Below are 56,377 nucleotides of genomic sequence, written 5' to 3' on the forward strand. Positions count from 1 at the left end.
ACAAGAACCCGGATGTCGTCATCCTCGGCGGCGCCGGCCCCGAATTCACACACGAGGCACTGAGTCAGGTGCTCGAATATTTGCTCGACGGTGTCCCGGTGGTCGCGATGCACCGCGGAATGATGTGGGAGACAGATACGGGCTTGAAGATCGACACCGGAACGTACCTACCGGGTTTCGAGGAAGTTGCCGGCGTCAATATCGCGGCCGTCGGCAAGCCGTCGCTCACGGGCTTTCTCGCGGCCACCGAATTGATGGACGTCGACGCCGAAGCGACGGTCATGGTGGGAGACGATCTGATCGGTGACATCCTTTCGTCGCAAAGGGTCGGGTTGACCGGAGTTCTGGTGCGTACCGGCAAGTTTCGGCAGGCAGTGCTCGAATTGGCGACGCAACAGCCGGACTATGTCATCGATTCCGTGGCGGATCTACCGGGGTTGTTGGAAACCTTGCTCGAGTCGTGACCTGCAAAGCGTGACGGACGTCATGTGAGCGGGTACTCTCGCGCCCGAATCCATGAACGTGTTCCAAGAAGGAGTTTTCTATGCCCTTGATCTCGTCAGTCTGGTTCCGCCGCTCGTCCTCACGAGTTAACGGAAGTACCAGTAGTCGGTTGGGGGGCCGCCTGGCGAGAACAGGGGCTGTGGTGACTGCGGGGATGGGCTTGGTTGCGGGGCTGGCGCTGGCCGGCGGGGGAGTCGCTTCGGCTGCACCCGTTACGTGTGTGTCGCCGCCGTTGGTCAACGACATCCAGGTATCGGACACCGCGAGCTGTGGCGCACAGGCTGTTGGTGCGGGACGCTCGCAGGCCGGTGCCATGGAGAGCGGAACAGCTGTCAGCGTCTCGGCTGACAACAGCTACACCAACACTTACGCCAACGGTTTCGGAACGGCTCTCGGTGCTTCGCGCGGCAACGGTCAGGCTCACGCCTATGCACTCGGTGGCGGCATCGCCCGTGCCGGTGCGGCCGACGGAAACTTCACCGTTGCCATCGCCGGGTGGGGAGCGGGAGCGACGGCTGACGCCAACGGAGTCAACTGCATGGGCAACTTGTCCTTCGCTGTGAACTTCACCAACGGACAGTTCTGCATCGCCGGCTGAGTCTTGACCTTGCACTCGGCACGCTCGAGTGCTAAAAATGCAATTGGCACTCGCGAGCTGTGAGTGCCAGGTCGAGTCAGTGAGACCGGGATCCATCGACACCCCCGGTCGTCCGTCGCGGGCACTGACTTAAGACCGCAGGCTAGATGGGTGACCTAAGCAAAATTCGGTCGCCCTGTGCCGATGAGGTGACCCGACGAGCGGTCACCTTGTGTGTCACCCCCTATCCGGAGGATCACTTCGCAATGGCAAAGATCATCGCGTTCGACGAAGAGGCACGTCGCGGCCTCGAGCGAGGCCTCAATGCCCTCGCCGACGCTGTCAAGGTGACGTTGGGCCCCAAGGGTCGCAACGTCGTTCTCGAAAAGAAGTGGGGCGCCCCCACGATCACCAACGATGGTGTTTCCATCGCCAAGGAGATCGAACTCGACGACCCGTACGAGAAGATCGGCGCGGAGCTCGTCAAGGAGGTCGCCAAGAAGACTGACGACGTCGCTGGCGACGGCACCACCACCGCCACCGTCCTCGCACAGGCACTGGTCCGCGAAGGCCTGCGTAACGTCGCAGCCGGCGCGAACCCGCTCGGCCTCAAGCGCGGCATCGAGAAGGCTGTCGAGGCTGTCACAGCTCGCCTGCTCGAAACCGCCAAGGAGATCGACACCAAGGAGCAGATCGCTGCTACCGCCGGTATTTCCGCAGGCGACCCGTCCATCGGCGAGCTCATCGCCGAGGCAATGGACAAGGTCGGCAAGGAAGGCGTCATCACGGTCGAGGAGTCCAACACCTTCGGCCTGCAGCTCGAGCTCACCGAGGGCATGCGCTTCGACAAGGGCTACATCTCGGCGTACTTCGCCACCGATGCAGAGCGTCAGGAAGCCGTCCTCGAGGACGTCTACATCCTGCTCGTCAGCTCCAAGATCTCCACGGTCAAGGACCTGCTGCCCCTGCTGGAGAAGGTTATCCAGTCCGGCAAGCCGCTCCTGATCATCGCCGAGGACGTCGAGGGCGAAGCTCTCTCCACCCTCGTCGTCAACAAGATCCGTGGCACCTTCAAGTCTGTTGCCGTCAAGGCTCCCGGCTTCGGTGACCGTCGTAAGGCTCAGCTCGCCGACATCGCCATCCTCACGGGTGGAGAGGTCATCAGCGAAGAGGTCGGACTCTCCTTGGAGACCGCAGGCCTCGAGCTCCTCGGCCAGGCACGCAAGGTTGTCATCACCAAGGACGAGACCACCATCGTCGAAGGTGCCGGCGACGCCGACGCCATCGCAGGTCGCGTCAGCCAGATCCGCGCTGAGATCGAGAACAGCGACTCGGATTACGACCGTGAGAAGCTGCAGGAACGTCTGGCCAAGCTGGCCGGCGGCGTTGCAGTCATCAAGGCCGGCGCTGCAACCGAGGTTGAGCTCAAGGAGCGCAAGCACCGCATCGAAGATGCAGTGCGCAACGCAAAGGCAGCTGTCGAAGAGGGCATCGTCGCCGGTGGCGGCGTAGCACTCATCCAGGCAGCTCCCGCCCTGGACGACCTCAAGCTCGAAGGTGACGAGGCAACCGGCGCGAACATCGTTCGCGTTGCACTGTCCGCTCCGCTCAAGCAGATCGCATTCAACGCAGGCCTCGAGCCCGGCGTTGTTGCGGACAAGGTCTCCAACCTGCCCGCAGGTCACGGCCTCAACGCTGCGACCAACGAGTACGAAGACCTGCTCGCTGCAGGCATCAACGACCCGGTCAAGGTCACCCGCTCGGCACTGCAGAACGCAGCGTCCATCGCGGCTCTGTTCCTGACGACCGAAGCTGTTGTCGCTGACAAGCCGGAGAAGTCTGCTCCCGCAGGCGATCCCACCGGCGGCATGGGCGGCATGGACTTCTGAGTCCATCCCTTAGCTCCTAGAGGCCCGGTCCACCATTTGGTGGGCCGGGCTTTTGCGTGGGCGGGGTCGAGTGCGGGTGTGCCGCAAAATGGAACCCACGTTCACTACAAGATGGCTCGATGTTGCAGACCAAAGCAATTAGCCTGTGGCATCCGAATTGCCTGAGTGATCCCATCCGCCACCCAGCACAAGAACTGGATATTGGCGGAGCCACAGTACAGTCACGACCGCTATTCCTTGTCGGTGACTGCATTGGGCATCTGGATACTGGATCGCAAGCATTGCTCAGTGCGGATAGCGAATGTAGGGCGCGACGGGAAGGTTCCACGGGGCACGGCTGCACCATGGTCGATCGAGCAAACCGATGCGGCCGGCGAAGTGAAAGGCGACGGGCGGAGTGAACCCCTATCCCGACCGATGGGTCCATCCGATAGTTCGATTCGAGAGGGGCGATTCGTAGACTGGACAAAGCCCTGCACATCGCTAGCGACCGTCGACGTATAGACCGCGTGATATTACGAACAAAGCTCGCTGGGTTCGGATCGCAGATCTTCTTACTGTCGAGTAGTTGTCTGCGCGGTGCTGGCAACAGATTTGCGCGACGATTCAGAATAAGTTCGATCTCTTTGCCGAGGCGGGGTATTTCGCGATTAGATCTGGCCCTGAGCTGGCATCAGTTCGGGTACCCGGGCCAATTGCGATGCATGGTTACGGCAAGTCGCACCGAAAGAATCCACTGCTGATCTAGGCTGCCACTTCTCGATGTGCAGGCGAGGGTTCGACTTCTTGTGAACCAAGTCGGTGTAGGTTGATTCTCTAGGCGGAAAGTTTCACGGAGATCTTGCGGCGCATGCTCCCGACGATTCGAAGTGTGCACTGGCGCTAGTACTTTCGGTGGGTGTGTTGGATTGGGGTGCACCTGAGTCCTAGTACTTTCGGTGGATGCGAAGTGGCCTACTCCCGATGTGTCCGGCCCAAACTTGGTGGGATGCTTCATGAGTCGATTTTATGTGCCGAAACATATTGGTAGACAGTCTAAGTAACTGTCCTTGGGGCGAGGCTCGGTGGAGAGTGTGGCTCTGCACGGTTGCTTGAGTACTGCAGGGTGCGGATTTGCATGCTTTCGTTCGGCGACCGCACGGGTGATTTTTCGCAGTTCTGAACACCTGACCAGCGAAAATAGAACAGGTTTCAAAATTGCCGAAAAAACTTTGCCAAAAGTTCGCAAAATCGGACTCGCCTGCATTAGCCTTACCCCAGTCGCAGCCGCAGAAGGGGTAAGCCCGCAGGACTTGTGGCCGAAGCGCCACCGACTTTCCTACGGTGACCTAATTCTGTTGTTGTGTATGCATCAACAGTCCAGGGCAGATGTTCAATATCCAAATGAGCTCTCCAAGATCTACAGAAAGGTGGGAATCGGTATGCTTGTAATGTTTCTCCAGACGGCGGCTACATTGGTTAGTGATTTGATCGGCAATGTATGGTCGGGATCATTCATGCCCGGAGTCGACGGTGTCACGGGTTCGCTGGTTTCATTCATTGAACTCAGCTGATGGAGAATACGAGTTTTTTCCGAACGTTCTTTGACTACAGGAGTGGATGATGGACCTGGGATCGATAGCCGAAATGTTTAAGCCACCGTATGGTGATTTGGTTAAGTCGATAATAGGAATGGTGGCGTTCATGCCGTTCGTGGCATCATTTGACTTCGATTTTCAATGGTGAACTTCAACAATCGTAGCGAGGTGGAGAGATAGTGGATACTGCAAGTTTGATGGGCGTGATCGGGAGTTTTGACGTGGGGTCGCTTACGCCCGTACTGACGAACGTGACCGCAGTGATTCAGGGTGTTTTCTCCGTCATCTCGGCTGCGATCGATGTCGCGGTTAGTGGATCCGTTTCTTCGGCGGGAAGCATCCAAACCGTCCTCGGCTCTGTGGCCGGCCAGTAATAAGGAGAAGAATACAATGTTCGATATATTTCTGGCCTACATTTCTGACTTGGTCAATTTCGGATCGGTTGACCTGGTAGGTACATTTGGGAAGTTCTTTGACACCTTGTCCGCAGATCCCGGAATTTAACGAGAGGATAATCTGATGCTTGAAAAATACATGGTTGGAATGATCTCGTGGTTTTCGGGCGTGCTCGGCCTGGTCTCCACTGGCAGCAAGATGATCAAGGACCCGCCCGCCAAGTAGTCAGGCTGGGGTGGAATGACGACCTCCGTCGATCTACCGCGTGAACTGGTCCTTCCGCCCCAAACTCCTGAGATTCCCGAGGTTCCCATTGACCTCGGGAATTTTCGGTTTCAGAAGCATGAATATATCGCCAGGCACCGCTACGTGAGGAGCGCCCATGAGACTGTCCAACCTTTCGATTGCAAGAGTCATGCAATTGAATCCACGAGACGCCGACTTCATCTACAACGAAGCCGACGGGCATCTGGGACACCTCATCGGCGTGTATTTTTTCGAAACCTCGCAGCACCCGCAAGCGGAATTCTCAGAGGAACAGGCTGTCGAATGGGTGACCGCGCGACTCGGGCACAATCGAATGTTCACGCAACGCATCCAACGCACGCCACTGGGCCTCGAACATCCACATTGGGTGCCCGACCCAGATTTCGATGTCCGTAACCACGTTCGCGTCACCGATATCACGGAGTCCGGCTGGGCCCCGTTGCAGAAGCCGCTCAGCGCATTGTTGACCTCGAGGATGGATCTGACTCGACCGCCATGGGAGTTGCATTTCTTCAACGGAATAGAGGGGCTCGATGATCTGCCTGGTCGGCTGACGGCGGTGGTGCTCAAATCGCATCACAGTGGCGCTGACGGTATTGCCATCAAGATGCTGGGTGAAACCATTTTCTCGGATAGGTTGCGGCCGGCCGAGTTCGAGCCCACAGTGCCGTTCTTGAAGGCACGCATGTTGCTCGAGTCGGCGCTGGGCTTTCCGCAGCAATTACTGCGATTTGCGCGGCATGTCCCCGGTAATCGGGCCGCCGCCAGGGCCGTAGACGCAGCCCAGTCCGCCGGAGAGTGGGTCGAGAGCTATCACGAAACTCCGGCCACTCGTTTCAATGGCAAGGTGAGTGGATCCGGGACTCTGGAGCAGATCACGTTGCCAGGGGCGGAGGTACGGCAGATTAAGGGCGCAGTTCCTGGGGCCACAATCAACGATGTTCTGTTGGCAGTCGTCGGTGGCGCACTGGCGCGCTATCTCACCGAAAAGGGAGAGAAGCACAAGGGTTCCCTGGTCGCGATGGTGCCGCGGTCCATGCGCAAGGTTGAGGAGTGGGAGTCGGCAAATCAGTTGGTCACACTGGCCATCGACATGCACACCGATGTCGAGGATCCGTTGGAACGGGTGGCGCACATTGCGGACTCTGCGCGCTCGGAGAAGACTCGCACTTCTCACCTCGCAGTACGACGTTTGAGTGCCGCAGTGGAGACGGCACCGGCGCCATTGCTGCGGTTGATGGCATATACGCGAGGGAAAAACTCGCACGAACTCAGCCGCCCTCGCTATATGCACACCATGGTGAGCAACATTCCTCTCTCCGTCGAGGGGTTGACCTTGAACGGCGCGCCGGGCGCGGCAGTGCTCGCTAACCAGCCGCCCGTCGACGGCGATGGTTTGCGCCACTTCATGGTCGCCGCATCGGGCGGTGGGCTCACGCTGAATGTCATTGCAGACACGGCCTCAATGCCAGACCTTCATCACTACATCGAGCTGCTGCGAGCGAGTTTCGAGGAACTCAAGGAGTCCGCTGGAATTTCTGCGCTGCGGAACGATTCCGAGGAGTTCGCTTCCTGAGAAACATCATTGAGGTCCGACGGGATATCAATCCACAATCGCTCGAGCTCTCCGGCGCAGAAGGTCTCGTAGCAATCGCACATCGGCCGAGTCCTCGCGCGAGGAGCTGGTTCCGGGTGACACGTCCACGTAGATACAGTGGCGGTGTCGAAGCGTTTGTGCAGACTTCGAAACTGGTCTGTGGATAACGACACAGCTGTGTATAGATGAGGGAGAACAATGGCTATTCGAAGCCTGAACCATGCGGTGCTGTTCGTTTCCGACGTCGAGCGGAGTGCGTCGTTCTACTGTGACGTACTGGGATTCGAGAAGCTTCCCGTGAATTTCCCCGGCGGCGCGTTCCTTCGCGGAGCGAATTCGGCAAACGATCACGACCTGGGACTCTTTCAGGCCAGCGCGCCGCGTGCGCGTGATGGCGCGGTTGGTCTCTACCACCTGGCCTGGGAGGTTGAGACGCTGAGCGAACTCGCGCAATGCCGCGATCGCATGCTGGCCGCAAATGCTCTCGGCGGAGCGTCCAATCACGCTGCGACCAAGGCCCTGTACGGTCGCGACCCTGACGGAATCGAATTCGAAGTCACCTGGCTGGTACCGGACGGGCTACTCGACGGTGAACTTGTGCCTGGTGTTGCGCACACGCGACCGCTGGACATCGCTGCCGAGATCGAACGATACGGCGCCACGACGCCTGGTGGCCCGCGAACGGATCGTGCGATGTACGCGCAACTCATGGGGCGCACGGAGGAGCAGAATCAGGACGCTTCGAATTGATTCTTGGCTCGAAGATCGTTTGCGACGCAGGTATCCCAGATATCGCGCGCTGCGATACGCACCGTTGATACGAGTTGGTTCATTTTCATGTCGTCGATCGGTCCGCAGACGGAGAGCGCTGCGCGGTTGCCGTAGTAGTGATCGCGCGGACCGATTGACGTTGCCACGCAGGCAATTCCGAGCACTGATTCTTCGCGGTCCATCGCTACCCCGCGGTCGCGGACGCGATCCAATTCTGTGTAGAGGTGTTCTTGCGACGCGATGCTGTACTGGGTTGTCTTGCGAAGCGGAGCGCGAGTAATGCTCTGCATCTTGTCTGGTTCGAGATTGGCCAGAATCGCCTTGCCGACGGCGGTGACGTGTGCGGGAAGTCGCGAGCCGACACGGCTGGGGAGTGCTAGTGGCGTTCGTCCGGGGACGCGGTCCAAGTACAAGACGTCACTGTTGTTCAGTGCCGCCAGATGGACCGTCAGCCCGGTGGAACGAGCCAACCGGTTCAAGACAGGCACGGCACCGTGGCGTAGCCGGTTCTGATTGAGTGCCCACTGGCCGAGTTCGTACGACTTGCTGCCGAGTTCGTATCGGTGTTCTTGCCGAGTGATCCACCGCTTGGTCACGAGTTGCTCGAGCAGGCGGTGAGCGGTGGAGCGAGGGATCCCCGTTCGCTGAGTTACCTCGGCGAGCGTGAGTGGCCCTGTGTTCTCGAAGGTTTCGAGGATGGCCGAAATTCGATCGACAACCGACACCGGATCGTCCACCTTGCGAGTGGTTCTCACCATGAACTCCTGTCCTTGCCGCGAATCTGTGATCGCAGTCACCTTAGTGTTGCCCGATTCGCGTCGGCAATTGTTCGGCCCAGCCAGCGGGAGTGAGTGCGGCGGCTCGGCCTCATGTCGCGTGCACGGTTGCCCACAACTCATCGGGTGGACGGAGGGCTGTGCCTGCCGCCAGGAACTTGTGTGCACTCAGGTCCGGGGGAGAAGCCTGGGCAATCCCCGGATATTTGGACACCTGACCGATAGAATCCGGACAGTCTTCCAGCGTCGGATGTGAGGGGCACACATGATCTTTCGGAACTCGTTGCCAACCGGGGTAGCTCAGTTGGGTCCGCGGGATGCGGAGTTCATCTACAACGAGTCCGAGGGCCACCTCAGTCATATGGTGTGCGCGTACTTCTTCGACACTGCGGGCCACCCGCTGGCCGACATGACACACGCCGACGCGGTTGGATGGATTTCGGAACGGTTCGGGTACTGGCCGCTGTTCACGAGCCGAGTGCAGCGAGTTCCCCTCGACCTGGACTATCCGTACTGGGTGCCGGCACCTGATTTCGATGTCGACGATCATGTGCGGGTGCACAAGGCGTCGGGGCCCGGATGGGCACCGGTGCGAGCGTTGCTGGGCAAGTCTCTGAGCGCGCCGATGGATCTGACGCGGCCGCCCTGGGAGTTGGAAGTCATGACGGGAATCAGCGGGATCGACGATCTACCCGGCGACCTGACGCTCATCATGCTCAAGACACATCACAGCGCGGGCGACGGTTTGGAGATCAGGAACCTCACCAACCGATTGTTCTCGGGGCCGGCAAAACCCAAGTCATCCGCACGGGAATCGGGTCTGCCGCTCGTGGAGATGATGGGGCGCAGTGTCCTCGGGTTCCCGGGACAACTGATCCGGTTCGGGAAGGGTCTCTCGGCGACAAAGGTAGCCGCAGAAGAGATCACACAGGCCGAGGAATCCGGTGAGTTGGCGAAGTACGTCGCAGACCGCCCGCCGACGCGTTTCAACCACGTGCTGGAGGGTGATCTGGCCCTGGAGTTCGTGACGCTCGACGGTGCTGACATCAAGGCGATCAGAGCCGCCGTGCCAGGGGTGACGGTGAACGATATCTTTCTGACGGTGGTGGCTGGGGCGCTCGAGAAGTATCTCGAGGAGAAGGACGAGCGGCCGGAACGCCCTCTGGCGGCAATGGTTCCGCGCTCGATGCGGCAGATTGCGGAATGGGAGTCGGCCAATCAGCTCGCGCTCCTGACCGTCGATCTGCACTCCGACGTTGCGGATCCGGTCGAGAAACTGACCCGGATCCGGGATTCTGCGCAAGTGGCCAAGGAGCGTAGCTCGCACCTCGCTGTCCGGAAATTCAGCACACGTATCGAGACGTCACCTGCGCCGTTACTACGTTTGACGGGGCTGGCCAGGCGCCTCAACAAGCTGAATACGGATCGTGAGGTCATGCAGCACACCACGATCAGTAATGTCCCGGTGACGATCGACGGAAACGTGTTCGACGGTGCGCCCGCAGTTGCCGTGTTGGGTGGGCAGGCGCCGGTTGACGGAGATGTTTTGCGCCACTTCCTGATTGCCGCGGCCGGCGGCGCGTTGACGCTCAATGTCATCGTCGCTCGCGGAGCGATGCCCGATCCGGAGCACTATGTCGTGCTGCTGCGCGAGAGTTTCGACGAACTGCGCCAGGCGGTGGAGTGCGACGTCCCTGCCGTCGAATGATTTTCCGGTCAGGTGCCCGCCGGGCCGGAATTGTTGTGGATCGCAATGAATTTTGTCCGGTAAATTGTTTCGAGAATGGGAAAATCGAGTTAATCGTTCATTTCGGACACAGGTTCTAGGATTAACACTAAGGTCGTAGACGACACATCAACGGTGAACCTTCGCCGGAACCGATTCTTTGGCGGTCGAGTGGGGATCCTTCTAGATAGGGAGTTCAGTCATGGGTTCTTTGATGGACATTCTTCTTGGACCGGACGGGATGGGCACTCAGCTGGGGAGCCTTCTCAACATGCTGATGGGATTGGATAACTTGGGTGCCAATCTCTTCGGCTCTCTGAGTGACACCTTCGGAGGGATCTCCGGATCTCTCGACACGATTAGTTTCCTGCCTGAAGTTATCCCGCCAGCTTGATCCTGCAATCTGAGCAGTTGGCACATCCACTTCACTCAACAGATATTTAGGAGTACAACATGATTGAAGGATCCGTCATGGATGCTGCGGGTTCCGTTGGCACCATTATCGGCCAGGGCATGGGCAGTGTTGCCGATATTGCTGTCAAGGGCCTCACCGCTCTTGCCGAACTGAGCGGTGGAACGCTGAAAGCCGCCAAGTAGCACAAAAGAGCTTGGTTTTGGGGCCCGGGCGCACGTCGCGCGGGCCCCAAAATGCTCTGTACCTGCATATTTGACCTTAATTATGGAGATTGACAGACAATTTTCCATTTCGCCACTGAATTTCAGTTTTGCCGCTAACGTGCTGATAGACAATGTTCGCAAGTTTTCTGTTGAGGAGTTAAAAATGGGGTCGCTGGTAAACATCCTCGGTTATGTTATGGAGAATGGCGAAACCGCAACTCAGGCACTGGTGAATGTGCTGTTAGGGTTGGATAACTTGGGTGCCAACTTGTTCGGCTCGTTGAGTGACACCTTCGGTGGGATCTCCGGATCTCTTGACACCATCAGTTTCGCACCCGCTGTTGTCGCTCCGTAGTCTTGCAGTTCTGAATTATCTGACCATCCCGTAACTGTGCGGATAGAAGGAGAACAAACATGATTGAAGGCTCCGTAATGGATGCTGCGGGTTCTGTCGGAACTCTTATCGGCCAGGGACTAGGCAGTGTCAGCGAAATCGCTGTCAAAGGCCTGACCGCGCTTGCCGAACTCAGTGGTGGAACGCTCAAAGCCGCGAAATAGGTCAAGAGTTTTTATTGTGGGGTCCACGCGAGAAATGCGTGGGCCCCGCAATACTTTTCTCGGGCGCGCTATCCCAATGGCATGAGCATCCACGCTGCAAGATAGACCAAGGCTGCAGTTCCACCGGTGCAGACGGCGGCAATCACTGCCAGAACACGAATCAGATTGACGTCGGCGCCAAAATATTCTGCAATCCCGCCGCACACTCCGGCGAGCATTTTGTTTTCGGTGGATCGGGTGAACGGGCGGGGTGTGTTGCTCTCGAATGTCATGGTTCAAGTCTGGCCTGACCAGGCCACTTCGACCATCGGGAATCACCCCCATCTATCCCTGATCTTCACCGAGCATCGAATTCGCCCGTTCATCAGGGCGTCACCAACTGGTTGCTGTTGACGGCTAGCCTGTCGGGAATGACCGAGATAGCAGAGCGCCGTCCTTTTCTCAGTGCCTTCGCCGACCTGTCGAGTGCGGTGGACCTGACTGACACGACAGCATTCACCGTCGATGACAGCGATGACGATGATCCCGTGTTACTCACGGCACCAGGCGGTTTCGAGGTCGACACGTGGCGCGAGGGATACCCGTACGACTCTCGGATGTCACGCGAAGAGTACGAGATCGCCAAGCGTCTGCTGCAGATCGAACTCCTGAAGCTGCAGAACTGGTCTAAAGAAACCGGTGCCCGCCACGCGATCGTGTTCGAAGGCCGCGACGCAGCAGGCAAAGGCGGCACCATCAAGCGCTTCATGGAACACCTCAACCCGCGAGGCGCACGCGTCGTTGCGCTGGAAAAGCCGTCGGCGCGAGAGTCGACGCAGTGGTACTTCCAGCGCTATGTGCAGCATCTTCCCGCTGCGGGCGAACTCGTGATGTTCGATCGCTCCTGGTACAACCGGGCCGGAGTCGAGCGTGTCATGGGGTTCTGTACGGACGAGGAACACGAGCGTTTCCTGCGGCAGGTGCCGTTGTTCGAGCAGATGCTTGTCGACGACGGCATCAGCCTCATCAAGTTCTGGTTCTCCGTCTCACCGCTCGAGCAGCGGACGCGGTTCGCGATTCGGCAGGTGGATCCCGTTCGGCAGTGGAAGCTTTCGCCGATGGACATCGCCTCCCTCGACAAGTGGGATGCGTACACCGCCGCGAAGGAAGAAATGATCCGCTTCACCGATACGGAGACCGCTCCGTGGACCGTCATCAAGAGCAACGACAAGAAGCGTGCGCGGATCAACGCGATGCGGCATGTCCTCAGCCAGTTCGACTACGACAACAAGGATCACGACATCGTCGGAACGCCTGATCCGCTGGTTGTGGGCAGCCTGGAATAGCAAGACTGCTGACCGATGCCGTCGCGGTCGTTAGTGTGAGACGAATGGAGACCGTGCCGATCCAACTTCCCGATGGAACCGTCACTCCGATCCGCCTGTTTCCGGGACCGGTCGACGACGCTCCCGTCGTCGTGATGTTTCCCGGTCTCGGTGTGCCTGCTGGGTTCTACGATCCGGTGGCCGAAGCGTTGGTCACCGCGGGGTTCAACGCGGCGATCGGGGAATTGCGTGGCCAAGGCGACAGCCGGCCGCGACCAAGTGCGTCGTCGAGTTTCGGGTATCAGGAGTTGGTGTCGGTAGATTTCCCCGCCACCTTCGAAGTGGTGCGCGAAAGGTTCCCAGCGAGTACACCATTCCTGCTCGGTCACAGCATGGGCGGCCAGTTGGGGACGATGTACGCGGCGAGGATTCGCGGACGCCTCGGTGGGTTGATCCTGGTGGCGTCTGGTTCGCCGTATCACCGGGGCTTCCCGGGCATTCGCGCTCCGGGGTTGTATCTGGGTTCGTCGGCGATGTCGGTGACAGCCAACATCGCCGGGTTCTGGCCCGGTGATCGCCTGAGCGTAGGCGGCTTCGGGCGGCAGTCGAAAGTGTTGATCACCGACTGGGCCAGATTTGCGCGCACCGGCACCATCGAACCCGTCGGCGCGGACATCGATTACGAGGAGCGGATCGCCCGCCTGAACCTGCCGGTCCTGTCCGTCACCATCGACGGCGACGACCTTGCTCCGCGTCGATCCGCAAAGAACTTGGTGGACAAGCTCACCGGCTCACAGGTGACGATGGTGCACGTCGACGAACCACTCGGTCACAACGGCTGGATCCGGAAACCGGATGCTGTGACCGAGTGCATCGTCGCCTGGCTGCGCGACCGCTGATCAGTCAGCTGAACTTCTGCCACAGGAATTCGTAGGTCAGCGCGGTCTTGTAGGCCAACTGCGCGTTGTCCGCGGCGCCGCCGTGCCCGCCTTCGATGTTCTCGAAGTACAGCACCGGCTTGCCCAGTTCCTCCAGGCGTGCGGCCATCTTGCGAGCGTGCGCTGGGTGGACGCGGTCGTCGCGAGTGGACGTCGCGATGAGGATCGGCGGGTACGAGCCGTCCGCGTCGATGTTCTGATACGGGCTGTACTGCGAGATGAAAGACCACTCGTCAGCGTTGTCGGGGTCGCCGTACTCCGCCATCCAGGATGCGCCGGCCAGGAGGAGATGGAACCGTCGCATGTCGAGGAGCGGAACCTGGCAGACTATGGCGCCGAACAACTCTGGGTACTTGGTGAGCATGATGCCCATGAGCAATCCGCCGTTGCTACCACCCTGGGCGGCCAACAATTCCGGTGTGGTGATGCCGCGGTCGACCAGATCGCGAGCGACAGCCGCAAAATCCTCGTGCACCTTGTGGCGTCCGGACTTGAGAACCTGTGTGTGCCAACCTGGCCCGTACTCGCCGCCGCCGCGGATGTTGGCCACGACGTACGTGCCGCCGCGAGTGAGCCAGGCCCGCCCGATGGAACCGCTGTACGACGGCGTCAGCGACACCTCGAATCCGCCGTAGCCGTAAAGAAGAGTGGGTCCGGGTGTGCTGTCTTCGGTGCCGACCACGAAGTAGGGGACCTGGGTACCGTCGGCCGAGGTTGCGAAGAACTGTTGCGTCACAATGTCTGTGGCATCGAAGAATGCGGGCGCAGACTTGACAACTGTGGGTTCGGATTCCCCGATGACTCCGTGCAGAAGCGTTGCCGGCGAGGTGTATCCGCTGGCGTTGAGGAAGTACTCGTTGCCGGAATCGGGATCGGTGTCCAGGATTTCGATGGTGGTGAGCTCGGGCAGGCCCTCGAAAGGCCTTTCGTCCCAAGTGTTGTCGGCGGGAGTCAGAATGCGCAGGGTGGTCCGGACGTCGGTCAGAACGACGAGAATGAGATGATCGCGGGTCCAGCTGTAGTGGTCGAGCGACGAATGATCGTCTGGCTCGAACAGGACCGTGAGTTCGCGAGCGCCCGCGAGGTAATCCTCGTACCGAGCCGCCAGCAAGGTGCCCGTCGCGTACTCGGTGTCCTCGACCGTCCACGGCGATTTGGTGCGAATCAGCAACCACTCGTGGTGAATCGAGATGCCGGCGTCTTCGGGTGTGTCGATCAGAACGAGTTCGTCGTCGAGGGTGAGCTGGAACCGTCGAGAGTTGTAGAAATCGACGGAGCGGGTGACGAAGTCCCGCTCGAAGCCAGGCGTCGGATCATGTGATGCGGAAATCGCAACGTCGGTGCTTTCGCCCTCGTACAGCGTTTCGGCGCTGGAGAGGGGAGTGCCGCGCTTCCATCGCTGTGCGAGACGGGGGTAACCGGAATCGGTGAGTGATCCCGGCCCGATATCCGTTCCGAGATACACGGTGTCGATGTCGATCCAGTCGATGTCGGTCTTGGCCTCGGGGAGGTAGAAACCTGCATCGGGTCCGTCAGGAGAGAGGAATTGCCGTGTCTCCATGTCGAATTCGCGAACCACTGCGGCGTCGGCTCCACCGCGCGACAAACTGATCAAGGCGCGATCGCGGTGGGGGCGCAGCAACTGCGTGCCCTTCCAGACCCAGTTCTCACCCTCGGCTTCGGCCAACGCGTCGAGGTCGACCAACACGTCCCACTCGGGGTTGTCGCTTTGATACTGCTCGAGCGTGGTCCGTCGCCACAATCCACGAATGTTGGTGCCGTCGCGCCAGAAGTTGTACAGATATTCGCCGCGGCGACGCACGTATGGGATGCGAGCGTCGGTGTCGAGGACCTCGCGGACATCCGATTGCATCTGCTCGAAGCGCTCACCGGTTGCGAGTTGCGCTTCGGTGACGGCGTTGTGCGCACGCACCCAGTCGAGAGCGGTCTCACCCGTGACGTCTTCGAGCCACAGGTACGGATCGCTGTCGACGGGGGAGTTCTGATCGGATGTCATGGCTCCATTCTTACTGCTCCCCGCCGACAGCATTCGACCCCGCTCCCGAAAGGCAGTGGGAGCGGGGTCGAAAGTGCGGACTCAGACGTTCAGCGAACGCGCGATCATCGGCCACGAGTTGTGGAGATCGTCCTGCCAGTAGCCCCACGAGTGGGTACCGGTGGGCTTGAAGTCGAACTGCGCGGGGATCTGCAGCTGATTCAGACGGTAGGCCAGATTGTGGGTGCAGTAGTTGACCGCTGCCTCGATGAGGCCGCCCACAATGATCTGGTTGGCCAGATTGGCGGGTTCACCGTTCATTGCCGGGTTGGCGAGGGTGTCGTGCGGGCCGGGCAGACCGGAGCCGGTGGACACGTAGAGTTCGGTGCCGCGAAGCTTCTCGGCGTTGACAACCGGGTCGTTGTCGATCCAACCCTGACTGCCCACCGGGCCCCACATGTTCGCGATGTCAGCTCCACCACGGATGCCGGTGACCAGCTGAATAGCACCCTGGCCGACAGGAGTGCTGGTCTCGGCGCAACCGCTGTACGCGCCGACGCTCTTGTACAGACCGGGGGCCGCGATCGCGAGGTTGAGAACCGACGTGGCGGTCATGGAGATCGCGGAGATCGACTGGACCTTGTTGGTGTTGAATTCGGCGTCGATGACGGGCGGGAGTTCCTGTGTCAGGAACGTCTGCCACTTCTGACGACCGAGTTCGGGATCGTCGTTGACCCAGTCGGTGTAGTAGCTGAATGCGCCTTCGAGCGGGGTGACGACGTTGAGGTTCTTGTCCTGGAAGAAGTTCATGACGTCGGTCTTGCGCTGCCACGTCGCAGAGTCTTCGCCGCCGCCTGCGCCGTTGAGGAGGTAGAGCGTCGGGCGCGGTGCGCTGTTGTCCGCGGGGAGGATGACCTCGAGCGGAATGTTACGACCCATCGACGCCGAGTACACGGAGATCGTGGACTTGCGGCCGTTGTCGCTACGGCTCGCGAGGTACGAACCGGAGGTACCCGATGTGGCTTGTGCCGTTGTGCCGGATGAGTCGCCGCCCGCGGAGGCGATGGCGGGACTGATCAGCATCGGGATCACGGACAGTGCCGCTACTGCAGCGACCAAACGTCCCCGCGTGAATGTACGAGCGCCCATACGATCTGAAACCTCCACTACGTGTGCCCCGGCGTGTGTCCGGGGTCGATGTCACTGGTCAGTAAACCAGAATTGCCATGGTCAGGGGAGCGTTTTATGGTTCCAGCATCCATGTAGCACACAACCCCGCTCTCCAAGTCGAGGAGAGCGGGGTCGAGTGCTTGAAGCTGGTGGTGTCAGACGCCCATGGAGTTGGCGATCATCGGCCACGAGTTGTGGAGATCGTCCTGCCAGTAGCCCCACGAGTGGGTGCCGGTGGGCTTGAAGTCGAACGTTGCCGGGATCTGCAGTTCGTTCAAGCGGTACGCGAGGTTGTGGGTGCAGTAGTTGACCGCTGCCTCGATGATGCCGCCGACGATGATCTGGTTGGCCAACACGCCGACCTGGCCGTCGACTGCCTCGTTGGCGAGGGTGTCGTGCGGGCCGGGCAAACCGGAGCCGGTGGAGACGTACAGCTCGGTGCCGCGGAGCTTCTCGGCGTTGACAACCGGGTCGTTGTCGATCCAGCCCTGTCCGTCGAGCGGGCCCCACATGTTGGTGACATCCGCGTCGCCGCGCATGCCGACAACCAGTTCGATGGAGCTCTGGCCGACCGGGGTGCTGGTCTCGGCGCAACCGCTGTACGCGCCGACGCTCTTGTAGAGGCCGGGGGCTGCGATCGCGAGGTTGAGCACCGAGGTGGCGGTCATGGAGATCGCGGAGATCGACTGCACCTTGTTGGTGTTGAACTCGGCGTCGATGACGGGCGGGAGTTCCTGTGTCAGGAATGTCTGCCACTTCTGAACACCGAGAGCCGGATCTTCGTTAACCCAGTCGGTGTAGTAGCTGAATGCGCCTTCGATCGGGGTGACGACGTTGACGTTCTTGTCATTGAAGAAATCCATGACATCGGTCTGACGCTGCCAGGTCGCGCGGTCTTCGCCGCCACCTGCACCGTTGAGGAGGTAGAGCGTCGGACGCGGTTCGCTCGTGTCAGCCGGAAGGATGACCTCGAGGGGAATGTCGCGACCCATCGACGGCGAGTACACGGTGATCGTGGACTTGCGACCGTTGTCGGTGCGGCTCGCGAGGTACGAATCCGTCGAATACGCTGCGGGAGCGGTACGAGTTCCAGCGGTGTCACCACCGGCAGAAGCCATGGCCGGACTGACAAGCATCGGCAGCACGGACACCGCTGCAATCGCGGCGACCACACGGCCGCGCTTGAATGTACGAGAACGCATAGGCTTAAGAACCCTCCACCTGAATTACCTTGTAGATCCGCCCCGGGTGGAACGATCCTTCGTCGACACTTCTCCGTATGGGTTTTTGCATCCCGACGCATATAGAGCGTGCAAGTCTTGATCTTTCTACAGCATCGGCGCGCTATTCGCCAGTGAACCGAAGATTTGCTGAACGATTGACCAGTTTCGGATTGACCTCGCTGTTTACCTATATGCTCAACGGGTGAACCGGACATATCCGATCTGGGAACAGCACTGCTGCCTGCCTTTGCAGTCCAATGCCTCCATTGCGGAGCTATTGCGGTACCGGCGGCCTGAGGGCAGTTACGTTTCGGTCAATGTCGGTTATGCGCCTCACACACGTGCGGATTCAACCGCGCTGGTCAAGAGCTTTGCCTGGCAGGCGCGCGTCGAGTATCCGGAAATCACACCGGTCTCGACGATTCTCGATGTTGCCGACGTGCAGCGATCCGGCGGAATCGCGCTGGCATTCGACCTCGAGGATTCCAACCCACTGGACGGCGATCCCGACAACATCGCGTACTTCTACGATCTGGGCGTGCGGTCGATGTTGCCGACGTACAACCACGTCAACGCCGCCGGCTGTGGGTGCCTCGACGCCGTCGACACAGGCTTGACTGCGTACGGCCGCGAACTCGTGGCCGAGATGAACCGCGTCGGCATGATGGTGGACGGCTCGCACTGCTCGACCCGGACCGGTCTGGATCTGGCCGCTGCCACGACACGTCCCATGATCTACAGCCATTCGAATCTCCGCAGATTGTGGGAGCACCCCCGAAACATCACCGACGATCAGGCCAAGGCGTGTGCCGACACCGGCGGAGTTATCGGGATCAACGGCGTGGGAATCTTCCTCGGCGTCAACGGCCCCGACGACAACAAAGCCAGGCTGGAGGCGATGGCCGATCACATCGAGGAAGCCGTCGGACTCGTCGGTGTCGATCACGTCGGGATCGGTTCGGACTATTCGTTCGACGCGGAGGACTTCCTCGACGAGATACACAATCATGCGGCGTCGTTCTCCGAGGCGTACACCGCGTGGGGACCGCTGCAGTGGGTTCCGCCGGAAGACACCCTCACCTTGGACGTCGTTCTGCGTCGGCGCGGTTTCGACGAGTCCTCGATCGAAGCGATCTACGGCGGAAATTTCGCCCGAGTTGCCGCAGAAGTTTGGTCTACTGGCCGGTAAGGCGACCATCCGGGGACAGGAAAACGATGCAGGACTACCCTGTTACATCGTGACCTCACACTATGACGTCGTTGTCCTCGGAGCCGGCCCCGGTGGGTACGTCGCTGCTATCCGCGCGGCACAACTGGGCCTGAGCACTGCCATCATCGAGCAGAAGTACTGGGGCGGTGTGTGCCTGAACGTGGGCTGCATCCCGTCCAAGGCGCTTCTCCGCAATGCCGAACTCGCGCACATCTTCACAAAAGAAGCGAAGACGTTCGGCATGTCCGGAGACGTGTCCTTCGATTTCGGCTCCGCCTTCGATCGCAGCCGCAAGGTTGCGGACGGGCGAGTCAAGGGCATCCACTTCTTGATGAAGAAGAACAAGATCGCCGAATTCGACGGCAAAGGCACGTTCGCCGACGCCAACACCATCAACGTCGAGCTCAGCAAGGGAGGCACCGAGACGATCACGTTCGACAACGCGATCATCGCCACCGGTTCCTACACCAAGCTGCTGCCGGGTACCTCGCTGAGCGAGAACGTGGTGACCTACGAAGAGCAGATCCTCACCCGCGACCTGCCGGGCTCGATCCTCATCGTCGGCGCCGGCGCCATCGGCATGGAGTTCGGTTACGTCCTCAAGAACTACGGCGTCGACGTGACGATCGTGGAGTTCCTCGACCGGGCACTGCCCAACGAGGACGCCGACGTCTCGAAGGAAATCGCGAAGCAGTACAAGAAGCTCGGCGTCACCATCAAGACCGGCGCCGCTGTCCAGTCCATCAGTGACGACGGCAGCAAGGTCAGCGTTTCGATCAAGGACAACAAGTCCGGCGAGATCGAAACCGTGGTCGTGGACAAGGTTCTGCAGTCCGTCGGATTTGCACCGCGCGTGGAGGGCTTCGGCCTCGAGAACACCGGTGTCGCCCTCACCGACCGCGGCGCCATCGCGATCGACGACTACATGCGCACCAACGTCGAGAACATCTTCGCCATCGGTGACGTGACCGCCAAGCTGCAGCTGGCACACGTCGCGGAGGCGCAGGCCGTCGTTGCTGCCGAGACCATCGGCGGCGCGGACACGCAGACGCTCGGTGACTACCGGATGATGCCGCGTGCGACGTTCTGCCAGCCGCAGGTCGCGTCCTTCGGGTTGACCGAGGAGCAGGCCAAGGCCGAGGGCTACGACATCAAGGTCGCGAACTTCCCGTTCGCAGCGAACGGCAAGGCTCACGGTCTCGGTGACCCGACCGGTTTCGTCAAGCTGATCGCCGACACCACACACGGCGAACTGCTCGGTGGACACCTCATCGGACCGGACGTCTCGGAACTGCTGCCCGAGCTGACCCTGGCCCAGAAGTGGGACCTCACGGTCAACGAGTTGGCACGCAACGTCCACACGCACCCCACGCTCAGTGAGGCGCTGCAGGAAGCGATCCACGGCCTCGCCGGCCACATGATCAACTTCTAGGTAGGGCCTGCGGCCCCCGTGCGTCTTTCTGGTAGCTCACGCAACCAGAAAGGCGCACGGGCCTTTTTGTATTGCCAACACGCCAGATCGCGACTTCGAGTCCAGGTCTGAGCTGACGGCGCACTAGCGTCCCGATTCATGAAAACTCGTTGTGTACTGCTCGCGGCCGCTCTGGCTCTCGGTCTCACCGCGTGTGGAAACTCGGCCGGTACCGAGTCGACCGCGGCTTCGACGGCATCCGCCGAAGCCGGCGCCTTTCCGGTGACAGTCGACCACGCCTACGGTTCGACCACGATCGATGCCGAACCCATGCGGATCGTGACCATCGGATGGAGCAGCCAAGATTCGGTGCTTGCCCTGAACAAGGTGCCCGTCGCGATGGAGAGCTTCTCGGGCGACGGTGTCGAGAACAACATATTGCCTTGGGACGCTTCACTGTTGAACGGCGCGACGCCGGTTCTGATGACCACCAATCCGGATGTGCCGTTCGAGCAGATCCTTGCCCTCGACCCCGACCTGATCCTTGCCGTGTATTCGGGGATCACCGCGGAGAAATATCAGCGACTGAGTGACATCGCGCCCACCGTCGCATTTCCCGATCAGCCCTGGGACACCGCCTGGGACAAGCAGATGAGCATGATCGGTGCAGCGCTCGGGCAGCCCGCACGCGCACAGGAGTTGATCGACGACACCGGAGCGTATTTCGAGCGGCAAGCCGCCGAACATCCGCAGTTCGAGGGCAAGACGGCAACATACGCGATGCGCACCGACGAGGGCCTGATCGTGTTCTGCAACACCGATCCTCGCATCCGTCTGCTGGGTCAGCTCGGGCTGAAGACCTCGCCCGGGGTCGACGCGGTGTGCACGTCCGGCGACAGTTCGGTGTCCGTGGGGATGGAGTCCATCGAAACCCTCGACGCGGACGTCTTCATTCTGGTTGACGCCGACGGCACCAATCTCGACAAGCTGATGGCCTTCGGTCCGTTTGCCAACATGACCTCGGTGTCGAACGGCCGGATTGTTCGCCTCGTCGGAATGGACTACGCGATGGCAACGTCAGCGCCGACGGTCTTGAGCGTCCCGTATGCGTTCGACGAGTTCATCGCTCAGCTTTCGGGGGCGCTCGACTGACTCTCAGGCTTTACCGATTGCGGGCCTCCCTGATTGCGGGCGTCACTGATTGCGGGCGTCGTAAGACTCTTGTGACGCAATGATTGTCGGCACGCGGGATTCGAGCAATTCGATCAGGGCGGTGATCTTGCCGGCCACGTCTGCGCCGAGTTCGGTCAGGCTGTATTCCACTTTGGGCGGGATGGTTTCGAGCACTTCACGGTGCACGAGACCATCCCGCTCCAGTGTCTGCAGGGTCTGCGAGAGCATGCGCTCGCTGACGCCGTCGACGCGTCGACGTAGTGCGCTGAACCGGTACGGGCCTTCGTGGAGTGCTGCCAATGCAAGTGCGCCCCAGCGGCCGGTTGCGTTCTGGAGCGCTGCCCGAGAATTGCATCCGCGAGCGAACACATCGGCCTCGAGGGTGGGATCCTGATCTGTTTCGGCAGCACAGTCAGGGGTATCGGTGCTGGTCATGTCCCCAGGTTACTACTAAACATACCGATAGCGCTAACTTGCAGGGTTGCACTTACGAATAATTAGTGCATGATGGTTGCAGAGCACATTTACGCTTCAACCTAAAACGGGAGTTCGCATGAGCATCGCAGTCACCGGAGCAACGGGAAACCTCGGACAACTTGTTGTCGAGGCACTGATCACGCGGGGCACACCCGCGTCGGACATCGTCGCCGTGGTTCGTAATCCGGAGAAGGCGGCGGATCTCGCAGCCCGCGGCGTGGTGGTTCGCAAGGCCGACTACACCGACGCCACCGCATTGGAAGCAGCCTTTGCCGGCGTCGACAAAGTGGTGCTGATCTCGGGCAGTGAGGTGGGCCAGCGGCTTGCGCAGCACACAAACATCATCAACGCGGCAAAGGCTGCAGGCGTCGGATTCATCGCGTACACAAGCATTTTGGACGCTCAGGATACGCCGATGAAGCTCGCAGCCGAGCACAAGGCGACCGAGGATGTGCTTGCCGCGAGTGGAATTCCGTTCGCACTCTTGCGCAACGGTTGGTACTGGGAGAACTTCCTCAATGACCTGGCCGGCGTTATCGAGCGCGGCGCAGTGGCCGGAGCGGGCGCTGACGGAAAGATCGCCGCTGCAGCGCGGGCCGACTACGCCGACGCTGCCGCAGTTGTCGTCACCACGGACGGCCACGAAGGCGCAGTCTACGAATTGGGTGGCGACGAGCGTCTGACGTACGCCCAGTTCGCGGAGAAGGTCAGCGAATTTGCCGGCAAGCCTGTCGTGTATCAGTTTGTGCCGGAGGAGGCATACAAGGGCATTCTCGAGAGCGTCGGACTGCCTGCCCCAGTCGCAGAGATTCTCGCGGATTCCGACGCTGCAATCGCCAAGGGAGCGCTGGACACCGAGTCCGGTGATCTGCAGAAGTTGATCGGCCGCGCCAGCACGCCGGTGGCTGAGGTTCTGAAGAAGGCGTAACCGCCGGTGCGCCTTTCTGGTAGCGGGAACTACCAGAAAGGCGCACAGGGGTTTACCCCATATGGACAGCGCCCTCAGCGGGGAGGTCGCCCTTCTTGGCGCGGACGAGCACTACGACAACGGGTGCGATGATCGCCAACAGGATTGCCGCCCAACCGAATGCGGCGGTGTATCCGGAGACCTCGGCGCCGAAGACGTAGTCGGTCATCGAGGCGATGAAGTCCTGCACCGGCTGGGGGAGCAGAGCCAATTCGTCGCCGGTCGGAACGGTCGCGTTCGACATGTCGACTGGAATGCCTTCCGGGGGGATCGGTGCCGCGTTGTCGGTGGTGAATGCAGACTTGGCCGACGCGTAGATCGTGGTGAAGAGTGCGGTTCCCAGTGCGCCGCCGATCTGCAGCGTTGCGTTGACGAGGGCGCTGGCTGCGCCGGCGTCGTGGTCGGGAACACCGATCAGTGCAAGGTTCTGCATGGGCACCATCAGCAGGCCCAAACCGAAACCGAAGATGGCAAGACCCGGGAACACGTGGGTCCAGTAGGAGCTGTGGACCTCGATCTGGGTGAGCATGAGCAGTCCGACTGCGGCAACCAGGGGGCCGGCAACCATGAGCGGCTTGGGGCCGATCTTGGTGGACAGCTGGGCGGCGGCGGTGGATGCAAGCACGATGAAGAAGGCCATCGGCAGTGAGCCGACGCCGGCCATGACGGGGCTGAATCCGAGCACGATCTGCAGGTAGAACGTCAGGTACAACGTGCCGCCGAGAAGCGCTGCGCCGACGAGCATGGACCCGATCAGTGCGGCGCCGCGGTCGCGGTGCCACGGAACGCTCAGTGGCAGAAGCGGATTCTTGCTACGACTCTCGACGACCACGAACAGTGCCAGGAAGACCAAGCCCAAAGCGATGAACAGGAGGGTATCGGTCTGACCCCACCCGTGCTCGGCGCGCGTGAATCCGTAGACCAGGGATCCGAGTCCGAGTGCGATGAGGACGGCGCCGGGAAGGTCGTAGCTCGTGTCGCCGTGTGCCTTGGTTTCCTTGACGATCGGGACGGCAGCAGCAATCGCGATGAGCGCGATCGGAATGTTCACGAGCAGGCACCAGCGCCAGTCGACGTACTGAGTCAGGACGCCGCCGAGCAGCAGGCCGATCGCTGCGCCACCACCGGAAATCGCGCCGTAGACGGCAAAAGCCTTGGCGCGCTCCTTTTCTCCGATGAAGGTGGTGGTGAGCATCGAGAGCGCGGCGGGCGCGAGCAGTGCCGCGAAGACACCCTGCCCGGCGCGGGCGATGAAGAGTTCGATACCGGTCTGGGCGATCCCGCCGATGCCTGACGCCACGGCAAAGCCGGCCATGCCGACGATGAAGGAACGCTTACGTCCCCAGTAGTCGGCGATGCGGCCACCGAGCAGAAGCAGTGCGCCGAATGCCAGCGCGTACGAGGTGACAACCCAGGCGCGATCGAGGTCGCTGATTCCGAGTTCTGCCTGCGCGGCGGGCAGGGCAATGGAGACGATGGTGCCGTCGAGCACCACCATGAGTTGTGCAAACGCGACGATGCAGAGCACCAGCCAACGTCGTTGATGATTCGGGTTTTCGGAGATCGCCGGAGACGGCGGCGTTGCGCCGCTTTCGACGTCAGTGGTGGTCATCGTTACAAGGTAAGTGAGCGCTTCTTCGAGAGTCAAACGAAATAGTTCGTTCGGTTACGATAATCACTATGGCTCCCACAGATGTGACCGCAACGAAGCAGCGAATCCTTGACGCAGCGCTAGAAGAATTCGGCACCTACGGACTCGCCGGAGCACGGATCGATCGCATCGCGAAGAACGGCAACGCCAGCAAGGAACGGCTTTATGCGTACTTCGGTGACAAGGTGGCGCTCTTTCACGCCGTGCTCGACGCGGATTTTGTCGAAGCCATGGAATGCGTGGAGTGGGTGGGCGGGGACATGCCGCAGCATGCTGTCGAATTGTTCGATGCCATGACCCGAAAGCCGCACATCCAGCGCATGATGATCTGGGGCCAACTGCAAGGTGAAGGCCCGCGGATGCGTAAGCAAGCCGAAGAGCACTCCAGTTGGCTCCCGCGGATGGCTGCGATCCGCAAGGCTCAGGACGACGGCGGCATCGCAGCGCACTGGAATCCGGAAGACCTCATCACCTTGATCTTCGGCCTCGTCTTTGCTTGGGTGGTCGCACCCGGCATCATCGACAATCAATCGGTGGACGCGCAGGAACTCGCGCGCCGCCGTGAAGTGGTGCGGGAAGCGACAATTCGTATTTGCAAACCTTGATGGCCGGCTACGAAAAATCGCGTTGGACGCGCAACGTCCCGATAGTGGTAGCCAAGCCGTCGTATTGGGTGACCAGCAACGTGAATTCGATGAGCCGACGGTCGTCGAGGTGCTGGGACAACATGTTCCAGGTCACGTCGGTGACGTCTTTGGTGGTGACCAACTCGTCGACCGCGGTCAAGATCGCGTGGTGACGAGAACTCAACCCGGAAGCGTTGGGGCCCTCGATAATTCGGGCAAGCTCCTGGGCGTCGATTCCAGCCTTTCGGCCGAGCCTGATGTGGTGGTCCATTTCGTAGTCGCACTGCCTCAGGTGTGCGACGCGCAGGATGATCAGTTCGGTGTCGTGGCGTGAGATCCTGCCGCCGGGCATCAGTGACCCGGAGTAGTGCAGCCAACCTCGGAACAGGCCGCCGGTCCGACCTAACGTGCTGAACAGGTGTGCGTCCGGTGCGCCCGCGGCTTTCGAGAGGACACGCCAGATTCCCCAGTTGATCGGGCCAAGTTCTTTGAATCGGCCTGGCCGGATGCGTGCAGTCATGACGCGTACTCCTCGAGTGTCGTGGGTTGATACGACGCTAACACTGCCCGGAATCGGATTACGGCAACCATCGCGGCAAGTGCGGCGAGAACGAGCATCGGTATCGACGGTCCCAGGCTCGGTTCGAGGACAACCAGCAAGACCGGCAGTCCGAAGCCGAGGTACGTGCCGACGTAGAAGATGCCCGTCAATGTTCCGCGTGACGCCGGTGGCGCAAGGGTTTCGAGGTCGAGGAGACCACTACGCAGGCACAGGCCGTATGCAGTTCCGAGCGTGAGGGCGCACACGACAAACAGGGCAAGTGGCGGGTGGGCTCCGCCGGCTGCGACGAGGCAGTATCCGAGCGCGGCTAGTCCGGCACCGGCGCTTCCGGCCTGCCTGCCCCAATCGTGATGACGGGCAATGGTTTGAACGATGATGCCCGCGCAGAGTGTGAGTGCTGCGGCTATTCCGGGGAGTAGTGGTCCGGAGTATCGATCGCCTAGTCGCGCGGACATCGTCACGAATGAGACTGTCGCACTGGCAAACACCCAGGGCGCGAGCGGTAGCGCCCAGATCAAGGCCGAGCGGACGGATCGTTCCCCGTCGGCCGGCAACGGGAGCACGGCCGAAGGTGAGGTCGGTGTTCGACTCCACATCGCCGCGGCGGCAACGGAACAGACGGACAGCAGTGCTGAGACGACAAAGGGCGTGGCCAAAGGAAAGGCCGCGAACTGGGCCATCAGGCCGGAGAACAAGGGGCCCAAGGCAAAACCGGAAGTGAGGACAACGCCGGCCATCGCGGTTCCGGCTTTGCCGCGCAGATCAGCGGCCCAGGCTGTGCCGGCGCCGATTGCCAGACCGGCGCCGACGCCGACCACAAGACGGCCAACCAGGAGGCCGGAAGTGTTGTGCCACAGCAAGAGAAATACCGTGCCCAGCGACGCCACCAGAGCTCCTGGCAGGACAACGGCTGCTCGTCCGACACGATCGGACAGCACACCACCGGTCAACAGTCCGGGCAGCAGACCCAGCGCGTAGATGCCGAACACGCCGTCGAGAACGGCGTGCGAGAGTCCCTCGTGCTCCCGCAGTACCGGGATGAGGGAGGCAAAGTGGTTGGCGGCCCACCCCGTCGACAGAAGTACGGCAAGTACCGAGATGAACCCGCGACGGGATGGATCGCCCATGCCCCGCAGCTTAGGCGGGCACCAGGTTGCTGACGTCGGCGAGTAGTTCGAACGTGCGCAGCCACGCGGCGCGGTTGGTGCCGGTTGAGACGGTGATCAACTCGTCGGCCTGCGCATGCTCGGTGAATTCGTCCAGGTACGTGCGGACTTCTGCGGGTGTGCCGACGGCGCTGTACCTGGCCATTTGCAGAACCTGTTGACCGGCGGGGGAGTCGAGCAACATGTCGGCCTCGTCGTCGGTGAACGTGCGGCCACGGCCGAGGAGCAAGCTGACGCGGTTGCGCTTGGATTCGAGGAACTCTTGCTGAGCCTGCTCGGTGGTATCGGCGGCGATGACATTGACGCCCGCGATCACGTACGGCTCCGCCAACTGTTCCGACGGCTTGAACTCCCGGCGGTAGATGGTCACGGCGTCGCGAAGAGCGTTAGGCGCGAAGTGTGACGCAAACGCGTAGGGAAGGCCGAGCATCGCGGCAAGTTTTGCGCCGAACAGTGACGAACCGAGGATGTAGAGGGGGACATGGGTGCCCTTGCCTGGCACCGCGCTGATGCCCGGAATGCGCGAGGTGTCGCCAAGATATCCCTGAAGTTCGAGGACATCCTGCGGGAAGCTGTCGGACGAACTGGGGTCGCGGCGCAGGGCCTGCATCGTCTTCTGATCGCTGCCGGGTGCGCGTCCGAGGCCAAGATCTATGCGTCCGGGGTGCAGTGTCTCGAGTGTGCCGAACTGTTCGGCAATGGTGAGCGGTGCGTGGTTGGGGAGCATGATGCCACCAGCGCCAAGTCGGATCTTGGTGGTGTGAGCTGCAACGTGGCCGATCAGGACACTGGTCGCGGACGACGCGATGGAGCCCATGTTGTGGTGCTCGGCGTACCAGATTCGCTGGTAGCCCCACTCCTCGGCTCGCTGCGCCAGCGTGACACTGGCGTCGAAGCTGTCTTTGGCGGTCTCGTTCTGGCCGATGTGCGCAAGATCGAGGATGGAGAGTGGAACCGACATGAAGTGGGCACCTTTCGAGGCGGGCAGAAAACAGTTGTTGTGAAGTGCAACCGCCCGGAGTGCATTCCTATTTCCTCACCGCACAATAAATCGAAATGTGCCCGTCAATATCGAACCGCACTCGCCAGTGCCGCCAACGACAGTGCCTGGCGAGCGTGCTCGACAACCACGAGCCTGCCGTCGTCGATGTGCGCCCGCAACGACTCGAACGCTTGTGGCAACTTGTTGTCGAGAACAAGTTCAGCTATCGCGATGTGCTCGTCGATCGTCGCTTCGATCCCGGCCGGCGTCAGGTAGTCGAACATCCGTACCGGCCGGATTTTGGCATTGACGGTTGCCAAGGCCTCCGTCAGTGCGGGGTTTCCGGCCGATACAAGTAGTGCCGTGTGGAACTCCTCGTCGAGAGTGACAAAGCTGGAGTCCGGTTCGAGCGAATGGGTGCGCAGCGCATACCACTTTTCGAGTTCAGCACCCAGAATATCTGCGTCGTGACGGGCGTACTCCGTATCGATGACTCGGCGAATTCCCTGTAGTTCGAGCAATATTCGTAGCTCGTACAATCCGTTGAGATCTTCCAGGCGTGGCCGATACGGATACAGCCCATGCTCGCCGCGTTGAACCAAACCGTCGGATTGCAAGCGGGCCAGAGCTTCTCGCACCGGAGTTCTCGAAACTCCGTAGATCTGCGCGAGCCGCTCCTCGCTCAGTCGTTCCGTCGGCGTGATCTTCCCGGCCATCAGATCGGCCCGGATCGACTGATACACCTGATCCCGCAGCGATCCGGTCGAATGTTCGACGGCGGACATGTCAGATGGCCATCGCTCGTCGGACGGCATCGGTGGATGTGGTGCCTCCCTCTCCGGTCGACGTCACATGACCGGCCGCGAGAACGCTGTAGTGCTGCGCTGACTGGAGCGCAAACCCGATGTGCTGTTCGACCAGGAGGACTCCGAGATCGCCGCGATTGGTGAGGTCGATGATGGTGCGTTCGATCTCGGCGACGACGTTGGGTTGGATGCCTTCGGTGGGTTCGTCGAGGATCAGAATTTTCGGTTCGGTGATGAGGGCGCGGGCGATGGCGAGTTGCTGTCGCTGCCCACCCGACAGCAAGCCGGCCCGGCGGTCGAGCAGTGTGGTCAGCGCGGGAAACATATCCAATGCTTCTGCAATCAGCGCCTTTCCGCGTTTGCGGCCGTCCGCGACAACCTGAAGGTTCTCGGCCGTGGTGAGTTGGCCGAAGGATTGTTGTCCTTGGGGGACATAGGCGAGGCCGCGGGTGACGCGGGCGCTCGGGCGCAGTGTCGTGATGTCTTCGCCGTTCAGGAGGATCGTTCCACTGGTCGGTTTGATCAACCCGACAGCGGCTCGGAGCAACGTCGTCTTTCCGGCGCCGTTGTGGCCCATGACGGCGGCGACACCGTTGCCCGGAACGGTGAGCGAGATTCCGTGGATGACCTCGGTGCGTCCGTATCCGGCGCGGACGTCCTTGATTTCAAGCATGATTCACTCCTCGCCGTGAGGCACAGCCGCAGCGGTGCCGAGGTAGACCTCTTGGACTTTGGGATCGGCCTGAACCTGCGCGACAGTTCCTTCCGCAAGAACCTTGCCTGCTGCGAGGACGGTGACCGAGGTGGCAAATGCTCGCATGAAGTCCATGTCGTGCTCGACGACAACCACGGTGCGCGCACCACCGATACGACGCAGGAGGTTGCCGGTTTCCTCGCGTTCTTCCAGGCTCATTCCGGCGACGGGTTCGTCGAGCAGAAGTACCGAACAGTTCTGTACCAGAAGCATTCCGATCTCGAGCCACTGCTTCTGCCCGTGCGCGAGGATTCCGGCGGGTGTATCGCGTAGAGCTTCGAGTCCGGTGGTTTCGAGGGCTTCCTCGATCTCGGGGAGAACGGATTTGCGGGTGCGCAGCAACTCCCACGGGGAGCGGCCCGCACCGGCAGCGATGTCCAGGTTTTGCAGAACGGAGAGTTCTTCGAAGACGCTGGCGGTCTGGAAGGTGCGCCCGACCCCGAGGCGGGCGATCTTGTGAACCTTCTTGCCCAGCAACTGTTCACCGGACTTGGTGATCGAACCCGTCGCCGGTACCAGTCCGGTGATGGCGTCGACAAGGGTGGTCTTCCCGGCGCCGTTGGGGCCGATCAGAAAGCGAAGGTCACCCTGCATCAGTGTCAGGTCCACACTGTCGACGGCCTTGAATCCGTCGAAGCTGACACTCAAGTTCCGCACTTCCAGGTATTCGGAAGACATTCCGGCATTGCCGCCCAATACGGGGTTCGGTGCGCTTGTGTCGGTTGTACCGGTGCTGGTCATACGGACACCTCCACAGTTTCCGGTTCGCTGATTTTCGGTGTTTCGGGGGTGGTTTTTTCACGCTTGCGGCGGTGGCGCAGGAGCGCAAAGAGTCCGGCGACTCCGGCGGGGAAGAACCCGACGACAACGATGAACATCAGACCCTGGGCATAGATCCAGCCGGACGGCATCTTCTCGGAGAAGGCCGACTGAGCCCAGGCAACACCGATGGCACCGAGCACGGGGCCGAGAAGCGTTGCGCGGCCGCCGATCGCCACGCCGATGAGGAAGGCGATGGAGGGAACGATTCCGACGTCGGCGGGGGAAATGATGCCGACGATGGGCACGAACAACGCTCCGGCGATACCGGCCAGGAATGCGGCGGTGACGTAGGCGACCAGCTTGATGTTGGCAGGGTCGTACCCGAGGAAGCGCACGCGCTCTTCCTGATCTCGCACTGCGACAAGCAGTTCACCGTAGCGTGAGTTCATCAGTTGCCGGATCAGGGCGACGGAGGCGAGGAGCACTCCGGAGGCGATGAAGAACAGCATCTGCTTGTTGGCGGGGTCGTTGAGGTTGAAGCCGAAGAACGTGCGGAAACGGTTGAGTCCGTTGCTGCCGCCGATGGTTTGCTGACCGATCAGCAGGATGGCGAATGCCGCGGCGAGAGCTTGCGAGAGGATCGCGAAGTATGCGCCCTTGACGCGTCGTTTGAAGACGCCGAGTCCGAGGAGAAACGCGACGGTCGCGGGCAGGAACAGTACCGCGAAGATCGCGACGAACGGGGAGGCAAACGGCTGCCAGTAACCGGGCAGTTCGGTCTTGCCGGCGATCGCCATGAAATCGGGTACCGCGTCACCTTTGAGTTCGGCGTCGGCGATCTTGAGGTGCATTGCCATGACGTAGGCGCCGATGCCGAAGAACACACCTTGGCCGAGGGTGAGCATTCCACCTCTGCCCCAGGCGAGTCCGATGCCTACTGCGACGATCGCGAAGCACAGGAACTTTCCCAGCAGGGAGAGTCGGAAGTCGGAGAGCACGGCTGGGGCAAGTCCGAACAGGATGATCGCGGCGACGGCGAATCCGCCCCAGACCCGGATTCGGGGATTGGTCAGGACGCTCATACGAGGCTCCTTGTCTTGACTGCAAACAGTCCCTGGGGACGCACTTGGAGGAAGACGACGATGATGACGAACAAGATGACCTTGGCAATCGATGCGGTGGTGGAGTACTCGATGAAGGAGTTCAGGATGCCGAGTGCAAACGCGGCGATCACTGCGCCCTTCATCTGTCCGAGTCCGCCGACGACCACAACCAGGAACGCGTCGATCAGATACGACTGCCCGATGGTCGGGCTGGTGGAACCGATCAGGGTCAGGGCGACACCGGCAACGCCGGCGAGTCCGGATCCGAGGAAGAAGGTGGTGATATCGGTACGGCGGGAGGATATTCCGCTGGTCTCGGCCAGATCTCGGTTCTGGACTACGGCGCGGATGCGCCTACCCATCGACGACTGCTTGAGTGCCAGAGACAATGCGATCACTGCCGCGATTGCCAGCACCAGAATGAAGATGCGGGTTTTCGGAACTACGGCGCCGAGGATGTCGACACCACCCGAAAGCCAGGACGGTGCGGTGGTGTTGACGGCAGGCGCACCGAAGATGTCGCGCGCCAACTGCTGAAGGATCAGTCCGACGCCGAACGTCACCAACAACGTGTCGAGCGGGCGGTGGTACATCCGTGACACCAGAAGCACTTCCAGGGCCACACCCATCAATCCGCCGACGATGAAACCGACCAGTAGAGAGATGATCAACGAACCGGTTGCATTGGAGATTACCTGCTGCACAACGTAGGCCGTGTACGAGCCGGCCATGATGAACTCGCCGTGGGCCATGTTGATGACACCCATTTGGCCAAACGTGAGCGATAGTCCCAATGCAGCCAACAACAGAATCGAGCCGATGCTCAAACCTGTGAACAGCTGTCCGATCACAACATCCATGACAGACGTTCCACCTCTCTACCAGTCGGTTTCATTGCGGTCAGGTTGTTACTTGCTGGCGCCGAGACCCGAGGCCCACGGGTAGCTCTCGAGGTACGGGTCGGGCTCGATCGGCTGACCGGAATCCCAGACGGTGTAGATCAGTCCGTCGCTTCGGATTTCGCCGATGCGGGCGGTCTTGGTGATGTGATGGTTGTCGCCGTCTATGGTGACGAGGCCTTCGGGGGCTTCGAAGGTGACGCCGTCGGCGTTGTCCTGAATATCCTTGACAGCAAAGGAATTGGCCTTCTCGGCCGTGTTCTTCCACAGGTACACCGAGGTGTATGCAGCTTCCATGGGGTCGGACGTCGGCTTGTTCTGGCCGTACTTCGCCTTGTATGCCGCGACGAACTTGTTGTTCTCCGGGGTGTCGATGGTCTGGTAGTAGTTCCAGGCCGTCAGCTGTCCTTCGACGTTCTGCACGCCGATGCCGCCGACCTCTTCCTCTGCGATGGACACCGAGACAACAGGCATGTCGGCCGGCTTCAGCCCCACATTGGTGTACTCGCGGAAGAACGCGACGTTCGAATCGCCGTTGAGCGTGTTGAATACGGCGTCGGCGTCGGCCGTGCGGACCTTGTTGACGATGGTGGAGAAGTCGGTCGAACCGAGCGGCGTGTAGTCCTCGCCCTTGATCTCGATACCGTTGGCTGCCGCGTACGCCTTGATGATGCGATTGGCGGTCTGTGGGAAGACGTAGTCACTTCCGACCAGGTAGAGGGACTTGACGCCCTTTTCCTTCAGGTAGTCCAGTGCCGGGATGATCTGCTGATTGGTTGTAGCGCCGGTGTAGAAGATGTTCTTGGAATCCTCGAGGCCCTCGTACTGAACGGGGTAGTAGAGGAGCGAATTGTTGTCTTCGAAGACCGGGAGCATGGCCTTACGGCTCGACGACGTCCAACCGCCGAAAACTGCTGCGACACAGTCGCTGCTGATGAGCTTCTCCGCCTTTTCTGCGAATACCGTCGGCTCGGATGCGCCGTCCTCGGCGACGATCTGAACCTTTTTGCCCAAAACGCCACCGGCGTCGTTGATCTCCTGAACTGCGAGTGCAATCGAATCGCGCACTGTCACTTCACTGATGGCCATGGTGCCGGACAACGAGTTGAGTGAACCGACCTTGATCGTGTCGCCGGAGGTGTCGACGCACGATGCTGCCGTGGTGTCACCCGACGTCGTATCAGAGGCTTTGCTTCCGCAACCGGTGAGTACCAAACCCAGAGCTGCAAGAGCTGCCGGAGCGGCGAGGGTGCGCTTCGAGAAGGTTCGCATAGACGGGCCTTTCGTCTTCATGACTTCAGTACCTGCTTTTCGCCGACGTGCAAACAGGGGCGTGGCTACAGGTACATGGCTTCGGGGAACGGACTACCGGATGTGATGTATCCGGCTCGCGTATACGGCGTTGTATTCGTCGATGCGGATGAGCGTAGGGAGAACTTGTTTCTGAAAGAAATAGACTCGATCACCATCGTGTGTCCGATATGTCGGTTGGATGAACGAGTGCTCACTCCGCAGGTCAGAGCAGGCTCGGTGTTAGCATCCTCGATATTCGATCAAGCATTCGCTTGACGATTGATGAGGGGATTAGACCAGTGCGTTCGACCCGACGGGAAGAGATACTCACTCACGCGGCAAAATTGTTCAGCGAGCGTGGTATCGCGGCAACGACGGTGCGAGATATCGCCGACGAGGTCGGAATTCTGTCCGGAAGCCTCTATCACTACTTCGAATCCAAGGACGCGATGGCGCACGAAATAGTCGTGCGTTTCCTCGAAGATCTCAACATCAGATACGAGGACTCGATCGAACCTGGTGGATCAGCTCGCGACCGGTTGGCGTCCATGGTCGAGGTCTCGTTCAATACCGCGCTCGACCACCCGTACGCCACCGAGGTCTATCAAGGCGAAGCGATCCTGTCGTCCCAGCCTTCCGACGCGCCGATCACCGTTGCGGTTCAGAAGGCGCAGGCCTACTGGCGCACGGCAATTGCGAGTGGGATTGCAGACGGGGAGTTTCGCGAAGACATCGATCCTGAACAGTTTCATCGGTTGATGCGGGAGTCGGTGTGGTCGACGGTGGCTCAATACCGTTCACAGTTGGCCGAGCTGGCGCCCGAACTGCAGCGGAATTTGATCCTTGTGTTTCTCGACGGTTTTGCCCGCCGCGGAGACGGTTCCACAGCGCTCGCTCGGGTGAAGGTCAAGACTGACGATGTCGACGTTGCACCGCCGGTCGGTGAGGTTGCCGAACTGCGTTCGGACGTCGACGAGTTGAAGTCGGTGATCCGCGATCTGAGCACCGCGATTCGCGATCTGCAGGCCGAACAACGGGGCTGATCGCTCCCTGTTACGGCGATTTTGACTATCTATGTGACCCAGTGCATACTTCTGCCCAGCGTCGTGAATCAAGCGCTTGTTTGATTTACCAAATATCGTTTGGACAGGAGTGGGATGTGAGACTCGGGAAGGCAATAGCCTTAGCCGCGGCAGTCGTGCTCGGGGCAGGTGCGTGTGCATCTGCTGGAGTCATTCCGGACAACGAGATCGTGATCGGGCTGGACGAGGATTCGACGGGCCCCGGTGCGTCGTACAGCACCATCGCGGGCAAGACGGTCCGCCTCAGCGTCGACTTGATCAACCAGGCAGGTGGGATCAACGGCAAGCCCGTCCGCCTGGTTGTCGAGAATGACGAGAGCAGTCCCACCAAGACGCCGTCGATCATTCGTAAGTTGGTCGATCAGGGCGCAAGTGCCGTCATTCTGGCGACCGGCAGCGGCTCGGTCCTGCAGGCGAAGTCGATTCTCGAGCAGTCGAAGATCCCGGCGATTGCCCCCGTTGTCCTCAGCGACGCGTTTGCTTCCCCTCCTGGCAACGACTATTCGTTCATGATTCCCAACTCGCTCAAGCAATATGCCGAGGTGTATTGCGGAGCGTTCGAGAAGCTGGGCTACCGCTCACTCGGAATCCTCGGTGATGCAAGCGCTTCCATCGACGGCATCATCAAGACGCTGCGTCCGGCGCTGGAGAAGTGCGCAACGGTCACTGCCGTCGAGAAGGCTCCGGTAGACGCCGCGGACCTCACGGCGCAGGTGTCGCGACTCGCGGAAACGAAGCCTGACGCCATTCTTGTGGCCAGCATCGGTGGGCACTTCGAGATTCTGGCGCACAACACACTTTCGAAGATCGTTCCCGAGACGCAGCGTTTCTCACTGGCCTCCATCGGAAACCAGCCGGCGTCGTGGGCTTTGGCCGATCCGAAGGCCCTGAGTGGCATGGTCTACATGGGATCGCTCAGTGCCGACAATGCGCGAACTGCGGAATTGACCGAGAAGGTCCGGGCGGTCAAGGGCGCCGACTATCAGTTGACCGCCTACGACGCGCAATCGTACGACGCGGTCATGATGCTGGCGAAGGCCATCGAGATTGCCGGTGATCATCAGGACCGGACCGCCGTTCGTGATGCACTCCAGCAGGTTTCGGGTCTTCCCTCCAGTTTCGGCCAGGACGATTTGACACTGTCCTTCAGCCCGGACGACCACTTGGCCCCGGACAGCCTGTGCGGACTGGTGCTCATCGAATTCGGTGACGACAACAAGCCCGCGCATCCGTGGGATTCCTATCAGCCCCCGTGCGGATAACCGAGGAGCTTTGACATGACAGACGCACAACTCTGGCTTGCAGCCATCGAGATCGGTGCTTTCTTCTCGTTGATCGCCCTGGGGATGTACCTCGTGGTGGTCGGCGCGGATTTCTTCAACTTCGCGATGGGTCCGTACGCCATGGCAGCGGCTATGGCGAGCAGTTGGATCGCGGTCAATCACGGGTTGGCGCTGTGGTTGGCCATGCCACTGGGAATTGCTGTTGCAGTGGCGCTTTCGGTGTTGACCGAAAAGCTGGTGGTGAAGCAGGTGCAGAAGCGTTCGGGGCGTGGTGAGCTGCCGGCCTTGGTAGCCGTGACGGCGGTGCTCTTCGGTATTCAGCAGCTTGCGGGAACCGTATTCGGGCGTACGCCGTTGCCGGGGCAGAAGATCTTCGACTTCGATCCGATCACCGTTGGCGGCGCAACGCTCGACAGCGCGACTGTAGTTCTGATCGTGGCGACTGCGCTGGTGTTCATCGGAATCGGACTGTGGCTGAACAGGTCTACCGCCGGCCGGTTGCTGCGCGCCGTGGGCGACAACCCTGAGGCAGCACGGGTACTTGGCTTGCCGGTCGACCGTGTTCGATTGATTGCCTTCACACTCGCGGGCGTCATCGCCGCGATCGCCGGACTGTTGTTCGCTCCCAAAGCCGGCGTGCAGTTCACCAGTGGATTGTCCTGGACGCTCACCGCATTCATCGCGCTGGTCATCGGCGGTACCGGGCGTAGCTGGGCACCGCTGATCGGCGGAATGTTGCTGGGCATCGTCCAGGTATTCGCGCCGTACTACTTCGGTGCCAGCGCCGCACAGACCGCGATCCTCCTGATCGCTCTGGTCTTCTTTGCCTTCCGCCCGGAAGGTCTGCTCTCGAGAAAGGTGCGCGTCTGATGGGTGCGATAACCACACCTCGCGCGATCAGGTCGCGAGCGCGGCTCGGCAACGTGTCGCGAGAAGCCCTGATTACGGTGACAGTTGTTGCCGTACTTCTCCTGTGGATGGGGCCGAGCCTGTACCGGCAGGACCTTATCTTCCTGGCCGCGACGTACTCGCTGATTGCGCTGGGGATGTATGTTCCCTTCGTTCTGGCAGGTTCCCTGTCGATGGCCTACAGCGCCTATGCGGCGATCGGGGCTTACGCGGTTGCCTTGATGTCGGTGAAGACCGGGATGTCGATGTGGTGGGGGTGGCTCATCGGCGCTCTGGTCGCGGCGTGTGTGGCAGTGCTGCTCAGTCTTGCCACGCAGAAGCTTTCCGGGTTCTACCTCGCCGCTGTGACTCTGCTGTTCGGAATTGCCTTCGAGCACTGGCTCATCGACGGACCGAGTTTCACCGGCGGTTCGGCGGGAATCTCGGGCGTCGCGGCTCTCACGATGTTCGGCTGGGAAACACCTCGTTATGCGTTGGTCGTTTTCGCGATTCTGTTCGTCTGCGTCATCGCCGTTGCGGTCGATCGACTGCGGAAGTCCGTGTGGGGCCTGATGTTGCAAGCTTCGCGGGACAATCGGAACGTCGCCAGGGCATCCGGTGTCAACCCGATGCATCTGACCGTCGTGGCACTGGCTATCGGCGCGGCAATCGCGTCGACCGGGGGATCGCTCTTCACCGTCTCGGTTCAAGCGGTGACGCCGGAAACCTTCACCCTCAGCATCGTCTTCCTTGCCATCTTCATGCCGATCATCGGTGGCCGCGGTTCCGCGTGGGGTGCACCGCTCGGCGCTCTCATCGTGGTGATCGTGACACTCAACATGCCCGGCTATCAGGGCAGTGGTGAACTCTTGCTGGCGGGTGCGGTTCTGGTCATCCTGATCGTCGCGCCTGGCGGCGTGATCGGTTGGTCTCGCGCGTTGATCAACCGTCTGACTGCTACCTACCAGGAGCGTGATTCCCGATGACCGATCCGTTGCTCGAGGTTCGTGGGCTCCACAAGTCCTACGGCGGTGTGCGTGCCGTCGACGACGTGTCGTTCAGCGTCGGTCGCGGTGAGGTGATCGGTCTGGTCGGACCGAACGGCGCAGGCAAGACAACACTCGTCGACTGCATCTTCGGTACCCAACAAGCCGATTCCGGAACGATCACGCTGGCCGGTAAGTCCCTGAGCGGCCCGTCGGAACGTCGTGCCAGGCAGGGGCTCTCGCGGACGTTCCAGCATCCGCAGTTGGCACTCGAACTCAATGCCGTCGACAACATCATCCCGGGACTGTACGGGCACCGGATCACCTCGCCGCTGCGCTCGCTGTGGTGGGCGATCAAGGGGCCGTTCGAGAACTGGGACAGAGCGTCGGACCAGGCTTCGGCGCTCGCGCGGGAGTATTCGATCAGCGACACCGAAAGCGCGTGCGGGGATCTGAGTCTGGGAGCGCAGCGGTTGGTCGAGGTTGCGCGTGCGATGGCTACCGGTCCGGAAGTGCTGCTCCTGGACGAACCGTTTGCAGGCGCGGATCACGACGGCATCGACGCTATTTCGGGCGCTGTCCGTTCCATTGCCGCGCAGGGCAAGGGTGTTGTTCTCGTCGATCACAACGTCGACCTCATCGCAGAACTTGCGACAACGGTTGTCCTGCTGAACTTCGGCGGCGTCGCGTTTTACGGTCCGCCGCAGGACTGCCTGTCCAGCGACGCGATGCGTGAGGTGTATTTCGGTTCCGACGACGAAGAGGGTGTGAGCAATGCTCGAGGTCGATAAGGTCACTGTCCGTTACGGATCGGCCATCGCGGTACGCGACGTCAGCTTCGTCGCTGCCCCCGGTCAGGTCACCGCGCTGGTCGGACCCAACGGTGCGGGCAAGACTTCTCTGATGGGTGCGATCTACGGTTCCGTACCGGCGTCCGGCCGGATAACCGTCGATGGCCGCAGTGTCGAGAAGATGTCGGCGCTCGAACGCGCACGCAGCGGTTTTGCTTATGTTCCGCAGGGACGGCAGTTGTTCATGCGCATGTCGGTCCGCGAAAATCTACGCGTGGGTGCCGATCTTCTAGGTCTGAACGCGGACGCAGTGGATTCGGCTTTTGCGCGCTTTCCCATTCTGAAGGACCGCGCCGAAAGTTTTGCCGGGGTACTCAGTGGTGGTGAGCAGCAGATGCTGGTTCTGGGCCGGGCGTTGCTGGCAAAACCGTCGTTGCTGCTTCTCGACGAGATGATGACCGGTCTCGCGCCCAAGATCGTGGCTGAATTACGCACGCTTGTAGGACAACTGGCATCGGAAGGGGTTACGGTGATTGTGGCCGAGCCCGCTTTGTCAGCATTGAAGGCGGTCGTGGACCGTGGGTACGTGATGCAACGCGGCGAGATTGTGCGCGAATGCGATTCCGCCGCTTCGCTGGATGCTGCTTACAAATTGTCGATGGGCGTGCACAGCGCCGAGGGGAGATGAATGACGATCATGCAGGAACCCACAACGTTGGACGTGGCAATCGGCGAGTTTGCCCTCGATCCGGATCGATTTTCCGGCGTCAGCATCAGTGAAATAGTCCGTCACTGGTCGGAGACCATTCCGGACCGCACGGCCTTCATCACCCCGACTTCGCGAATTTCGTGGGCGCAGTACGACGCGGCCGCGGACGCCATTGCGTCGGCACTCGAACTTTCCAGTGAGGGATACGGGCATGTAGCGGTGCTGCTTCCGGACACCATGGTCTTCCACGCCGCGCTGTGTGCCGCGTACCGGACCGGCCGGGTGGCCGTGGGAATCGGGTCGCGATCCGGGCTCCGCGAGATCTCGCATCTGATCGAACGTTCCGACGCCACAGTTCTGGTGACGACGCGATCTTTGCGCGGCGTCGACACCACGGAGTTGATCTCACAACTGCGACAGGCGCATCCCACCCTCGACGTGGTGTTTGCCGACGACACCGGAGCCGTGAGTTTCGAACGGGCCGCCGCGGTGGGAGGTGTTGTCTCTCTTCCCGTGCCGAAGCGGGTTTTCGAGGCCTCGAGCCCGACCTTCTCGACGGCTGCCGTGTCCATGCTGAACTCGACGTCCGGTACGACCGGACTTCCGAAGCTGGTGACTCAGACGGAAGATCGGTGGGTTGCATTCTCCGAGATCGGCGCAGAGGCAGCTGATGTCGGACCGGAAGAAGTCTTCCTCGGGGCGGTTCCGGCTCCCTTCGGTTTCGGCCTGTGGACGTCGCATTTCCTGCCCGCGTTGCTCGGCGCCCCCAACGTGGTCATGGAGCGATTCGACGTCGCGGTGATGATCGATCTCATCGAACGCGAAGGCGTCACCGTGTTGAACTGTGTGAGTACACAATTCAAGATGCTGTTGCGATCCGACGCCGCTGCGAGCGCAAACCTCGATACGTTGCGCGTCATGTTTACCGGGGGAGAGGCGGTTCCGTACTCGGAGGCGCTGGCATTCGAGGAACGAACCGGAGCAGCAGTGCTGCAATTCTACGGTTCCAACGAAACCGGAGCAGTCTCCGTCACCACCGTCGAAGACGACTCCGATACCAGGCTGCGTACCTGTGGTCACGTCATCGACCGGATGCAGGTTCGGGTGTTCGACGACGCCGCAACAGAAGTGGTCGGATCCATGCGCCGCGGGCAACCGGCGGTCAACGGACCGTTGATGTGTCAGGGCTACTGGGGCGACGTCGACGCCAACAACGAGCTGTACACCGAAGACGGCTGGATGCTGCTCGGCGACATCGTCGAAATCGACGAGGACGGTCGCGTCCGCGTTGTGGGTCGTAAGGCCGACATCATCATTCGCGGTGGCAAGAACATCTCCGCCGTCGAAGTCGAGGAATACGTCCGTGCGCACCCGCTGGTGGATTTGGTTGCCGCGGTCGGCGTCGACGACGCTCTGTTCGGGGAAAAGGTGTGCGCCGTTGTCGTGACCACGGACAGTGAGGCACTGTCCGCGGCAGAGCTCACCGAGTGGATGCGTGAGCAGGGCATCACTCGCGAATACATTCCGGAGTATGTGATGACGCTGGCGGAGTTGCCTATGGCAGCCGGCGGAAAGGTTGCCAAAGGCGCCGTCAAGGAACTTGTGCGCGAGAAACTGGCTGAGGCGATCTGTTGATCCGGCGGCTTCGACGGTGTCGGGTTAGTCTGATTCGGACCTAGTGCCGAGCTGTCAGGACTCCGATGCCATATCGACTCAGGACACCGATGTCCCATCGACTCAGGACACCGATGTCCCATCGACTCAGGACTCTGCTTCGCAGCCCGAAGCCCGGCGCGCTGATTGTGCGCTGGGTCTTCGGCCGTGACGCAGCAAAGGTCACCGACAAGCTGCGCAAACACGCGCCGGGAGGCGTCGACGCCATTCGGGATCAGTACTATCGCACCGATGATTCCGACGCCCGACTGGACGTGTATTTCCCGGCTGGTACGCAGACCGCGCTCCCCACAGTGGTGTGGACACACGGCGGTGCCTGGATTTCCGGCACCAAGTCCAACAACGCCACGTACTACGAGTTACTTGCCTCGCGCGGTTTCACCGTGGTGTCGCTGGACTACTCCATCGGACCGGAGCATCGTTATCCGACGGCGATCGGTCAGCTCAACGACGCACACGCGTACATCCTCGCGAACGCCGAGAGGTTGCACGTCGATCCGTCGAAGATATTTCTGGCCGGTGATTCGGCAGGTGCTCAGTTGTCGAGCCAATTGGCAACGATCATCACCAATCCGGAGTACGCGGACCTTGTCTGTGTGAAGCCGGCCTTGCATCCGGATCAACTGCGCGGAGTTGTGCTGAACTGCGGAATCTACGATGTTGCGAACATGGTAGGTGGCCCCGGCATCATCGGCTGGGGTGTCGATCGCTCGCTGTGGGCCTATACCGGTGATCGCCTTTTTGTCGATAGCACAGCGGCGCAACAGATGTCGACGCTCCATCACGTCACGGCCGATTTCCCGCCCGCCTACATCAGTGGCGGCAATGCCGACCCGCTGACAGATCGTCAGTCGAAACCTTTGGCCGACAAGCTGACTGGATTCGGCGTCAAGGTGGACACGTTGTTCTTTCCGGAAGATCACGAGCCGCCGCTCGGACATGAGTACCAGTTCAACCTCGATGGTGCAGACGGTGTGGTGGCGTTCGAGCGCACCGTGGATTTCCTGTCGGCGCGGGTTGATTGATCGTATCCCCTTGTTCTGCTTGAGAATTTGACAATCCCGGCAATCTGGTCGTCGATAATTGACAGGCAATTCCCAGGAACCGCATCTCCGCTAGCCTTGTGCCCGATGCTGTTTCCGACGCCCAGGAGTTGCCGTGCCCAAGTCGTCCACACGTCGATCGCCCAGGTGGGTGCTCGGCCTGTTGAGCGCGGTGTTCACGCTGATGATTATCGGCGGATTGGCGACGTACTTCAGCCCATGGCCGGGGACGTTGGCAATGCGGTGGATGGCGGAAGGAAGTGCAGATTCGGTTTCTGCGACGCTGTCGGAGTTGGCTCCGTCCGGCGTCGAGACGCGTACCGATGTGACCTACCGCGACGGCGATCCGGATGCCCTACTCGACGTCTACTTCCCGGATTCGGCGTCGGCAGCGCTGCCAACACTCATCTGGACTCATGGTGGTAGTTGGATCTACGGCGACAAGGAAGATTACTCGGGCTACTACAAGAGTCTTGCCGGCCAAGGGTTCACGGTCATCTCCCTGGACTACTCTCTGGGCCCGGACGCGACGTACCCGACAGTGCTCCGTCAACTGAACGACGCCTATCGGTACATCACCGACAATGCGGAGCAGTTGCACGTGGATCCGAACGCACTCTTCCTCGGCGGCGATTCTGCGGGCGGCCAGATCTCGAGCCAGATCGCTGCAATGATCACCGACCCGGTCTACGCCGCCGAAGTCGGAGTCACGCCGAGCCTGTCGCCGCAGCAGGTCCGGGGCGTCGTCCTGGACTGTGGCGTCTTCGATATGTACGAATTCCTCGATCCCGACGGCAGATTCGGGTGGACGGCAGACCGCGAATCCGTTTGGGCCTACACCGGGACCAAGGACTTCGAGAACTCACCGGCGGTCAGGCAGATGTCGACGATAAACATCGTCACATCGGCTTTCCCCCCGACCTTCATCACCGGCGGCAATGCTGACGAACTGACCGCCGGCCAGTCGAAACCGTTTGCGGACACACTTATTCGCCTGGGTGTCGACGTCGACGCGCTCTTCTACCCGGATGACTACGAACCGGCGCTCGAACACGAGTACCAGTTCGATCTGGATACTCCCGACGGGCAGACCGCGTTCGATCGCACGGTCGCATTCCTGCGTGCGCATTCGCAGTAGCGTCGAGCCTCTATCGAATTACATACGGCGAGATCGAGCTTCGATGCTCGCTGATGTCCAAGGCCTTGCCCAATGGAGGGAAAGCGCGCTGGGGGCAGTTCAAGCGTTCGCACACCCGGCAACCCGAACCGATCGGTGTGCCGGGATTGGACTCGTCCAAGTCCAAGCCGTCGCCGTAGACGAGACGGTGGGCATGGCGGATTTCGCAGCCCAATCCGATGGCAAAGATCTTCTGAGGCTGGCCGTACCTCGCGGCCCGACGCTCGACTGTCCGCGCCACCCACAGGTACCGTCTGCCGTCAGGCATCTGGGCGATCTGCGGCATGATCTTGCCCGGGTAGGAGAAGGTTTCGTACACATTCCACAGGGGGCAGGTGCCGCCGCTGGTGGAAAAGTGAAAGCCGGTGGCGGACTGACGCTTCGACATGTTTCCGGCGCGGTCGACGCGGACGAACATGAACGGGACACCGCGCAGTTTCGGTCTCTGCAACGTCGACAGTCGGTGGCAGATCGTTTCGTAGCTGGCAGAGTAGAACGCTGACATACGTTCGATGTCGTACCGGAAATCTTCGGCCACATCGTGAAACTGTCCGTAAGGGAGGACGGTAGCCGCGGCGAAGTAGTTGGCCAGCCCGAGGCGAGCCAGCGACACCGATTCCTCGCTGGTGAAGTTGCCTTCGGCGACGAGGGAGTCGAGTAGGTCGTTGTGTTCGAGGTAAGCGAGCTCGGTGGCGAACTTGAATACCTGCTGACCACCGGAGAGGTGCGACGAGATCTCGAGGACCCGGTTCACGGGGTCGTACCGATGCAGAATGTTCTCGCCGAGGTCGATTCGGCGAACGATCTGCACGTCGTGAATCGTTTCCAGACGGCGAGCGATTTCGCCCGCGATGTCGCCACGGTGGAAACGCAGGCGTGACGTCAGTTCTTCCGCGGCAGTGTCAAGATCGTGGATGTAGTTCTGCCGTTGGTAGAAGTAGTCGCGGACTTCCTCGTGGGGCATCGTGATGGAACCACTGCCGCTGCCGTCCGAAAAGCGATCCTCGGTGGCCGCGGCCAGCTGCGCCGTGGTGTTGCGGAAGCGGCGGTGCATGTTGACCATCGCCTTCGCCAACCCCGGATGGCTCGACACCATCTCGGCGATCTCGTGCGCGTCGGCGTCGATCCCCATTTCCTGATCGAGAGCCACCTCGCGCATTTCGGCGATCAGTCGAGTGTCGTCCTGCGACGAGAAGAAGGTGGTGTCGACACCGAACACCTCGCTGATCCGCAGCAGGACCGGCACCGTCAGCGGGCGGACGTCGTGCTCGATCTGGTTGAGGTAACTTGCCGATATTTCGAGCGTCTTTGCCAACGACGCCTGGCTCAGCCCACGCTCGGTACGCAGTTGGCGGAGCCGGACACCGACGAAGGTTTTCGACATTCAGCCAGGATACGAGGGGTGTAGGAAGTTCGCAAACTTGTGTTTGCAGACTTAACCTAGGCTTTGTTCTCCGCACGCGGAGCACCCATGCCGGGATCGATCTGGAACGGACCGTTCGCAGACGGGGCAAGTGGGAAGTCGAAGATCGCGGTCGGGAGATACACCGTCGAGCAGGAGTTCGGAATATCGACGACGCCGGAGAGCCGGCCTTCGATCGGCGCGGCGCCGAGTAGCAGATATGCCTGCTCCGGTGCGTAGCCGAACTTCGTGAGGTATTCGATCGCGTGCAGGCAGGCGCGCTGGTAAGACAGATGGGAGTCGAGATACTTCTGCTCACCGTCCAGCGTCACGGATGTGCCCGAGAATGCCAGCCACTCGGAGTACTGCGGATCTGTGTTGCCCGGCATGAAGATCGCATTCTCGGATACCCCGTAGGTGTCCATGCCGCCTTTGATGATGTCGACGCGCAGATCGATGAAGCCGCCCATCTCGATGGCGCCGCAGAAGGTGATCTCACCGTCGCCTTGGGAGAAGTGCAGGTCGCCGACGGACAGGTTCGCTCCGTCGACAAATACGGGGTAGAAGATTCGGCTGCCCTTGGTCAGGTTCTTGATGTCCTGGTTGCCGCCGTTCTCGCGCGGGGGAGCTGTGCGGGCAGCCTCGCCGGCAACACGCGTGTAGTCGTCGCCGGTGAGGGTGCCGAGTACGGCGTCACGGGGCTCGGGTGGAAGTGCCAGCGGGGGAACGCGATTGGGATCGGTGGCAATCAATGCACCTTCGCGGGCATTCCACTTGGCGAGCAATGCCGCTGACGGCGCAGTGCCCATGAGTCCCGGGTGCACGATGCCGGTGAACGACACGTGTGGGATATGGCGCGACGTAGCGGTCTGTCCCGAGAAATCCCATACCGCTTTGTATGCGTCGGGGAACTGCTCGGTGAGGAATCCGCCGCCGTTGTTACGCGGGAAGATGCCGGTGTACCCCCAGCCCTGGCCGGCCAACGGTCCCGAATCTTCTTGGGGGATAGGGCCGATGTCGAGAATGTCGACGATCAGGAGGTCGCCGGGCTTTGCCCCTTCGACGGCAAACGGGCCGGAAAGCGTGTGCACGGTGGTGAGGGGCGCATTGAGGATGTCGTCCGCGGAGTCGTCGTTGTGAATGGCACCGTCGAACCACTCGCGGCAGTGAACACGGAACGCATCGCCCGGCTTCACCGTGACTGCGGCCGGAATATCAGGGTGCCAGCGGTTATGGCCGACGATGGCCTGCTCGGTGAACTTCTTGGTGGAATCGAGGGGGAACAGCAACTCCGGCATGTGAACTCCTCATCATCGAAGGTGATACTCAGGGGCGAGGTAGCTTGCGGTGCAACGGATTAGACGTAGTCGGGGTGACGGTGCGGCGAGTGCCCGGTAGTGAGCCGTTGACTACTGCCGGCTCATGGGCGGATCGCGCAGTGGCGTCGAGTAGTCCCATCGCGGCAGAGGATGCGTGACTCAATCTCGGTGTGGACATCACGCGTCGGGAATCGGCGGAGCATTGTGGGCACACAATCGACGAGGGAACCTCGGCCATCGCAAACGACCGTTCGAGCGGTCCGCAGCCGGTGCAGCGAAACTCGTACAGGGGCATGGCCGTCACGCTAGTGGAGGTTGGCGTCGGCGGCAGCGGAACGACGAGCCCAGGTGCACACAAGTGTGCGAAATCAGGCCGAAGCGCACGTTTCGAGGCAACTTGTGTGCAATAAATCCCGCCTGCACACGGTGAATCTGCGAATTCCACCCAGACGGGCGTGATTGCGATCACTTCGAGTCACAAAATGTTGCTGGGAGTGATGCTGGAGTTGCCCATCGGCGGCGCGCTTGCGTCGTCGCAGTAGGTTGCGTGCATTTCGTTCACAGCCTGCAGTTTCTTGCTACCGGCCAGTAGGAAACCTGCCCGATTGGCGAGGTTTGAACCCCTCTCGATCTTCACAGTCTTAGCAAAGTGTGTTGAAAAGCTAGCGAAGATTGGCATTAGCAACAGGTAGACGGCACTTTTTCGATGTGCCATTCTCGATGAGTACACAAAAAGGGCCTGGCAAGGATGTGAAGCAGTACGCACGTACCGCTCACAACGGGCCGGACCAGTAGATCAAAGAGATGGAGTCTTGATGTCGACCACCGGCACCCCGAAGACCGCAGCAGAGCTTCAGCAGGATTGGGACACCAACCCTCGCTGGAAGGGCGTAACTCGTAACTACACGGCCGATCAGGTCGTCAAGCTCCAGGGCACCGTCGTCGAGGAGCAGACCCTCGCTCGCCGCGGATCCGAGATCCTCTGGGATCTCGTGAACAACGAGGACTACATCAACTCCCTCGGTGCACTTACCGGCAACATGGCTGTGCAGCAGGTTCGCGCCGGCCTCAAGGCCATCTACCTCTCCGGCTGGCAGGTTGCCGGCGACGCTAACCTCTCGGGCCACACGTACCCGGACCAGAGCCTCTACCCGGCCAACTCGGTTCCGACCGTCGTTCGTCGCATCAACAACGCACTGCTGCGCGCCGACGAGATCGCCAAGACCGAGGGTGACACCTCCGTCAGCAACTGGCTCGCTCCGATCGTTGCCGACGCCGAAGCCGGCTTCGGTGGCGCTCTCAACGCTTACGAGCTGCAGAAGGCCATGATCGGCGCCGGCGCAGCAGGCGTCCACTGGGAGGATCAGCTCGCTTCGGAGAAGAAGTGCGGCCACCTCGGCGGCAAGGTGCTCATCCCCACGCAGCAGCACATCCGCACCCTGACCTCGGCTCGTCTGGCTTCCGATGTCGCGGACGTTCCGTCCGTCATCATCGCCCGCACCGACGCTGAGGCCGCAACCCTCATCACCTCCGACGTGGACGAGCGCGACCGCCCGTTCCTCGACGGAACCCGTACGGCTGAAGGCTTCTACGGCGTCAAGAACGGCATCGAGCCCTGCATCGCTCGCGCCAAGGCTTACGCACCGTACGCAGACCTCATCTGGATGGAGACCGGCGTGCCGGACCTCGAGGTTGCAAAGAAGTTCGCCGAGTCCGTTCGCAGCGAATTCCCGGACCAGCTCCTGGCCTACAACTGCTCCCCGTCCTTCAACTGGAAGGCACACCTGGACGACGCGACCATCGCGAAGTTCCAGAAGGAGCTCGGCGCGATGGGCTTCAAGTTCCAGTTCATCACGCTCGCAGGCTTCCACTCGCTCAACTACGGCATGTTCGACCTGGCCTACGGCTACGCCCGTGAAGGTATGACGGCATTCGTCGACCTGCAGGAGCGCGAGTTCAAGGCTGCCGAAGAGCGTGGCTTCACCGCCATCAAGCACCAGCGTGAGGTTGGCGCCGGCTACTTCGACACCATCGCCACCACGGTTGACCCCAACACCTCGACGGCAGCTCTCAAGGGCTCCACCGAAGAGGGACAGTTCCACTAAGAACTGACATCGGGTGGGGGAGAGGCTCGGCTTCGGGTCTCTCCCCTGCTTGTATCACCGCACTACTTCTCTTTCGTCTTCAAAGCAGTTCCGATTGCGCCGGCCATCAGCGTCGACGCGGTTCGAAGTGCTTCCACAGCTACACCTCCACCAGACAAACTCCACGAGACAAACAAGGAGCTGACGTGACCAGCGAAAAAATTCAGCGCGTCGGCGTTATCGGCGCCGGAATCATGGGTGCCGGAATCGCCGAGGTGTGCGCCCGCGCACATGTCGATGTTCTGGTCTTCGAGCAGACTCGCGAGCTTGCAGCAGCCGGGCGTTCACGCATCCTGCGTTCGCTCGACCGCGGCGTGAGCAGCGGAAAGATCACAGAACGTGAGCGTGAGCAGGCCGCATGGCGTCTGCGTTTCACCTCCGATCTGGGAGATTTCGCGGACCGCCAGCTCGTTGTGGAGGCCGTCGTCGAAGACGAGAAGATCAAGAGCGAAATCTTTGCCGAGCTCGACGCGGTCGTGACGGATCCGGATGCGGTTCTCGCGTCCAACACGTCGTCGATCCCGATCATGAAGCTGGGTATCTCGACCAAGCGTCCCGAGCGAGTCATCGGTATGCACTTCTTCAACCCGGTGCCGGTTCTGCCGCTCGTCGAACTGGTGACGACGCTCAAGACCAGCTCCACGGTGTCGCAGCGCGCCGAGGCTTTTGCCAGTGACGTCCTTGGCAAGCAGGTTGTCCGCAGTGCCGACCGCTCCGGCTTTGTCGTCAACGCACTCCTGGTGCCGTACCTGCTCTCGGCCATCCGCATGGTCGAGTCGGGCTTCGCCACCAAGGAAGACATCGACAAGGCAACGGTTCTCGGCCTCGCGCACCCCATGGGTCCGCTGGCTCTGACGGACCTGGTCGGACTCGACACCGTAAAGTCCATCGCCGACTCCATGTACGAAGAGTTCAAGGAGCCGCTGTACTCCGCCCCGCCGCTGCTCCTCCGTATGGTCGAGGCCGGTCTGACGGGTAAGAAGTCCGGCGCAGGGTTCTACGAGTACACCGACAACGGTCGTTCCGCCAAGCAGGCAAGCTAAGGCCAATGGCCCTGTGCGCCTTTCTGGTAGTTCCGGCTACCACAAAGGCGCACAGGGCGCTTGCGCCCCTCGGTTAGAAAGGTCGACCGCATGTCCAGCAGCACTGCAGCATTCGGCTCCAGCGTCCTGGGGTACCCGCGCATCGGGCCGCGGCGGGAGCTCAAGCGTGCCCTCGAGTCCTACTGGCACGGCAATTCCGACAAGGACGCACTTCTCGCGGTTGCCAAGGAACTTCAGGAATCGACCTGGAGCGAATTGGCTGCAACGGGATTGAGCCAGGTTCCCGGCAATACCTTCTCGTTCTACGATCACGTTCTCGACAACGCCTTGCTGTTCGGCGCCGTGCCCGAGCGGTTCAAGCCGCTCGAAAGCGCTTTGGACCCACTCGATTTCTACTTCACGATGGCGCGTGGACGTCCCGACTTCCCGCCCCTCGAGTTGGTCCGGTTCTTCGGCACCAACTACTACTACCGTCAGCCCGAGATCGACGCCGCCACCGAGTTCTCACTCCACTCGGAGGCGTTGCTCGACGAATTCGAGCGCGCCAAGGAACGAGGCATCGAACTGCGTCCCGTGATCATGGGACCGGTGTCGTTGCTTCTGCTCTCCAAGGTGGGGCCGGCAACCGAAGCGGTCGACGCCGATTTCGCGCCGCTCGATCGACTCGACGATCTACTTCCCGTGTACGAGAAGCTGTTCGAGCAGTTGGCCAAGGCCGGCGCAACGTGCGTTCAGCTGGACGAGCCTTCGGTGACGGAGGATCGCTCGGCAGAAGAGCTCGATGCGCTCAAGCGGGCGTACGAGAAGCTGTCCACCGCGCCGCTGCGTCCGCGTCTGCTGGTCACAGGACCGTACGGCAAGTTCGGCGAGGCTCTGAACATCCTGGCTGCCACCAAGATCGAGGCATTCGGACTGGACCTCGTGCACGGCCGGATCACGGCCGAAGAACTGGCTGCGGTTCCCCATATCAAGCGCAAGCGGATCTACGCGGGTGTAGTCGACGGCCGAAACGTCTGGCGAGTCGATCGTTTCAACACCTTGACGTACCTCAACGAGCTCAAGGACGTTGTCCCGGATCTTGTTGTCTCCACGTCGTCTTCGCTGCTGCACGTGCCGTACGACGTGCTCTCCGAGTACGACATCCCGGGAGACGTCGCGGATCGTCTGGCCTTTGCCAAGCAGAAGGTCGGCGAGGTCGTGACACTTGCGAAGGCCCTCGCCGAAGGTCCGTCGGACAAGTGGCGCAAGCGTCCGACAAAGGTGCACTTCAAGCTCAAGCACGCCGTGCGAGCTCGGGTCAACGCAGTCAAGCCCGAAGATCGTATCCGCGCTCCGTACGAAGAGCGTCGTAAGGCTCAGCAGGAACGGTTGAACCTGCCCTTGGTGCCGGCTCAGACATTGGGCTCGTTCCCGCAGACCAACGAAATCCGCCAGGCACGTTACGAACTCGGCGAGGGTCGGTTGGAGTGGGACGACTACTACAAGCGCATCCAGGAAGAGATCGAACGCACCATCCGCCTGCAAGAGGACATCGGACTCGACGTCCTCGTGCACGGTGAGCACGAGCGCAACGACATGGTCCAGTACTTCGCCGAACTGCTCGAAGGGTATGCCTTCACGCACAATGGTTGGGTGCAGGCCTACGGATCTCGTTGCACGCGTCCGCCGATTCTTTACGGAGACATCGCGCGTCCGAAGCCGATGACGGTCGAATGGATTGCGTACGCGCAGTCGCTGACCGACAAGCCGGTCAAGGGCATGCTCACCGGACCGGTCACCATGATCGCCCGTTCTTTCGTCCGTCAGGATCAGCCGCTCTACGAAACGGCAGAGCAACTGGCCCTTGTCATTCGGGACGAAATTGCAGATCTCGAAGCGGCCGGCATCGCCATCATCCAGGTGGACGAGCCTGCAATTCGTGAACTGCTGCCGCTACGTGAGGACGGCCGGGAGGCCTACCTGGAGTGGGCCGTCGACGCGTTCCGTCTGGCAACAGGTGGAGCGAAGCCGGAAACACAGATCCACACGCATCTGACGTACTCCGCTCGGTCGTCGGTGGTCGACGCCATCGAACGGTTGGACGCCGATGTGACGGCTATCGTCGCGACCCGCTCCATCACGTGGGTGCTCGACGCACTGAAGGAAGGCGCGCTCACACACGGCGTCGGACCCGGTGTGTACGAGTCCCGTTCGGCGAGGATCCCGGATATCGACGAACTCGACGAATTGCTCACGGAGGCAAGCGAATCGATTTCTCTCGATCGTTTGTGGGCAAACCCGGACGGTGGGCTCAAGACCCGCCATCCGTGGCAGCTCGAGCCGTCACTGCGCAACTTGGTTGCGGCGGCGAGACGACTGCGTCGCCGGGCCGAGAACGCTCAGGATACCGACAACTAGACAAATCGGTACAAGAAGGGACCTGCAATTTGCAGGTCCCTTCTTGCGCGAGTAGGCATGTACCCATGGTTACTGCTGCTGCTTACGCCGCTATGTCCGCTGACGGTCCTCTGGAGAAGACCACCATCGAACGACGCGAGCTCGGTCCACTGGACATTCTCATCGACATCAAGTTTGCCGGAATCTGCCACTCCGACATCCACTCCGCCCGAAATGAGTGGGGCGGAACAAAATACCCGGTTGTCCCGGGCCACGAAATCGCGGGTGTAGTTGCCGCGATCGGCTCCGAGGTGACGACGCACAAGGTCGGCGACCGCGTGGGTGTCGGTTGTTTTGTCGACTCCTGCGGGGAATGTGACATGTGCGTCGCCGGTGAGGAGCAGTACTGCCGCACCGGAGTGACCGGCACTTACAACGCCAAGGGTCGCGACGGCGAGCGCACCCAAGGTGGGTATGCGACGTCCATCGTCGTCAACGAACACTTTGTTCTTTCGATCCCCGACGGCATCGAACTCGATGTCGCGGCGCCACTTCTGTGTGCAGGTATCACGTTGTACTCGCCGCTACGGCACTGGAAAACCGGACCGGGCACGAAGGTTGCGATCATCGGCTTCGGTGGTCTCGGCCATGTCGGTGTGAAGATCGCCAAAGCGATGGGGGCCGAGGTCACTGTCCTGAGTCAATCACTGAGCAAGCAGGACGACGGTCTGCGTTTCGGTGCGGATCACTACTACGCCACCAAGGACCCCGGAACGTTCAAGGCATTGCGTGGACAGTTCGATCTGATTCTCAACACCGTGTCGGTCAACCTCGACATCGACGCGTACATGTCGTTGCTCGCACTCAATGGAACCTTGGTCGAATTGGGATTACCGGAGAAGCCGATCGAGGTGCGCGCGTTCTCGCTTGCCGCGAACCGTCGTAGCCTGGCCGGCAGCATGGTCGGCGGCATTCCGCAGACGCAGGAGATGCTGAACTTCTGCGCCGAACACGGAATCGGAGCCGAGATCGAACTCATTCCGGCAAGTGAGATCAACGTCGCTTACGATCGCGTGGTCGCAAGCGACGTCCGTTACAGATTTGTCATCGACACGGCCACAATCTGATCGCGGTCGCTACTGCGGGTTAGTCGAGTTGCTCGCGAAGGCTACTGAGAGTCTTCGCGAGCAACCGCGACACATGCATCTGCGATACCCCGACCTTCTCGGCGATCTGCGTCTGCGTGAGATTGCCGAAGAACCGCAGCATCAACACGGTCCTTTCCCGGTCAGGTAGCTTCTCCAGCAGTGGCCGCAGAGCTTCGTGATTTTCGACATTTTCGAGAGCTGCGTCGTAATCGCCGAGAGTTTCCACCAGGGGTAGATCGTCGGTGTGGTTGGACGCAGCGCCGTCGACCGACACTGTTTGATAAGCGTTTCCGGCGATGAGCGCTTGGGCTACTTCTTCGCGTTCGACACCCAGCGTCGCCGCAAGTTCGTCGACGGTCGGAGCGTGCCCCAACTGCTGTGACAGCTCGCTGATCGCCTGGCCGAGTTGGAAGTGCAATTCCTTCATGCGGCGAGGAACGCGGACCGCCCAGCCGGTGTCCCGGAAGTGTCGACGGACTTCTCCCATGACAGTGGGGACGGCAAACGATACGAAGTCCGATCCACGACTGACATCGAACCGGTCGACCGCGTTGACCAGACCCAGCCGTGCGACCTGAACAAGGTCGTCATGTGCCTCGCCGCGGCCGTCGAAGCGCCGGGCAATGTGCTCGGCCAGCGGCAGGCAGCGCGTGATGAGCGCGGCCCGCACTCGCTCGTACTCGACTCCGTGACGATCGAGGGTGTCCAACTTCTCGAAAACGGCTATGACGTCTCGATACTCGTCTGTCGACCGACGACGCGGCCGCGGTGGGCCATGCTCGGGCGATGCCCCGCGAGCGGACGATGTCACTGGCGCCTGCCGTCGGCTTTGGTGAACTTCATAGTCGTGATGTACCCGGCGCCATTCGGATCTTCTTCTTGATCAAGGGAAATCGAGTCGGTGAGGGCGGTGAGGACGTGCCACCCGAAGGATCGCTGGTCGGCACCGTCGGACTCAGCTGTCGTGGTCGCGACCGAAATATGTAATTGGGACGCCGCGTAGACAAATCGGCACACCAGTACAGAATCGGGGAGAGCTCGGACGATGAGATGCGTACAGATCTCATCCATGGCCAGCCTGATGTCGGCGATGGCGTCGAGGTCGAAGCTCTCCTGAATCGCGACGGTCGCAGCGAGCGCCCGCAATATCGACAGTTGGTCAAGGGTTGCCCGGATTCTCAACTCGACGACGGGTTGAGTGCGATCCTGATCGGGTTCGATTGCGCTGAGATGTGGCATGAGTTCTCCGGATCGTCGTACCAGGTGCCGGCCCCGGACGCTGGTGCGGTGAACCATACCGACCGATACGATCACAGACACCCCTATACAGAAAATATCTACGCCGGTGCGCAGACGCTTAATGGGGATTACCTCCAAAGGGTGCAGTTCAAACCACAACTTTGCGCAACCTCGACCACCAGCTCGTGACGTGCGACCGAACCGAACGCTCACACCGCGCTTGTGACCTCCGTCATCTCGGGGTACTGTTCCTAACCGAGGTTGAGCACACAGCCGATGAGGGATTATCCATTATTTATGGGGCCCGATATCGCGTGCGCCCCTGGTGGATGTCCCCCGTTTCTTTGCACAGTGTATGCCGTTGCGGGATGGGAGAACCATGACTGTTGTTCCAAAATCATCTGTTCCAGGATCGCCTCTTTCCGGGCCGTCCGTCTCTGGATCGTCTGTCCCTGGGAAGGCGAACGTAGGTTCGAAACCGGGCTTTTCGTACGCAGGTCGAGGTTCGCTCGACTACGGTCCGCCGCCATCGACGACGTCGACCGCCTCGTTTCGCGCGAACAAGGTCAGTGCCTCTACGGTCGTGATTTCGGTTCGCGGTGAAATCGACTTGTTGAGCGTCAACGCATTCCGTGATTATCTGTCCAGCCAGGTTGTGCCGGGTCGGACCCTGGTTGTCGACATGTCGGATCTCGAATTCATGGGTATGTGCGGGTTGTCGTCGTTGTCGATCCTTGCCACGCTCACCCGGGATGCCGGCGGTGCTCTTGCCTTGATCTGTGGTCGACCGGTTCAGCGTCTCCTCAGAGCCGCCGGCCAGGAATCCATGTTCGACTGCTACACCTCGTTGGAGCACGCAGTCGGCCTCGGCGAAACCAAACGTTTCCTTGCCTGAAAGCGCTGAGTCATACAGCGTTAAGGAGTATCGGAGATACAGCGTTAAGGCGAATCGAACTTAAGGAGAATCGGGTCGCTCACCGAGCTACTTCGCTTCGGTGAGCGACTCTGTGCGCCCGCGTGCGGGGCGGCGCGGTGACGCAGCGACCATAGGTCCGCACAACTTCGCCGGCCACGTGTTCCCACGAATACGATTCGCACATCCTGGCTCTGCCCGCGCGTGAGAACAAGGCTCCTTCCTCAGCGTTGTCGAGCAAGTGCCGAACCACCCTCGCGGTCTGCTTCGGATTGTCGACCGGAACGCGGTGCCCGGTCAGTCCGTCCACCACGGTGTCGCGCAGCCCGCCGACCGGTGTTGCAACAACGGGAACACCGCAAGCCATAGCCTCGAGCGCGACGATGCCGAACGGTTCGTAGCGGGCGGTGCAGAGCAGTGCGTCCGCCGACCGCATCAACTTCGGCAGCGACTGGTGGGGAACGCGGCCGAGAAGTTTCACTCGATCCGCGACGCCCAGTCGTTCGGCGAGCTTCTGCAACTGCGTGGCGATCTCGTCGGTAGGCAGACCTGACGACGGTGGACCGCCGGCCACCACCAACTCGGTGTCGGGCAGCGACGCCAGAGCCGCTATCGCGACGTCGAATCCCTTCTGCTCTACCAACCTTCCGACGCACAACAATCGGTGCGGCGCGTTTCGTTTTGCCCGCGGCCCCTCCGGAGTGAAGTGGTCGATGTCGACGCCGGACGGAACCATGGTTGTCCGCGAGCGAGGCGAGCCGAGCCGGACGAGATCGAACACCTCGTCCGAGCTCGTCGCGATTACATGCGTCGCACCCTTCGCAACCAACTGCTCCAGATGGGAACGCTCCGAGGGGTTTTCGTCGGACAAGCCGAGATGGCGCCGTTCCGTGATACCGAGCGAATGGAATGTTTGCAAAACCGGGATGCCGAGAATCCTCGTTGCCAGTTCCGTGGCTATACCCGACATCCAAAAATGCGCGTGCACTACGTCGGGCCGGTCCAGAGTCCACAAATTCCGTAGTTCACTACCGAATTCGCCGAGATACTGCAGTAGTTCCTTGTCGCTCAGCGCATGCAGCGGACCGGCTTCGGCATACACGACGGTATAACCACCGCGTGCGCGAACACGGTCGGGACCGTGCGCACTCTGCCGCCGCGTGTACACCGTAACGTCATGGCCCGCGCGAACGAGCGCCGAGGACAACTCGTCGACGTGCAGATGCTGGCGTCCGGCAACGGAATTGCCCACCTGAGCCAGTGGGTCCGCATTGACCGACACCATGGAGATATTAAGCATTCGTCCGGGTGCGATGGCGGGCGAATAAGTCATCTGGGCGCCTCTCGGTTGACTGTTTCGTCTTCGGATACCCCCAGTGCATGATCTGAACCGGGTTTCGCTGCGCCCCGGGATGGGCACATTTCAAACAC

The 56,377-nt window shown here is 60.9% G+C and carries 54 protein-coding genes (1 of these 54 running past the window's edge); 32 read left to right on the forward strand and 22 right to left on the reverse strand.

All coding sequences use genetic code 11. The features are described 5' to 3' along the window. The 6 genes from R4P64_RS25105 to R4P64_RS25130 form a co-directional block, all read left to right on the forward strand. On the forward strand, positions 1-464 hold the 3' portion of the coding sequence (locus tag R4P64_RS25105; RefSeq protein ID WP_045063991.1) for an HAD-IIA family hydrolase. 322 nt of this gene lie to the left of the window's left edge; the window shows 464 of its 786 coding nt (coding positions 323-786); its start codon lies beyond the left edge, outside the window; its stop codon occupies positions 462-464. Between the two features lie 80 nt (positions 465-544). Continuing rightward, positions 545-1,102, forward strand: a complete 558-nt coding sequence (locus R4P64_RS25110) for a DUF6764 family protein (RefSeq protein ID WP_080711786.1) — start codon at positions 545-547, stop codon at positions 1,100-1,102. A gap of 245 nt (positions 1,103-1,347) precedes the next feature. Continuing rightward, positions 1,348-2,970: a chaperonin GroEL gene (gene groL / locus R4P64_RS25115; RefSeq protein ID WP_033235579.1), complete on the forward strand. Its 1,623-nt coding sequence runs from the start codon at positions 1,348-1,350 to the stop codon at positions 2,968-2,970. Positions 2,971-4,043: 1,073 nt separating this feature from the next. Next, entirely contained in the window at positions 4,044-4,523 is a 480-nt protein-coding gene (locus tag R4P64_RS25120) for a hypothetical protein (protein WP_317823142.1), read from the forward strand. A gap of 802 nt (positions 4,524-5,325) precedes the next feature. Then, positions 5,326-6,786 carry a wax ester/triacylglycerol synthase domain-containing protein gene (locus R4P64_RS25125; protein WP_317823143.1) on the forward strand — a complete coding sequence of 487 codons (1,461 nt, stop codon included), beginning with the start codon at positions 5,326-5,328 and terminating at the stop codon, positions 6,784-6,786. 219 nt (positions 6,787-7,005) lie between these two features. Then, positions 7,006-7,557 (forward strand): VOC family protein, encoded by a 552-nt coding sequence (locus R4P64_RS25130; protein WP_317823144.1) that lies wholly within the window; start codon positions 7,006-7,008, stop codon positions 7,555-7,557. On the opposite strand, the gene R4P64_RS25135 is transcribed toward R4P64_RS25130, so the two are convergent. Continuing rightward, positions 7,539-8,336, reverse strand: a complete 798-nt coding sequence (locus R4P64_RS25135) for an IclR family transcriptional regulator (protein ID WP_317823145.1) — start codon at positions 8,334-8,336, stop codon at positions 7,539-7,541. The genes R4P64_RS25130 and R4P64_RS25135 overlap by 19 nt on opposite strands. A 283-nt stretch (positions 8,337-8,619) precedes the next feature. Here R4P64_RS25135 and R4P64_RS25140 point away from each other — a divergent pair, with 283 nt between their 5' ends. From R4P64_RS25140 to R4P64_RS25160, 5 genes are all read left to right on the forward strand, one after another. Next, complete coding sequence (locus R4P64_RS25140; RefSeq protein WP_317823146.1) at positions 8,620-10,062, forward strand: wax ester/triacylglycerol synthase domain-containing protein; 1,443 nt, start codon at positions 8,620-8,622, stop codon at positions 10,060-10,062. A gap of 220 nt (positions 10,063-10,282) precedes the next feature. Next, complete coding sequence (locus tag R4P64_RS25145) at positions 10,283-10,474, forward strand: hypothetical protein (protein WP_045063985.1); 192 nt, start codon at positions 10,283-10,285, stop codon at positions 10,472-10,474. Between the two features lie 59 nt (positions 10,475-10,533). Then, on the forward strand, positions 10,534-10,677 hold the full coding sequence (locus R4P64_RS25150) for a hypothetical protein (protein ID WP_165826254.1): 144 nt from the start codon (positions 10,534-10,536) through the stop codon (positions 10,675-10,677). An 82-nt stretch (positions 10,678-10,759) separates the two neighbouring features. Then, positions 10,760-11,053: a hypothetical protein gene (locus tag R4P64_RS25155; RefSeq protein WP_317823147.1), complete on the forward strand. Its 294-nt coding sequence runs from the start codon at positions 10,760-10,762 to the stop codon at positions 11,051-11,053. Between the two features lie 59 nt (positions 11,054-11,112). After that, positions 11,113-11,256: a hypothetical protein gene (locus R4P64_RS25160; RefSeq protein ID WP_165826256.1), complete on the forward strand. Its 144-nt coding sequence runs from the start codon at positions 11,113-11,115 to the stop codon at positions 11,254-11,256. A gap of 68 nt (positions 11,257-11,324) precedes the next feature. Here R4P64_RS25160 and R4P64_RS25165 read toward each other — a convergent pair whose 3' ends face one another. Continuing rightward, complete coding sequence (locus R4P64_RS25165; protein ID WP_116101785.1) at positions 11,325-11,528, reverse strand: PspC domain-containing protein; 204 nt, start codon at positions 11,526-11,528, stop codon at positions 11,325-11,327. Positions 11,529-11,666: 138 nt separating this feature from the next. Between R4P64_RS25165 and ppk2 the strand changes: the two genes are divergently transcribed. Together ppk2 and R4P64_RS25175 are read left to right on the forward strand one after the other, a co-directional pair. Further along, the gene (ppk2, locus tag R4P64_RS25170; protein ID WP_033235573.1) at positions 11,667-12,581 is read left to right on the forward strand and encodes a polyphosphate kinase 2; all 915 of its coding nucleotides are present in this window, start codon (positions 11,667-11,669) and stop codon (positions 12,579-12,581) included. A 44-nt stretch (positions 12,582-12,625) separates the two neighbouring features. Further along, positions 12,626-13,459: an alpha/beta fold hydrolase gene (locus tag R4P64_RS25175; RefSeq protein ID WP_033235572.1), complete on the forward strand. Its 834-nt coding sequence runs from the start codon at positions 12,626-12,628 to the stop codon at positions 13,457-13,459. A 4-nt stretch (positions 13,460-13,463) separates the two neighbouring features. On the opposite strand, the gene R4P64_RS25180 is transcribed toward R4P64_RS25175, so the two are convergent. The 3 genes from R4P64_RS25180 to R4P64_RS25190 form a co-directional block, all read right to left on the reverse strand. After that, entirely contained in the window at positions 13,464-15,515 is a 2,052-nt protein-coding gene (locus R4P64_RS25180) for a prolyl oligopeptidase family serine peptidase (RefSeq protein WP_317823149.1), read from the reverse strand. 81 nt (positions 15,516-15,596) lie between these two features. Next, positions 15,597-16,643 (reverse strand): alpha/beta hydrolase, encoded by a 1,047-nt coding sequence (locus R4P64_RS25185; protein WP_033235570.1) that lies wholly within the window; start codon positions 16,641-16,643, stop codon positions 15,597-15,599. Positions 16,644-16,819: 176 nt separating this feature from the next. After that, positions 16,820-17,866, reverse strand: coding sequence for an alpha/beta hydrolase (locus tag R4P64_RS25190; RefSeq protein ID WP_033235569.1), 1,047 nt, complete (start codon positions 17,864-17,866; stop codon positions 16,820-16,822). A gap of 223 nt (positions 17,867-18,089) precedes the next feature. On the opposite strand from R4P64_RS25190, the gene R4P64_RS25195 reads away from it, so the two are divergent. The 3 genes from R4P64_RS25195 (at position 18,090) to R4P64_RS25205 (ending at position 21,660) form a co-directional block, all read left to right on the forward strand. Then, positions 18,090-19,076 (forward strand): dipeptidase, encoded by a 987-nt coding sequence (locus tag R4P64_RS25195; protein ID WP_033235568.1) that lies wholly within the window; start codon positions 18,090-18,092, stop codon positions 19,074-19,076. A gap of 49 nt (positions 19,077-19,125) precedes the next feature. Beyond that, complete coding sequence (gene lpdA, locus R4P64_RS25200) at positions 19,126-20,529, forward strand: dihydrolipoyl dehydrogenase (RefSeq protein WP_033235567.1); 1,404 nt, start codon at positions 19,126-19,128, stop codon at positions 20,527-20,529. Positions 20,530-20,667: 138 nt separating this feature from the next. After that, complete coding sequence (locus R4P64_RS25205) at positions 20,668-21,660, forward strand: iron-siderophore ABC transporter substrate-binding protein (RefSeq protein WP_095886771.1); 993 nt, start codon at positions 20,668-20,670, stop codon at positions 21,658-21,660. Between the two features lie 42 nt (positions 21,661-21,702). Here R4P64_RS25205 and R4P64_RS25210 read toward each other — a convergent pair whose 3' ends face one another. Further along, positions 21,703-22,116, reverse strand: a complete 414-nt coding sequence (locus tag R4P64_RS25210; protein WP_095886770.1) for a winged helix-turn-helix transcriptional regulator — start codon at positions 22,114-22,116, stop codon at positions 21,703-21,705. A 118-nt stretch (positions 22,117-22,234) separates the two neighbouring features. Here R4P64_RS25210 and R4P64_RS25215 point away from each other — a divergent pair, with 118 nt between their 5' ends. Next, on the forward strand, positions 22,235-23,086 hold the full coding sequence (locus R4P64_RS25215; protein ID WP_141484852.1) for an SDR family oxidoreductase: 852 nt from the start codon (positions 22,235-22,237) through the stop codon (positions 23,084-23,086). 52 nt (positions 23,087-23,138) lie between these two features. Here R4P64_RS25215 and R4P64_RS25220 read toward each other — a convergent pair whose 3' ends face one another. After that, on the reverse strand, positions 23,139-24,737 hold the full coding sequence (locus R4P64_RS25220; protein ID WP_092802254.1) for an MFS transporter: 1,599 nt from the start codon (positions 24,735-24,737) through the stop codon (positions 23,139-23,141). 68 nt (positions 24,738-24,805) lie between these two features. Between R4P64_RS25220 and R4P64_RS25225 the strand changes: the two genes are divergently transcribed. Further along, a complete protein-coding gene (locus tag R4P64_RS25225; protein WP_116101775.1) occupies positions 24,806-25,381 on the forward strand; it encodes a TetR family transcriptional regulator in 576 nt (191 codons plus the stop codon). A gap of 7 nt (positions 25,382-25,388) precedes the next feature. Here R4P64_RS25225 and R4P64_RS25230 read toward each other — a convergent pair whose 3' ends face one another. From R4P64_RS25230 to urtA, 9 genes are all read right to left on the reverse strand, one after another. Next, complete coding sequence (locus R4P64_RS25230) at positions 25,389-25,922, reverse strand: carboxymuconolactone decarboxylase family protein (RefSeq protein WP_317823151.1); 534 nt, start codon at positions 25,920-25,922, stop codon at positions 25,389-25,391. Next, positions 25,919-27,091: an MFS transporter gene (locus R4P64_RS25235; RefSeq protein WP_317823152.1), complete on the reverse strand. Its 1,173-nt coding sequence runs from the start codon at positions 27,089-27,091 to the stop codon at positions 25,919-25,921. Before R4P64_RS25235 ends, R4P64_RS25230 begins: the two co-directional genes overlap by 4 nt. Positions 27,092-27,101: 10 nt before the next feature. Further along, positions 27,102-28,091 carry an LLM class flavin-dependent oxidoreductase gene (locus R4P64_RS25240; RefSeq protein WP_045063958.1) on the reverse strand — a complete coding sequence of 330 codons (990 nt, stop codon included), beginning with the start codon at positions 28,089-28,091 and terminating at the stop codon, positions 27,102-27,104. Positions 28,092-28,195: 104 nt separating this feature from the next. Further along, positions 28,196-28,897: a GntR family transcriptional regulator gene (locus R4P64_RS25245; RefSeq protein WP_033235558.1), complete on the reverse strand. Its 702-nt coding sequence runs from the start codon at positions 28,895-28,897 to the stop codon at positions 28,196-28,198. A gap of 1 nt (position 28,898) precedes the next feature. Further along, positions 28,899-29,591 (reverse strand): urea ABC transporter ATP-binding subunit UrtE, encoded by a 693-nt coding sequence (gene urtE / locus R4P64_RS25250; RefSeq protein ID WP_033235557.1) that lies wholly within the window; start codon positions 29,589-29,591, stop codon positions 28,899-28,901. Positions 29,592-29,594: 3 nt separating this feature from the next. Further along, entirely contained in the window at positions 29,595-30,413 is an 819-nt protein-coding gene (gene urtD / locus R4P64_RS25255; RefSeq protein WP_033235556.1) for an urea ABC transporter ATP-binding protein UrtD, read from the reverse strand. Continuing rightward, positions 30,410-31,516: an urea ABC transporter permease subunit UrtC gene (gene urtC, locus R4P64_RS25260; RefSeq protein ID WP_045063953.1), complete on the reverse strand. Its 1,107-nt coding sequence runs from the start codon at positions 31,514-31,516 to the stop codon at positions 30,410-30,412. Before urtC ends, urtD begins: the two co-directional genes overlap by 4 nt. Next, positions 31,513-32,397, reverse strand: a complete 885-nt coding sequence (urtB, locus tag R4P64_RS25265; RefSeq protein WP_033235554.1) for an urea ABC transporter permease subunit UrtB — start codon at positions 32,395-32,397, stop codon at positions 31,513-31,515. Before urtB ends, urtC begins: the two co-directional genes overlap by 4 nt. A gap of 48 nt (positions 32,398-32,445) precedes the next feature. Next, positions 32,446-33,708 (reverse strand): urea ABC transporter substrate-binding protein, encoded by a 1,263-nt coding sequence (gene urtA, locus R4P64_RS25270; RefSeq protein WP_317823253.1) that lies wholly within the window; start codon positions 33,706-33,708, stop codon positions 32,446-32,448. Positions 33,709-34,028: 320 nt separating this feature from the next. On the opposite strand from urtA, the gene R4P64_RS25275 reads away from it, so the two are divergent. The 9 genes from R4P64_RS25275 (at position 34,029) to R4P64_RS25315 (ending at position 43,323) form a co-directional block, all read left to right on the forward strand. Beyond that, positions 34,029-34,772, forward strand: coding sequence for a TetR/AcrR family transcriptional regulator (locus R4P64_RS25275; RefSeq protein WP_317823154.1), 744 nt, complete (start codon positions 34,029-34,031; stop codon positions 34,770-34,772). Between the two features lie 116 nt (positions 34,773-34,888). Beyond that, the gene (locus R4P64_RS25280) at positions 34,889-36,073 is read left to right on the forward strand and encodes an ABC transporter substrate-binding protein (protein WP_317823156.1); all 1,185 of its coding nucleotides are present in this window, start codon (positions 34,889-34,891) and stop codon (positions 36,071-36,073) included. A 15-nt stretch (positions 36,074-36,088) separates the two neighbouring features. Further along, positions 36,089-36,964, forward strand: a complete 876-nt coding sequence (locus R4P64_RS25285; protein ID WP_033235550.1) for a branched-chain amino acid ABC transporter permease — start codon at positions 36,089-36,091, stop codon at positions 36,962-36,964. Continuing rightward, positions 36,964-37,968, forward strand: coding sequence for a branched-chain amino acid ABC transporter permease (locus R4P64_RS25290; RefSeq protein WP_317823158.1), 1,005 nt, complete (start codon positions 36,964-36,966; stop codon positions 37,966-37,968). The genes R4P64_RS25285 and R4P64_RS25290 overlap by 1 nt, the downstream gene beginning before the upstream one ends. Then, positions 37,965-38,759, forward strand: coding sequence for an ABC transporter ATP-binding protein (locus R4P64_RS25295; protein WP_317823160.1), 795 nt, complete (start codon positions 37,965-37,967; stop codon positions 38,757-38,759). The genes R4P64_RS25290 and R4P64_RS25295 overlap by 4 nt, the downstream gene beginning before the upstream one ends. Continuing rightward, positions 38,743-39,447, forward strand: coding sequence for an ABC transporter ATP-binding protein (locus R4P64_RS25300; protein WP_092802221.1), 705 nt, complete (start codon positions 38,743-38,745; stop codon positions 39,445-39,447). The genes R4P64_RS25295 and R4P64_RS25300 overlap by 17 nt, the downstream gene beginning before the upstream one ends. A gap of 9 nt (positions 39,448-39,456) precedes the next feature. Then, complete coding sequence (locus R4P64_RS25305; RefSeq protein ID WP_411742708.1) at positions 39,457-41,103, forward strand: class I adenylate-forming enzyme family protein; 1,647 nt, start codon at positions 39,457-39,459, stop codon at positions 41,101-41,103. 113 nt (positions 41,104-41,216) lie between these two features. Then, a complete protein-coding gene (locus R4P64_RS25310; RefSeq protein WP_317823165.1) occupies positions 41,217-42,167 on the forward strand; it encodes an alpha/beta hydrolase in 951 nt (316 codons plus the stop codon). A gap of 133 nt (positions 42,168-42,300) precedes the next feature. Next, entirely contained in the window at positions 42,301-43,323 is a 1,023-nt protein-coding gene (locus R4P64_RS25315; protein WP_317823167.1) for an alpha/beta hydrolase, read from the forward strand. A 10-nt stretch (positions 43,324-43,333) separates the two neighbouring features. Here R4P64_RS25315 and ramB read toward each other — a convergent pair whose 3' ends face one another. The 3 genes from ramB to R4P64_RS25330 are packed head-to-tail and all read right to left on the reverse strand — an operon-like array spanning position 43,334 to position 46,378. Further along, positions 43,334-44,746 (reverse strand): acetate metabolism transcriptional regulator RamB, encoded by a 1,413-nt coding sequence (ramB, locus tag R4P64_RS25320; protein WP_033235543.1) that lies wholly within the window; start codon positions 44,744-44,746, stop codon positions 43,334-43,336. 56 nt (positions 44,747-44,802) lie between these two features. Continuing rightward, positions 44,803-46,062, reverse strand: coding sequence for a formamidase (gene fmdA, locus R4P64_RS25325; protein WP_045063930.1), 1,260 nt, complete (start codon positions 46,060-46,062; stop codon positions 44,803-44,805). 28 nt (positions 46,063-46,090) lie between these two features. Next, positions 46,091-46,378 (reverse strand): FmdB family zinc ribbon protein, encoded by a 288-nt coding sequence (locus R4P64_RS25330; protein ID WP_072782287.1) that lies wholly within the window; start codon positions 46,376-46,378, stop codon positions 46,091-46,093. 520 nt (positions 46,379-46,898) lie between these two features. On the opposite strand from R4P64_RS25330, the gene aceA reads away from it, so the two are divergent. From aceA to R4P64_RS25350, 4 genes are all read left to right on the forward strand, one after another. Further along, positions 46,899-48,188 (forward strand): isocitrate lyase, encoded by a 1,290-nt coding sequence (aceA, locus tag R4P64_RS25335; protein WP_003941533.1) that lies wholly within the window; start codon positions 46,899-46,901, stop codon positions 48,186-48,188. Positions 48,189-48,373: 185 nt separating this feature from the next. Further along, on the forward strand, positions 48,374-49,270 hold the full coding sequence (locus R4P64_RS25340; RefSeq protein ID WP_033235540.1) for a 3-hydroxybutyryl-CoA dehydrogenase: 897 nt from the start codon (positions 48,374-48,376) through the stop codon (positions 49,268-49,270). A 90-nt stretch (positions 49,271-49,360) separates the two neighbouring features. Further along, positions 49,361-51,667: a 5-methyltetrahydropteroyltriglutamate--homocysteine S-methyltransferase gene (metE, locus tag R4P64_RS25345; RefSeq protein WP_317823170.1), complete on the forward strand. Its 2,307-nt coding sequence runs from the start codon at positions 49,361-49,363 to the stop codon at positions 51,665-51,667. Positions 51,668-51,732: 65 nt separating this feature from the next. Further along, positions 51,733-52,773, forward strand: coding sequence for an NAD(P)-dependent alcohol dehydrogenase (locus R4P64_RS25350; RefSeq protein WP_033235538.1), 1,041 nt, complete (start codon positions 51,733-51,735; stop codon positions 52,771-52,773). A gap of 19 nt (positions 52,774-52,792) precedes the next feature. Here the strand turns inward: R4P64_RS25350 and R4P64_RS25355 are convergent, their stop codons facing one another. Continuing rightward, entirely contained in the window at positions 52,793-53,605 is an 813-nt protein-coding gene (locus R4P64_RS25355; protein ID WP_033235537.1) for a SigB/SigF/SigG family RNA polymerase sigma factor, read from the reverse strand. Next, positions 53,602-54,033 carry an ATP-binding protein gene (locus tag R4P64_RS25360; protein WP_033235536.1) on the reverse strand — a complete coding sequence of 144 codons (432 nt, stop codon included), beginning with the start codon at positions 54,031-54,033 and terminating at the stop codon, positions 53,602-53,604. The genes R4P64_RS25355 and R4P64_RS25360 overlap by 4 nt, the downstream gene beginning before the upstream one ends. 379 nt (positions 54,034-54,412) lie before the next feature. On the opposite strand from R4P64_RS25360, the gene R4P64_RS34040 reads away from it, so the two are divergent. Next, entirely contained in the window at positions 54,413-54,928 is a 516-nt protein-coding gene (locus R4P64_RS34040; RefSeq protein WP_336882190.1) for an STAS domain-containing protein, read from the forward strand. Between the two features lie 79 nt (positions 54,929-55,007). Here the strand turns inward: R4P64_RS34040 and R4P64_RS25370 are convergent, their stop codons facing one another. Beyond that, positions 55,008-56,279 (reverse strand): glycosyltransferase, encoded by a 1,272-nt coding sequence (locus R4P64_RS25370; RefSeq protein ID WP_045063920.1) that lies wholly within the window; start codon positions 56,277-56,279, stop codon positions 55,008-55,010. Positions 56,280-56,377: the final 98 nt, after the last annotated feature.

Source organism: Rhodococcus sp. IEGM 1366 (genome assembly GCF_033142425.1).
Taxonomy (GTDB): domain Bacteria; phylum Actinomycetota; class Actinomycetes; order Mycobacteriales; family Mycobacteriaceae; genus Rhodococcus_F; species Rhodococcus_F globerula.

Excerpts from the sequence above, each read along its gene's own strand:
- R4P64_RS25110 (WP_080711786.1), top strand. The coding sequence starts at position 545 with ATGCCCTTGATCTCGTCAGTCTGGTTCCGCCGCTCGTCCTCACGAGTT.
- groL (WP_033235579.1), top strand. The coding sequence starts at position 1,348 with ATGGCAAAGATCATCGCGTTCGACGAAGAGGCACGTCGCGGCCTCGAG.
- R4P64_RS25125 (WP_317823143.1), top strand. The coding sequence starts at position 5,326 with ATGAGACTGTCCAACCTTTCGATTGCAAGAGTCATGCAATTGAATCCA.
- R4P64_RS25130 (WP_317823144.1), top strand. The coding sequence starts at position 7,006 with ATGGCTATTCGAAGCCTGAACCATGCGGTGCTGTTCGTTTCCGACGTC.
- R4P64_RS25135 (WP_317823145.1), bottom strand. The coding sequence starts at position 8,336 with ATGGTGAGAACCACTCGCAAGGTGGACGATCCGGTGTCGGTTGTCGAT.
- R4P64_RS25140 (WP_317823146.1), top strand. The coding sequence starts at position 8,620 with ATGATCTTTCGGAACTCGTTGCCAACCGGGGTAGCTCAGTTGGGTCCG.
- R4P64_RS25145 (WP_045063985.1), top strand. The coding sequence starts at position 10,283 with ATGGGTTCTTTGATGGACATTCTTCTTGGACCGGACGGGATGGGCACT.
- R4P64_RS25150 (WP_165826254.1), top strand. The coding sequence starts at position 10,534 with ATGATTGAAGGATCCGTCATGGATGCTGCGGGTTCCGTTGGCACCATT.
- R4P64_RS25155 (WP_317823147.1), top strand. The coding sequence starts at position 10,760 with ATGGAGATTGACAGACAATTTTCCATTTCGCCACTGAATTTCAGTTTT.
- R4P64_RS25160 (WP_165826256.1), top strand. The coding sequence starts at position 11,113 with ATGATTGAAGGCTCCGTAATGGATGCTGCGGGTTCTGTCGGAACTCTT.
- R4P64_RS25165 (WP_116101785.1), bottom strand. The coding sequence starts at position 11,528 with ATGACATTCGAGAGCAACACACCCCGCCCGTTCACCCGATCCACCGAA.
- ppk2 (WP_033235573.1), top strand. The coding sequence starts at position 11,667 with ATGACCGAGATAGCAGAGCGCCGTCCTTTTCTCAGTGCCTTCGCCGAC.
- R4P64_RS25175 (WP_033235572.1), top strand. The coding sequence starts at position 12,626 with ATGGAGACCGTGCCGATCCAACTTCCCGATGGAACCGTCACTCCGATC.
- R4P64_RS25180 (WP_317823149.1), bottom strand. The coding sequence starts at position 15,515 with ATGACATCCGATCAGAACTCCCCCGTCGACAGCGATCCGTACCTGTGG.
- R4P64_RS25185 (WP_033235570.1), bottom strand. The coding sequence starts at position 16,643 with ATGGGCGCTCGTACATTCACGCGGGGACGTTTGGTCGCTGCAGTAGCG.
- R4P64_RS25190 (WP_033235569.1), bottom strand. The coding sequence starts at position 17,866 with ATGCGTTCTCGTACATTCAAGCGCGGCCGTGTGGTCGCCGCGATTGCA.
- R4P64_RS25205 (WP_095886771.1), top strand. The coding sequence starts at position 20,668 with ATGAAAACTCGTTGTGTACTGCTCGCGGCCGCTCTGGCTCTCGGTCTC.
- R4P64_RS25210 (WP_095886770.1), bottom strand. The coding sequence starts at position 22,116 with ATGACCAGCACCGATACCCCTGACTGTGCTGCCGAAACAGATCAGGAT.
- R4P64_RS25215 (WP_141484852.1), top strand. The coding sequence starts at position 22,235 with ATGAGCATCGCAGTCACCGGAGCAACGGGAAACCTCGGACAACTTGTT.
- R4P64_RS25220 (WP_092802254.1), bottom strand. The coding sequence starts at position 24,737 with ATGACCACCACTGACGTCGAAAGCGGCGCAACGCCGCCGTCTCCGGCG.
- R4P64_RS25225 (WP_116101775.1), top strand. The coding sequence starts at position 24,806 with ATGGCTCCCACAGATGTGACCGCAACGAAGCAGCGAATCCTTGACGCA.
- R4P64_RS25230 (WP_317823151.1), bottom strand. The coding sequence starts at position 25,922 with ATGACTGCACGCATCCGGCCAGGCCGATTCAAAGAACTTGGCCCGATC.
- R4P64_RS25235 (WP_317823152.1), bottom strand. The coding sequence starts at position 27,091 with ATGGGCGATCCATCCCGTCGCGGGTTCATCTCGGTACTTGCCGTACTT.
- R4P64_RS25240 (WP_045063958.1), bottom strand. The coding sequence starts at position 28,091 with ATGTCGGTTCCACTCTCCATCCTCGATCTTGCGCACATCGGCCAGAAC.
- R4P64_RS25245 (WP_033235558.1), bottom strand. The coding sequence starts at position 28,897 with ATGTCCGCCGTCGAACATTCGACCGGATCGCTGCGGGATCAGGTGTAT.
- urtE (WP_033235557.1), bottom strand. The coding sequence starts at position 29,591 with ATGCTTGAAATCAAGGACGTCCGCGCCGGATACGGACGCACCGAGGTC.
- urtD (WP_033235556.1), bottom strand. The coding sequence starts at position 30,413 with ATGACCAGCACCGGTACAACCGACACAAGCGCACCGAACCCCGTATTG.
- urtC (WP_045063953.1), bottom strand. The coding sequence starts at position 31,516 with ATGAGCGTCCTGACCAATCCCCGAATCCGGGTCTGGGGCGGATTCGCC.
- urtB (WP_033235554.1), bottom strand. The coding sequence starts at position 32,397 with ATGGATGTTGTGATCGGACAGCTGTTCACAGGTTTGAGCATCGGCTCG.
- urtA (WP_317823253.1), bottom strand. The coding sequence starts at position 33,708 with ATGCGAACCTTCTCGAAGCGCACCCTCGCCGCTCCGGCAGCTCTTGCA.
- R4P64_RS25285 (WP_033235550.1), top strand. The coding sequence starts at position 36,089 with ATGACAGACGCACAACTCTGGCTTGCAGCCATCGAGATCGGTGCTTTC.
- R4P64_RS25290 (WP_317823158.1), top strand. The coding sequence starts at position 36,964 with ATGGGTGCGATAACCACACCTCGCGCGATCAGGTCGCGAGCGCGGCTC.
- R4P64_RS25295 (WP_317823160.1), top strand. The coding sequence starts at position 37,965 with ATGACCGATCCGTTGCTCGAGGTTCGTGGGCTCCACAAGTCCTACGGC.
- R4P64_RS25300 (WP_092802221.1), top strand. The coding sequence starts at position 38,743 with ATGCTCGAGGTCGATAAGGTCACTGTCCGTTACGGATCGGCCATCGCG.
- R4P64_RS25305 (WP_411742708.1), top strand. The coding sequence starts at position 39,457 with ATGCAGGAACCCACAACGTTGGACGTGGCAATCGGCGAGTTTGCCCTC.
- R4P64_RS25310 (WP_317823165.1), top strand. The coding sequence starts at position 41,217 with ATGTCCCATCGACTCAGGACTCTGCTTCGCAGCCCGAAGCCCGGCGCG.
- ramB (WP_033235543.1), bottom strand. The coding sequence starts at position 44,746 with ATGTCGAAAACCTTCGTCGGTGTCCGGCTCCGCCAACTGCGTACCGAG.
- fmdA (WP_045063930.1), bottom strand. The coding sequence starts at position 46,062 with ATGCCGGAGTTGCTGTTCCCCCTCGATTCCACCAAGAAGTTCACCGAG.
- R4P64_RS25330 (WP_072782287.1), bottom strand. The coding sequence starts at position 46,378 with ATGCCCCTGTACGAGTTTCGCTGCACCGGCTGCGGACCGCTCGAACGG.
- aceA (WP_003941533.1), top strand. The coding sequence starts at position 46,899 with ATGTCGACCACCGGCACCCCGAAGACCGCAGCAGAGCTTCAGCAGGAT.
- metE (WP_317823170.1), top strand. The coding sequence starts at position 49,361 with ATGTCCAGCAGCACTGCAGCATTCGGCTCCAGCGTCCTGGGGTACCCG.
- R4P64_RS25350 (WP_033235538.1), top strand. The coding sequence starts at position 51,733 with ATGGTTACTGCTGCTGCTTACGCCGCTATGTCCGCTGACGGTCCTCTG.
- R4P64_RS25360 (WP_033235536.1), bottom strand. The coding sequence starts at position 54,033 with ATGCCACATCTCAGCGCAATCGAACCCGATCAGGATCGCACTCAACCC.
- R4P64_RS34040 (WP_336882190.1), top strand. The coding sequence starts at position 54,413 with ATGACTGTTGTTCCAAAATCATCTGTTCCAGGATCGCCTCTTTCCGGG.
- R4P64_RS25370 (WP_045063920.1), bottom strand. The coding sequence starts at position 56,279 with ATGACTTATTCGCCCGCCATCGCACCCGGACGAATGCTTAATATCTCC.